The sequence below is a fragment of the Gelatiniphilus marinus genome, from assembly GCF_042684345.1.
Classification (GTDB): Bacteria; Bacteroidota; Bacteroidia; order Flavobacteriales; family Flavobacteriaceae; genus Gelatiniphilus; species Gelatiniphilus marinus.
This window is the reverse complement of sequence record NZ_JBHULK010000003.1, coordinates 57,672-115,342: the sequence shown is the minus strand read 5'-3', so window position 1 is coordinate 115,342 and position 57,671 is coordinate 57,672. Positions and strand designations below refer to the sequence as shown.

The 57,671-nt window shown below is 36.4% G+C and carries 48 protein-coding genes and 1 tRNA gene (2 of these 49 cut by a window edge); 30 read left to right on the top strand and 19 right to left on the bottom strand.

What is annotated here, in order from left to right:
• Window positions 1-586 carry the 5' portion of a ribosome biogenesis GTP-binding protein YihA/YsxC gene (yihA, locus tag ACFSQS_RS09280; RefSeq protein WP_388017529.1) on the bottom strand. It extends 26 nt beyond the left edge of the window, so 586 of the gene's 612 nt are visible here — the first part of the coding sequence; the start codon lies at window positions 584-586; the stop codon falls past the left edge of the window.
• A 65-nt stretch (window positions 587-651) separates the two neighbouring features.
• On the bottom strand, window positions 652-1,416 hold the full coding sequence (locus tag ACFSQS_RS09275; protein ID WP_388017526.1) for an alpha/beta fold hydrolase: 765 nt from the start codon (window positions 1,414-1,416) through the stop codon (window positions 652-654).
• A gap of 296 nt (window positions 1,417-1,712) precedes the next feature.
• Here ACFSQS_RS09275 and mraZ point away from each other — a divergent pair, with 296 nt between their 5' ends.
• The 16 genes from mraZ (at window position 1,713) to ACFSQS_RS09195 (ending at window position 18,971) form a co-directional block, all read left to right on the top strand.
• Window positions 1,713-2,183 (top strand): division/cell wall cluster transcriptional repressor MraZ, encoded by a 471-nt coding sequence (gene mraZ / locus ACFSQS_RS09270; protein WP_388017523.1) that lies wholly within the window; start codon window positions 1,713-1,715, stop codon window positions 2,181-2,183.
• The gene (gene rsmH / locus ACFSQS_RS09265) at window positions 2,170-3,066 is read left to right on the top strand and encodes a 16S rRNA (cytosine(1402)-N(4))-methyltransferase RsmH (RefSeq protein ID WP_388017520.1); all 897 of its coding nucleotides are present in this window, start codon (window positions 2,170-2,172) and stop codon (window positions 3,064-3,066) included. Before mraZ ends, rsmH begins: the two co-directional genes overlap by 14 nt.
• A 160-nt stretch (window positions 3,067-3,226) precedes the next feature.
• The gene (locus tag ACFSQS_RS09260; protein ID WP_388017517.1) at window positions 3,227-3,544 is read left to right on the top strand and encodes an FtsL-like putative cell division protein; all 318 of its coding nucleotides are present in this window, start codon (window positions 3,227-3,229) and stop codon (window positions 3,542-3,544) included.
• A gap of 64 nt (window positions 3,545-3,608) precedes the next feature.
• Entirely contained in the window at window positions 3,609-5,570 is a 1,962-nt protein-coding gene (locus tag ACFSQS_RS09255; protein ID WP_388018299.1) for a penicillin-binding protein, read from the top strand.
• Window positions 5,567-7,030: a UDP-N-acetylmuramoyl-L-alanyl-D-glutamate--2,6-diaminopimelate ligase gene (locus tag ACFSQS_RS09250; protein WP_388017514.1), complete on the top strand. Its 1,464-nt coding sequence runs from the start codon at window positions 5,567-5,569 to the stop codon at window positions 7,028-7,030. Before ACFSQS_RS09255 ends, ACFSQS_RS09250 begins: the two co-directional genes overlap by 4 nt.
• Before the next feature lie 116 nt (window positions 7,031-7,146).
• Complete coding sequence (gene mraY / locus ACFSQS_RS09245; RefSeq protein ID WP_388017511.1) at window positions 7,147-8,388, top strand: phospho-N-acetylmuramoyl-pentapeptide-transferase; 1,242 nt, start codon at window positions 7,147-7,149, stop codon at window positions 8,386-8,388.
• A gap of 39 nt (window positions 8,389-8,427) precedes the next feature.
• Window positions 8,428-9,819 carry a UDP-N-acetylmuramoyl-L-alanine--D-glutamate ligase gene (gene murD, locus ACFSQS_RS09240; protein ID WP_388017508.1) on the top strand — a complete coding sequence of 464 codons (1,392 nt, stop codon included), beginning with the start codon at window positions 8,428-8,430 and terminating at the stop codon, window positions 9,817-9,819.
• Between the two features lie 146 nt (window positions 9,820-9,965).
• A complete protein-coding gene (locus ACFSQS_RS09235; protein ID WP_388017505.1) occupies window positions 9,966-11,159 on the top strand; it encodes an FtsW/RodA/SpoVE family cell cycle protein in 1,194 nt (397 codons plus the stop codon).
• Between the two features lie 36 nt (window positions 11,160-11,195).
• Window positions 11,196-11,555, top strand: coding sequence for a four helix bundle protein (locus ACFSQS_RS09230; RefSeq protein ID WP_388017502.1), 360 nt, complete (start codon window positions 11,196-11,198; stop codon window positions 11,553-11,555).
• Between the two features lie 7 nt (window positions 11,556-11,562).
• On the top strand, window positions 11,563-12,693 hold the full coding sequence (gene murG / locus ACFSQS_RS09225; RefSeq protein ID WP_388018296.1) for an undecaprenyldiphospho-muramoylpentapeptide beta-N-acetylglucosaminyltransferase: 1,131 nt from the start codon (window positions 11,563-11,565) through the stop codon (window positions 12,691-12,693).
• Window positions 12,694-12,698: 5 nt separating this feature from the next.
• On the top strand, window positions 12,699-14,102 hold the full coding sequence (murC, locus tag ACFSQS_RS09220) for a UDP-N-acetylmuramate--L-alanine ligase (RefSeq protein ID WP_388017499.1): 1,404 nt from the start codon (window positions 12,699-12,701) through the stop codon (window positions 14,100-14,102).
• A 16-nt stretch (window positions 14,103-14,118) separates the two neighbouring features.
• The gene (locus ACFSQS_RS09215; protein ID WP_388017496.1) at window positions 14,119-14,814 is read left to right on the top strand and encodes a cell division protein FtsQ/DivIB; all 696 of its coding nucleotides are present in this window, start codon (window positions 14,119-14,121) and stop codon (window positions 14,812-14,814) included.
• A gap of 77 nt (window positions 14,815-14,891) precedes the next feature.
• Entirely contained in the window at window positions 14,892-16,199 is a 1,308-nt protein-coding gene (ftsA, locus tag ACFSQS_RS09210; protein ID WP_388017493.1) for a cell division protein FtsA, read from the top strand.
• Between the two features lie 56 nt (window positions 16,200-16,255).
• Window positions 16,256-18,253, top strand: coding sequence for a cell division protein FtsZ (gene ftsZ / locus ACFSQS_RS09205; protein WP_388017490.1), 1,998 nt, complete (start codon window positions 16,256-16,258; stop codon window positions 18,251-18,253).
• 179 nt (window positions 18,254-18,432) lie between these two features.
• On the top strand, window positions 18,433-18,882 hold the full coding sequence (locus tag ACFSQS_RS09200) for a GatB/YqeY domain-containing protein (RefSeq protein ID WP_388017487.1): 450 nt from the start codon (window positions 18,433-18,435) through the stop codon (window positions 18,880-18,882).
• A 15-nt stretch (window positions 18,883-18,897) separates the two neighbouring features.
• Window positions 18,898-18,971 (top strand) — tRNA-Arg (locus tag ACFSQS_RS09195).
• An 87-nt stretch (window positions 18,972-19,058) separates the two neighbouring features.
• Here the strand turns inward: ACFSQS_RS09195 and ACFSQS_RS09190 are convergent.
• Together ACFSQS_RS09190 and ACFSQS_RS09185 are read right to left on the bottom strand one after the other, a co-directional pair.
• The gene (locus ACFSQS_RS09190) at window positions 19,059-20,051 is read right to left on the bottom strand and encodes a DUF6695 family protein (protein ID WP_388017484.1); all 993 of its coding nucleotides are present in this window, start codon (window positions 20,049-20,051) and stop codon (window positions 19,059-19,061) included.
• Complete coding sequence (locus ACFSQS_RS09185; protein WP_388017481.1) at window positions 20,044-20,769, bottom strand: NRDE family protein; 726 nt, start codon at window positions 20,767-20,769, stop codon at window positions 20,044-20,046. The genes ACFSQS_RS09190 and ACFSQS_RS09185 overlap by 8 nt, the downstream gene beginning before the upstream one ends.
• A gap of 149 nt (window positions 20,770-20,918) precedes the next feature.
• Here ACFSQS_RS09185 and pruA point away from each other — a divergent pair, with 149 nt between their 5' ends.
• Window positions 20,919-22,547 carry an L-glutamate gamma-semialdehyde dehydrogenase gene (pruA, locus tag ACFSQS_RS09180; protein ID WP_388017478.1) on the top strand — a complete coding sequence of 543 codons (1,629 nt, stop codon included), beginning with the start codon at window positions 20,919-20,921 and terminating at the stop codon, window positions 22,545-22,547.
• A gap of 194 nt (window positions 22,548-22,741) precedes the next feature.
• Here pruA and ACFSQS_RS09175 read toward each other — a convergent pair whose 3' ends face one another.
• Entirely contained in the window at window positions 22,742-23,542 is an 801-nt protein-coding gene (locus ACFSQS_RS09175) for a class I SAM-dependent methyltransferase (protein ID WP_388018293.1), read from the bottom strand.
• A gap of 34 nt (window positions 23,543-23,576) precedes the next feature.
• Between ACFSQS_RS09175 and ACFSQS_RS09170 the strand changes: the two genes are divergently transcribed.
• Entirely contained in the window at window positions 23,577-24,236 is a 660-nt protein-coding gene (locus ACFSQS_RS09170; RefSeq protein ID WP_388017475.1) for a hypothetical protein, read from the top strand.
• Window positions 24,237-24,414: 178 nt separating this feature from the next.
• Here ACFSQS_RS09170 and ACFSQS_RS09165 read toward each other — a convergent pair whose 3' ends face one another.
• The gene (locus ACFSQS_RS09165) at window positions 24,415-24,837 is read right to left on the bottom strand and encodes a (4Fe-4S)-binding protein (protein ID WP_388017472.1); all 423 of its coding nucleotides are present in this window, start codon (window positions 24,835-24,837) and stop codon (window positions 24,415-24,417) included.
• Between the two features lie 117 nt (window positions 24,838-24,954).
• Here ACFSQS_RS09165 and kynU point away from each other — a divergent pair, with 117 nt between their 5' ends.
• The 10 genes from kynU (at window position 24,955) to ACFSQS_RS09115 (ending at window position 38,686) form a co-directional block, all read left to right on the top strand.
• Complete coding sequence (gene kynU / locus ACFSQS_RS09160) at window positions 24,955-26,229, top strand: kynureninase (protein ID WP_388017469.1); 1,275 nt, start codon at window positions 24,955-24,957, stop codon at window positions 26,227-26,229.
• Window positions 26,230-26,539: 310 nt separating this feature from the next.
• Entirely contained in the window at window positions 26,540-27,955 is a 1,416-nt protein-coding gene (locus ACFSQS_RS09155) for an FAD-dependent oxidoreductase (protein ID WP_388017466.1), read from the top strand.
• Window positions 27,956-28,091: 136 nt separating this feature from the next.
• A complete protein-coding gene (locus tag ACFSQS_RS09150) occupies window positions 28,092-28,874 on the top strand; it encodes an SDR family oxidoreductase (RefSeq protein WP_388017463.1) in 783 nt (260 codons plus the stop codon).
• A 149-nt stretch (window positions 28,875-29,023) separates the two neighbouring features.
• Window positions 29,024-29,557: a 3-hydroxyanthranilate 3,4-dioxygenase gene (locus ACFSQS_RS09145; RefSeq protein WP_388017460.1), complete on the top strand. Its 534-nt coding sequence runs from the start codon at window positions 29,024-29,026 to the stop codon at window positions 29,555-29,557.
• Between the two features lie 92 nt (window positions 29,558-29,649).
• On the top strand, window positions 29,650-30,735 hold the full coding sequence (locus ACFSQS_RS09140) for an amidohydrolase family protein (protein WP_388017457.1): 1,086 nt from the start codon (window positions 29,650-29,652) through the stop codon (window positions 30,733-30,735).
• On the top strand, window positions 30,735-31,379 hold the full coding sequence (locus tag ACFSQS_RS09135) for an O-methyltransferase (protein WP_388017454.1): 645 nt from the start codon (window positions 30,735-30,737) through the stop codon (window positions 31,377-31,379). The genes ACFSQS_RS09140 and ACFSQS_RS09135 overlap by 1 nt, the downstream gene beginning before the upstream one ends.
• Window positions 31,380-31,518: 139 nt before the next feature.
• Window positions 31,519-32,589: a c-type heme family protein gene (locus ACFSQS_RS09130; protein WP_388017451.1), complete on the top strand. Its 1,071-nt coding sequence runs from the start codon at window positions 31,519-31,521 to the stop codon at window positions 32,587-32,589.
• A 131-nt stretch (window positions 32,590-32,720) separates the two neighbouring features.
• On the top strand, window positions 32,721-33,119 hold the full coding sequence (locus ACFSQS_RS09125; protein WP_388017448.1) for a hypothetical protein: 399 nt from the start codon (window positions 32,721-32,723) through the stop codon (window positions 33,117-33,119).
• Window positions 33,120-33,201: 82 nt separating this feature from the next.
• Window positions 33,202-37,530 (top strand): CusA/CzcA family heavy metal efflux RND transporter, encoded by a 4,329-nt coding sequence (locus tag ACFSQS_RS09120; protein WP_388017445.1) that lies wholly within the window; start codon window positions 33,202-33,204, stop codon window positions 37,528-37,530.
• Between the two features lie 10 nt (window positions 37,531-37,540).
• A complete protein-coding gene (locus ACFSQS_RS09115; RefSeq protein ID WP_388017442.1) occupies window positions 37,541-38,686 on the top strand; it encodes an efflux RND transporter periplasmic adaptor subunit in 1,146 nt (381 codons plus the stop codon).
• Window positions 38,687-39,115: 429 nt separating this feature from the next.
• Here the strand turns inward: ACFSQS_RS09115 and ACFSQS_RS09110 are convergent, their stop codons facing one another.
• The 9 genes from ACFSQS_RS09110 to ACFSQS_RS09070 form a co-directional block, all read right to left on the bottom strand.
• The gene (locus ACFSQS_RS09110) at window positions 39,116-39,340 is read right to left on the bottom strand and encodes a YgaP family membrane protein (RefSeq protein ID WP_153266774.1); all 225 of its coding nucleotides are present in this window, start codon (window positions 39,338-39,340) and stop codon (window positions 39,116-39,118) included.
• 29 nt (window positions 39,341-39,369) lie between these two features.
• The gene (locus tag ACFSQS_RS09105; RefSeq protein ID WP_388017439.1) at window positions 39,370-39,675 is read right to left on the bottom strand and encodes a hypothetical protein; all 306 of its coding nucleotides are present in this window, start codon (window positions 39,673-39,675) and stop codon (window positions 39,370-39,372) included.
• A 93-nt stretch (window positions 39,676-39,768) separates the two neighbouring features.
• On the bottom strand, window positions 39,769-42,963 hold the full coding sequence (locus ACFSQS_RS09100; protein WP_388017436.1) for an efflux RND transporter permease subunit: 3,195 nt from the start codon (window positions 42,961-42,963) through the stop codon (window positions 39,769-39,771).
• Window positions 42,964-43,121: 158 nt separating this feature from the next.
• Entirely contained in the window at window positions 43,122-44,198 is a 1,077-nt protein-coding gene (locus tag ACFSQS_RS09095; RefSeq protein WP_388017433.1) for an efflux RND transporter periplasmic adaptor subunit, read from the bottom strand.
• A gap of 64 nt (window positions 44,199-44,262) precedes the next feature.
• Window positions 44,263-45,573, bottom strand: a complete 1,311-nt coding sequence (locus tag ACFSQS_RS09090) for a TolC family protein (protein WP_388017430.1) — start codon at window positions 45,571-45,573, stop codon at window positions 44,263-44,265.
• Between the two features lie 417 nt (window positions 45,574-45,990).
• The gene (locus tag ACFSQS_RS09085; RefSeq protein ID WP_388017427.1) at window positions 45,991-46,968 is read right to left on the bottom strand and encodes a D-cysteine desulfhydrase family protein; all 978 of its coding nucleotides are present in this window, start codon (window positions 46,966-46,968) and stop codon (window positions 45,991-45,993) included.
• Window positions 46,969-47,255: 287 nt separating this feature from the next.
• Window positions 47,256-48,347 (bottom strand): hypothetical protein, encoded by a 1,092-nt coding sequence (locus tag ACFSQS_RS09080; RefSeq protein ID WP_388017424.1) that lies wholly within the window; start codon window positions 48,345-48,347, stop codon window positions 47,256-47,258.
• Between the two features lie 30 nt (window positions 48,348-48,377).
• Entirely contained in the window at window positions 48,378-49,145 is a 768-nt protein-coding gene (locus tag ACFSQS_RS09075; protein ID WP_388017421.1) for a hypothetical protein, read from the bottom strand.
• On the bottom strand, window positions 49,132-49,698 hold the full coding sequence (locus ACFSQS_RS09070) for an RNA polymerase sigma factor (protein WP_388017418.1): 567 nt from the start codon (window positions 49,696-49,698) through the stop codon (window positions 49,132-49,134). Before ACFSQS_RS09070 ends, ACFSQS_RS09075 begins: the two co-directional genes overlap by 14 nt.
• Window positions 49,699-50,008: 310 nt before the next feature.
• Between ACFSQS_RS09070 and ACFSQS_RS09065 the strand changes: the two genes are divergently transcribed.
• Complete coding sequence (locus ACFSQS_RS09065; RefSeq protein ID WP_388017415.1) at window positions 50,009-51,058, top strand: WD40/YVTN/BNR-like repeat-containing protein; 1,050 nt, start codon at window positions 50,009-50,011, stop codon at window positions 51,056-51,058.
• Between the two features lie 66 nt (window positions 51,059-51,124).
• Here ACFSQS_RS09065 and ACFSQS_RS09060 read toward each other — a convergent pair whose 3' ends face one another.
• The 3 genes from ACFSQS_RS09060 to rpmH all read right to left on the bottom strand — a co-directional run bounded on the left by ACFSQS_RS09060 (window position 51,125) and on the right by rpmH (window position 55,714).
• Window positions 51,125-52,480, bottom strand: a complete 1,356-nt coding sequence (locus tag ACFSQS_RS09060) for a UDP-N-acetylmuramate--L-alanine ligase (RefSeq protein ID WP_388017412.1) — start codon at window positions 52,478-52,480, stop codon at window positions 51,125-51,127.
• A 108-nt stretch (window positions 52,481-52,588) separates the two neighbouring features.
• The gene (gene carB, locus ACFSQS_RS09055; protein ID WP_388017409.1) at window positions 52,589-55,441 is read right to left on the bottom strand and encodes a carbamoyl-phosphate synthase large subunit; all 2,853 of its coding nucleotides are present in this window, start codon (window positions 55,439-55,441) and stop codon (window positions 52,589-52,591) included.
• A gap of 111 nt (window positions 55,442-55,552) precedes the next feature.
• The gene (rpmH, locus tag ACFSQS_RS09050; protein WP_066436469.1) at window positions 55,553-55,714 is read right to left on the bottom strand and encodes a 50S ribosomal protein L34; all 162 of its coding nucleotides are present in this window, start codon (window positions 55,712-55,714) and stop codon (window positions 55,553-55,555) included.
• Between the two features lie 290 nt (window positions 55,715-56,004).
• Between rpmH and ACFSQS_RS09045 the strand changes: the two genes are divergently transcribed.
• Window positions 56,005-56,580, top strand: a complete 576-nt coding sequence (locus ACFSQS_RS09045) for a DUF2892 domain-containing protein (RefSeq protein WP_388017405.1) — start codon at window positions 56,005-56,007, stop codon at window positions 56,578-56,580.
• Here the strand turns inward: ACFSQS_RS09045 and cls are convergent.
• Window positions 56,577-57,671, bottom strand: partial view of a cardiolipin synthase gene (gene cls / locus ACFSQS_RS09040; protein WP_388017396.1) — the 3' portion only. The gene runs 363 nt beyond the window's last position; 1,095 of the gene's 1,458 nt are visible here — the last part of the coding sequence; the start codon falls outside the window, past its right edge; its stop codon occupies window positions 56,577-56,579. The genes ACFSQS_RS09045 and cls overlap by 4 nt on opposite strands.

Genomic DNA, 57,671 nt, shown 5'->3' with positions numbered 1-57,671 from the left:
CATTCAACTCATCTATATAGTTTAAAACCTCATCTTTCCCTATAGTTTTAGAGGACGAGGTTATAAAGTAATTGGGCATCTCCTCCCAGGTTTCTAAAAGCACGCTTTTATAGGCCTCTACATATCTTTCGATAGCTTTGGGTTTCAGCTTGTCGGCCTTGGTAAAAATAATTGAAAACGGTATGCCATTTTCACCCAGCCACTGCATAAATTCTAGATCGATAGGCTGTGGGTCGTGCCTAATATCAACCAAAACAAAAGCGGTAACCAATTGCTCGCGCAACCCAAAATATTGGGTTATAAATTTTTGGAAAACCTTTTTTGCACTTTTTGAAACACGCGCATAACCATAGCCTGGTAAATCGACTAAATGCCAATTTTTATTAATTAAAAAATGATTGATAAGCTGGGTTTTTCCTGGTCTGCCCGAAGTTTTCGCCAAACTTTTCCGGCTGGTTAGCATATTGATTAGCGACGATTTGCCAACATTACTTCTGCCTATAAAGGCATATTCTGGCAACATGCTTTTTGGGCATTTTGCAACATCGGAATTGCTCATTACAAATTCGGCAGACTTGATTTTCAAAACTAGATATTTTTGTCATCCCCTCGAAGTAGGGAATCTTGTTAAGTTAAACTCGTTTAGGTAAATTAAATGCCTCTTTTAGTTATCCAAGCATCAAGAATTTGGTTAAATTCATCGGGGTGTTCCATCATGGCGGCGTGCCCACATTTGTCAATCCAAAACAACTCCGAATCTGGTAAAAGTTCGTCAAATTCCTCGGCAACTTCTGGTGGTGTAACCGTGTCGTTTTTTCCCCAGATAATGCATGTTGGCGTTTGCATTTTTGGTAAATCTTTAGCCATATTGTGCCTAATGGCGCTTTTTGCAATAGCTAATGTTTTTATAAGTTTGTTACGGTCGTTTACTGTTTTGTAAACTTCGTCCACTATATCTTTTGTCGCAATTTCAGGGTCGTAAAATACATCTTGGGCTTTCTTTTTAATTACCTCGTAATCGCTGCGTTTGGTGTAGCCGCTGCCCATGGCACTTTCGTAAAGCCCAGAGCTCCCTGTAATTATTAGGGCTTCAACCTTTTCCGGAAATAATTTGGTATGGTATAAACCAATGTGCCCACCAAGTGAGTTGCCCAATAATATTACTTTATCGTAACCTTTAAACTCAATAAAATCGTGCAGGTATTTTGCAAAGCTTTTTACATTGGTTTTAAGTAGGGACATGTTGTAAATTGGTAATTCTGGGATCAAAATCTTGTATCCTTTTTTGCTAAAAAAACTTGTTACAGAATCAAAATTACTCAATCCTCCCATTAATCCATGGAGCAAAATAATGGGTTTGCCTTCTCCAACTTCAATATAACTGAAGTTGTTTTCTTTTTTTAAACGGTGCGTCATTTAACGGTTAGTCTTTTCGTAAAAACAAATATAGGTATTTCATTCATATTTCAATCATTTTAATTCTAAGAGCAAAGCAATTGTTTTTTTAAACAGATATGTTAATAACCTGTTTGTCTAATTTGGTTATCGGCTAATTGACTGATAGTAAGGGGTTAATTTTTTTTCGGCCATTTTTTGTTTGTTTAAAATGTGATTTTAGCAAAAAATTATTAACAAAGTGCAACAAAGTGGTAAAATGTGGTAAAATTTTCGATATATTTGAAACTTAAAGCCTAAAACCAATTTAAATCGCTTTGAACTCATTAATAGGAACATACGATTGTAAAGTAGATGCCAAAGGCCGCCTAATGATGCCTTCTGGCATGAAAAAGCAGTTGGCCTCTGTTTTAAACGATGGTTTTGTGTTAAGGCGTTCGGTTTTTCAGCCTTGTTTAGAACTGTATCCCTTAAGCGAGTGGCAAACGGTAATGCAAAAAATAAACAAGCTTAACAGGTTTAAAAAGAAGAACAACGATTTTATCCGCCGGTTTAATGCCGGTGCAAGAATGGTTGATATTGATGGAAACGGGCGTTTGTTAATCCCCAAAGACCTTATTGGTTTTGCAGGCATATCTAAAAATATAGTGATTTCCCCAGCGGTAAATATCATTGAAATTTGGGATAAAGAAAAGTACGAACAGGCTATTGATGATGCTGCAATTGATTTTGCGGATTTAGCCGAAGAAGTAATGGGACAAGACGATGACGAGCATGAAATATCATAACCCAGTATTGTTAAAAGAAACCGTAGATGGTTTAAATGTAAAAGAAGACGGCGTTTATGTCGATGTTACTTTTGGCGGCGGCGGGCACAGTAAGGAAATCCTGAAACGACTTGGTAAAAACGGCAGGTTATTTGCCTTCGATCAAGATTTGGACGCTCTTGATAATGCAATTAATGATGGTAGGTTTACATTGATACATGAAAATTTTAGATACGTAAAACGCTTTTTAAGATTTCATGGCATAAAACAGGTCGATGGTATTTTGGCAGATTTTGGTGTATCGTCGCACCAATTTGATGTTGCCGAACGTGGTTTTTCCACCCGGTTTGAAGCCGATTTGGATATGCGAATGAATCAGCAAAATGAGCTGTCCGCTTACAATGTGGTTAACAATTATGCCGAAGAACAACTAAAACAAGTTTTTTTGCAGTATGGCGAATTAAGAGCCGCCCCAGCAATGGCAAGATTAATTGTTGAGCATAGGGAAACAGAAGAAATTAAAACAAGCGAACAGTTAAAAAAAGTACTGAAAAAGTTTTTGCCACCACGGCACGAAAATAAAGTTTTGGCTCAAATTTATCAAGCAATTCGTATTGAGGTAAACCAAGAAATTGAAGTGCTAAAAGAATTTTTGCAACAAACACCAGAACTATTAAAAGTTGGTGGCCGTTTAAGTTTTATATCGTACCACTCTTTAGAAGACAGGTTGGTAAAGCGTTTTATAAGAAACGGATTGTTTGAAGGCGAGCCAGAACGCGATATGTTCGGGAATTTTGAAGTGCCGTTAAAAAAAGTGAATGGCTTAATTGTACCATCAAAAGAAGAGATCGCGTTAAACAATAGAGCAAGAAGTGCAAAGCTAAGAATAGCTGAAAAACTATAAATGCTGCTATTACGAATAGCTTTTAGCGACGTGGGAATCTCTTAAAATGAAATCATAATATAAAAACAGATTGCCACGCCAAAAAAGGCTCGCAATAACGAAATTAAAAACAAATTAATCCTTTCCCTTCGGGGAGGATGTCTCGGATAGACAGATGGCAATGAAAAAAAGCATTTATAACATATTAAAAGGAACGTTTTTAGTGAGCGACGACTCGTTTAAAAATTGGCGCATGATTCTTTTTGTTTCTGGGTTGGCCATTGTAATGATTGCGAGTTCGCATAGCGCCGATAAAAAAGTATATGAAATTGCTCGATTAAAAAATGAAGTTAACGAAATGCGTTCGGCATTTATTGATGGTAGATCCAAACTGATGCGCCTAAAAATGGAATCGGCAGTCGTAGTTAAAATGAAAGAAAAAGGATTGTCGCCATCGGTAATTCCTCCAAAAAAAATAAAAGTAAAAAAACAAAATTAAAAAGCAAACCTTGGCAGTAAACGAGAAAGGCATATTAAACCGATTGTATTTTATAGCAGGATGTATGTTCATCTTCGGGCTTGCCGTGGTGTTTAAATTGCTAAGCATCCAGTTTCTGCAAGGCAATAAATACAGGGCCATGGCACAAGAACGCATTATAAAAGATGTTGTTATTCCTGCCAATAGGGGCAATGTGTATTCGGCAAATGGTAATTTGTTAGCAACATCAGTTCCAAAGTACGATATCAGGATTGATGCCCTTACGCCCAGCGCAAAAACCTTCGAAAAATATTTAAAACCGTTAAGCGATTCGCTTTCAAAATTCTCTGGAAAATCGTCTAATTATTACCAAAAAGAAATTAGAAAAGCTAGAGCCAATAGAAACAGATATTATTTGTTGGCCAGAAATATTGGGTATTCAGATTATACCAGGATTAGAAACTTCCCCTTGTTAAACCTAGGGGCTTTTAAAGGCGGATTAATTGTTAAGCAAACCACAAAACGCGAACATCCCATGGGTGGCATTGCACAGCGCACCATTGGCTACGAACGTTTTGACGAGGACGGCAATGTAACACGCCCAGGAATTGATGGTGCTTACGGTATCCAGTATTTACGAGGCAAACCCGGAAAAAGAAAAAAACAGCAAATAGGAAAAGGGCAATGGAAACCGTTAAGCGACGCTAATGAAATTGAACCCAAAGATGGTTACGATGTCTATACAACTATTAATGTAAATATTCAAGACATCGCGCATCATGCACTTTTAGAGCAGTTGGAAAAATACAAAGCAGACCACGGTTGCGTGGTGGTTATGGAAACCAAAACCGGCGAGGTTAAAGCCATTTCTAATTTAGGAAGAAACAGCAAAGGCTATTATTACGAACGGTTGAATTATGCCGTTGGAGAATCTCACGAACCCGGGTCCACCTTCAAGCTCATGGCACTTACCGCAGCTCTTGAAGATAAAGTGATTGATACCAGCGATGTAGTAGATACCAGAAAAGGTGTCTTGTCTTTTTATGGCAAAAAGGTAAGAGATTCTAAACATGGTGGTTATGGCAAAATATCGGTTGCCAAGGCATTCGAGGTCTCGTCAAACACGGCAATTGTTAAGGTTATCGATCAGGCCTACGGAAAAAAACCAAGCCAATTTGTAGATAGACTTTATGAAATGAGTTTGAATGAAAAATTAGGATTGCCAATTATTGGCGAACCCAGTCCTATTATTCCAGACCCGCGAATAAAAAACAAGCGTTGGAGTGGTATCGCATTACAGTGGATGGCTTATGGCTACGGTGTATCGTTTACCCCTTTGCAAACCTTAACCTTTTATAACGCAATTGCAAACAACGGGGTTATGGTAAAACCTCAGTTTCTAAAAGAGGTTAAAGAATTTGACAAAACCATTGTGCCCTTTGAAAAAGAAGTGATAAACAAGCAAATATGCTCTAAGGAAACCGTTGCCAAAGTGCAGCAATTATTAAAGAATGTGGTTGAAAAAAAACACGGAACGGGACATAAATTGTATTCCAAAAATTTTTCGATGGCAGGAAAAACAGGGACTTGTCAAAAAGATTATCGCGATAAAGAAAAGCTAAATTACATTTCATCATTTGCAGGATATTTTCCAGCCGATAACCCTAAGTATTCGTGCATCGTTGTAATACACGAGCCCGATAAAAGTGTGGGATATTACGGTGCCGATGTGTCTGGGCCTGTTTTCAAAAAAATTGCTCAAAAAATATTTACCGATACGCCCATTATTGATGAGGTTGCGTCATTAGAAGTTAAAAGCGCATCAACAGAAAAAGAATACGAAAGCTTTTATAAAACAGCGCAGACCTATAAAACCATTATGCCAAACGTAGTTGGCTTACCCGCTATGGATGCTGTGGTATTATTGGAAAATATGGATGTAAATATAAAAGTAAAACTTAACGGTAATGGCATTGTAAAAGAGCAGTCTATCAGTAAAAACATAAAACTTAAAAACAATCAAACCGTAGTTTTAAAAGCCTCATGAGAGTATTAAAAGACATATTGTACAAAGTAACCATAAATACTGTTGTTGGCAGCACGAATGTGCCTGTAAATGCTATTCATTTCGATTCAAGAAACATTAAAAAGGCTGACTTGTTTGTCGCCATTAAAGGCAATGTGGTAGATGGGCATAATTTTATTGATGCCGCTATAAAAAACGGCGCTATAGCCATAGTTTGCGAAACATTGCCAAAAAAACTAGTTGATAACCTTACTTATATTGAGGTCGATAATTCCAATAGCGCCCTGGCCTTTATGGCATCAAATTTTTACGGTGCGCCTTCAGAAAACTTAAAACTTATTGGCGTTACGGGCACCAACGGCAAAACCACCGTGGCTAGTTTATTGTATCAACTATTCAAAAAAGCAGGATATAAAGTTGGCTTGCTTTCAACGGTTAAAATATTAGTCGATAATAAAACATATAAAGCAACGCACACCACGCCAGATTCTTTAACTATAAATAAGTATTTAAAGGAAATGAATGATGCTGGTGTCGAGTATTGCTTTATGGAGGTAAGCTCTCACGGCATACATCAAAATAGAATTGAGGGATTGTATTTTGAAGGCGGCATTTTTACCAATCTGTCTCATGATCATTTAGATTATCACAGCACATTTGCAGAATACCGCGATGTTAAAAAAACGTTTTTTGATGCGCTTCCGCCAAATGCCTTTGCGCTTGTAAATGCCGATGATAAAAACGGATTGGTAATGCTGCAAAACTCAAAAGCGAAAAAATACAGCTATGCTTTAAAGAGTTATGCCAACTATAAAGCGCAGATTTTAGAAAACCAGTTTAGTGGTTTATTGCTTAAAATAAATGACAGCGAAGTTTGGACACGGCTTATTGGGAATTTCAATGCCTATAATGTATTGGCAATTTACGCTACCGCGGAATTGTTGGGCTTGGAAAAAGTGGAGGTTTTAAGACTGATTAGCGAGTTGAAAAGTGTTAGCGGACGTTTTCAATACATCATTTCAGACAAAAAAATAACGGCAATTGTAGATTATGCGCACACACCCGATGCATTAAAAAACGTATTGCAAACCATTAACAGCATCCGCACAAAAAACGAAGCATTAATAACCGTGGTGGGTTGCGGCGGCGATAGAGATAAAACCAAACGCCCAAAAATGGGGCACATCGCATCGGCATTAAGCACAAAAGTGGTTTTTACTAGCGATAATCCGCGAAGCGAAAAACCGGAAACTATTCTTGAAGATATTGAAAAAGGCGTAGAACCCCAAAACTTTAAAAAAACACTAACCATTGCCGATAGAAAACAAGCCATTAAAACGGCATGCCAATTGGCACAACCCAACGATATTATTTTAATAGCCGGAAAAGGGCACGAAACCTATCAAGAAATTAATGGCGATCGCTTTGATTTTGACGATTATAAAATAGTACAAGAATTTTTAAAACAATTACAGAAGTGAAAAGCTTGAAGGCAGAAGAATGAAGACCGAAGTTAAAAAAAAGAAAAAAATAACAAACAACCTTTAATCAAACTCCTCCCCGTTTGGGGAGGTTGGGAGGGGCTAATAATATATAAATGCTGTATTACCTATTTGAATACTTAGAAAAACAATTCCAATTTCCAGGAGCAACACTTTTCGGGTTCTTAACGTTCCGTGCTGCTTTCGCGATGATTCTGTCTTTATTGATTTCTACCATTTACGGAAAAAGAATCATTCGCTTTCTTCAGAAAAAACAAATGGGAGAAACCATCAGAGATTTAGGTTTAGAGGGGCAAGCGCAAAAAGCGGGAACGCCAACTATGGGCGGCATCATTATTATACTGGCCACTTTAATTCCGGTGCTGTTACTCGCTAAACTAGAAAACATATACATCATTTTGTTGATTATCACCACGCTTTGGATGGGCATTATCGGTTTTATAGACGATTATTTAAAGAAGTTTAAAAACGACAAAGACGGTTTAAAAGGACGCTTTAAAGTGCTTGGGCAAGTAGGCTTGGGTATTATTGTTGGCGCAACTTTGTTTTTTCATAACGATGTAACAATGAAAGAAAAGTTACCTATTGAAGAGCAACGTGTTCTATTGGCCCAAAACCCAGACATAGAAGCTTCAAAACTATTTCAAGACGAAATAAAATCTACCAAAACAACCATTCCTTTTGTAAAGGGAAATGAATTTGACTATGCTAAATTAATCACTTGGATTAGTCCAGATTTAGAAAAATATGCTTGGATCATATTTATTCTAATATCAATTTTAATAATAACGGCGGTTTCAAATGGCGCAAACCTTACAGATGGAATTGATGGATTAGCCGCAGGAACATCGGCCATAATTGTACTCACTCTGGGGATTTTTGCATGGGTTTCGGGTAATATTATTTTCTCAGAATACCTCAATATTATGTACATCCCGCGCGTCGAGGAAATCACTATTTATATCACAGCATTTGTAGGTGCCCTTATTGGTTTTTTATGGTACAATACTTATCCAGCACAGGTTTTTATGGGCGATACGGGAAGTTTAACTATTGGGGGCATTATAGCAGTTATAGCAATTGCAGTACGAAAAGAGTGGCTTATACCTGTGTTGTGCGGCATATTTGTAGCAGAAAATTTATCGGTGGTTATGCAGGTAAGCTGGTTTAAATACACCAAGAAAAAATATGGAGAAGGACGCCGCATTTTTAAAATGTCGCCATTGCACCACCACTACCAAAAATCGGGGTATCACGAAAGTAAGATAGTAACTCGATTTTGGATTGTTGGCATATTGTTGGCCATTCTATCGATTGTAACATTGAAAATACGCTAACAATTTGTTATTTCCGCGAAAACGGAAATCTCATAAAAAATGAAAAAAGAAAACAAAAAGCAATCGAGTGAGCAGCTCTCCTCCTTTGGAGGAGTTGGAGGAGGCTTTTTAGTTGTATTAGGCGGCGGAGAAAGCGGCGTGGGCACAGCGCTTTTAGGAAAAGCAAAAGGCTACAACGTTTTTGTTTCCGATAAGGGTAAAATAAAAGAAAAATATAAACAAGTTCTTATACATAATGCGATTGAATGGGAAGATGAAAAGCATTCGGAAAGTGAAATTTTGAAAGCCGATATCGTAATGAAAAGCCCGGGAATTCCAGATAAAGCACCTTTGGTAAAGCAAATTCGCAAACATAAGATTCCGGTAATTTCAGAAATAGAATTTGCATCAAAATTCACCAAAGCAACCATAGTAGGAATTACTGGTAGCAACGGTAAAACCACAACGGCGACCTTAACGCAGCATATTTTAAAACAACAATTAAACGTAGGGTTGGCGGGCAATATTGGCGACAGTTTTGCTAAACAGGTTTTAGAAGACGATTTTAAAAATTACGTGCTAGAAATAAGTAGTTTTCAGTTAGATGATATTATCGATTTTAAACCCAAAATAGCGGTTATTACAAATATAACGCCCGATCATTTGGATAGATATGATTATCAATTTGAAAATTATATCGCTTCAAAATTCAGGATAGCGATTAATCAAACCAAAGATGATTATTTGATTTATGATGCCGACGACAAAGCGATTGCCAATCATTTAAAAAACAACCCAGTTCAATCCACATTATTGCCGTTTTCATTAACAAAAACCATTGAAAACGGCGCGTATTTAGACCAACAAAACATAATAATAACAATAGATAACAACCAGATAATTATGCCAACAACAAAACTAGCATTAGAGGGGAAACACAATATTAAAAATGCTATGGCTGCCTCTACAGTCGCCCATTTATTAAAAATTAGAAAACAAACCATTCGCGAGAGTTTAGAAAACTTTCAAGGAGTAGAGCACCGTTTGGAGCAGGTATTGAAAATTAATAAAGTACAATACATAAACGACTCGAAAGCAACCAATGTAAATGCCACGTATTATGCTTTAGAAAGTATGGATGCACCAACGGTTTGGATTGTTGGCGGTACAGACAAAGGCAACAATTACGAAGAACTGTTCCAGTTTGTAAACGAAAAAGTAAAGGCCATTATCTGTTTGGGCGTCGATAACGAAAAACTGATGCGAACCTTTGGCAATATGGTCGATAACATTATTGAAACACAATTTATGAGCGAAGCCGTAAAAATAGCCTATAAAATTGCCGAAGCCGGAGATAACGTACTGTTGTCGCCAGCCTGTGCAAGTTTCGATTTGTTTGAAAATTACGAAGACAGAGGGCGTCAATTTAAAAATGCAGTAAGAAACCTTTAATATAATTTATAAATTAAATGTGTCATTCCGAGGAGTTTTTCGCGACGTGGGAATCTTTTAAGTCGAAGTTAAATATTGTATTATATAATTAAAGAAACAGATTGCCCCGACCAAAAAGGCTCTCAATGACAAATAAATAAAGTTAAGTGCAAACACTATTTAAAAACATAAAAGGCGATCGGTTAATTTGGGCCATAGTGGCGCTATTGGCCATACTATCTTTTTTACCGGTTTACAGTGCGGCCAGTAATTTGGCATACAGAGGCGGAAACGGGAGTACTTTTTCATTTTTTGTTAAGCACTTTATGCACTTGTTTTTAGGGTTTGTAATTATGTATGGCGTGCATAAAATTCCGTATAGGTATTTTAAGGGCTTGTCGTTAATAATGATTCCTATAGTTTTGGTCCTTTTAGGTATTACAATGCTGCAAGGCACCACCATTGAAGGCGCAAATGCTAGTAGATGGATACAAATTCCCATAGTAGGCATGTCGTTTCAAACCTCCACATTTGCATCGGTTGTTTTAATGGTTTATGTAGCGCGGTACATGTCTAAAATAAAAGACAAAACGGTAACTTTTAAAGAATCCATATTACCGCTTTGGTTGCCTGTTTTTTTTGTTTTGGTGCTTATACTTCCGGCAAACTTTTCAACAGCCGCCATTATGTTTTTAATGGTTATTATGTTGGTTTTTTTAGGCGGATACCCAATTAGGTATTTAGCCGTAATTATAGGTTCTGGAATATTGGTTTTGGTGTTGTTCGTTTTGGTAGCCAAGGCTTTCCCAGATGCAATGCCAAATAGGATTGATACTTGGATGAGCCGGATAGAAAGTTTTTCAGACCCAGAGGATACCGTTGCCGATTATCAAATTGAAAAGGCTAAAATAGCCATAGCATCGGGTGGTATTAAAGGAGTTGGCCCAGGAAAGAGTGTGCAAAAAAATTTTTTACCGCAATCGTCATCCGATTTTATTTTCGCCATAATTATTGAAGAATATGGTTTACTGGGCGGCTTTACCATTATGGTTTTGTACTTATGGCTGTTGTTTAGAGTTGTTATTGTTGCACAAAAATCAGATACTGTTTTTGGCAAGCTATTAGTGCTTGGTGTGGGATTGCCCATTGTATTTCAAGCCTTAATTAATATGGCGGTTGCAGTAGAATTGTTCCCGGTTACAGGGCAAACCTTACCATTAATTAGTAGTGGTGGCACTTCTATCTGGATGACCTGTTTGGCCATAGGAATTATACTAAGCGTAAGTGCTAAACGAGAAGAAATAAAAGAACAGGAAATTAATGAGGAAAATCCGTTGGAAATTCTTTCGGAAACCATTTGATTTAACATATACGATTTTTTAATTAAGATTTGAGATATGAAACAAATATTAAAAAATAGAACTAAAAAATATGCGGCTAACTGTTGTAACCTCTGTACAAAGTTTCCTGTTTCAAGAGAGCATAATGCGTTTAGTAATCAGTTAATTAAATGCTCAAGCTCGGTGGGAGCAAATTATAGAGCAGCTTGTAGAGCAAAATCAGATGCAGATTTTACCAATAAGTTAAAGATTGTTGAGGAAGAAGCTGATGAAAGTATGTATTTCTTGGAGTTATTATTAGAAGTGAGCGATAAAGAGCATAATGAAATGAAAAGATTACATGCTGAAGGAAATGAATTATTATCCATAGTTGTTGCATCCATTGAAACGATGCGTAATCGAACTCGTAAATCATAATTCAAAAATCGTGAGTCAAAAATATAAAATCATATTATCCGGTGGAGGCACAGGCGGGCACATTTACCCTGCAATCGCCATTGCAAACGAAATAAAATCCCGTTTCCCAGAAGCTGAGTTTTTATTTGTTGGTGCAAAAGACCGTATGGAAATGGAAAAAGTCCCACAAGCAGGTTACAAAATTAAGGGTTTGTGGATTTCAGGAATTCAGCGAAAGCTAACCCTAAAAAACCTTTTGTTCCCTTTTAAGGTTATAAGTAGTTTGTGGAGTGCCAAAAACATAATTAAACAATTTAAACCCAATATGGCCATAGGCACAGGTGGTTTTGCAAGCGGGCCGTTGTTATACATGGCAGCCTTAAATAATATTCCCAGCATAATACAAGAGCAAAACTCGTATCCAGGAATTACCAATAAATTACTGGCCAAAAAAGCAAATAAAATTTGTGTGGCTTATGATGGTTTAGAGCGCTTTTTTCCTAAGGAAAAACTAATTAAAACAGGAAACCCTGTGCGCCAAGATTTATTGGATATTGACACGAAAACGGTTGAAGCCAAAAACCATTTCAATTTAAAACATGCAAAATTCACACTTTTGGTAATTGGCGGCAGTTTAGGTTCAAGACGAATAAATGAGCTCATTGAAAAAGAATTGGATTTTTTAGACACACAAAACGTGCAAATAATATGGCAATGCGGCAAGCTGTATTACCAGCAATATAAAATTTACGGAAACACAAAAAACGTGCAGGTTTATGAGTTTTTAAACAATATGGATTTTGCTTATGCTGCGGCAGATATTGTTATTTCAAGGGCTGGAGCCATTTCCGTCTCCGAGCTCTGTATCGTAGGAAAGCCCGTAATATTTATTCCGTCGCCAAACGTGGCAGAAGACCATCAAACCAAAAATGCCCTGGCTGTGGTTAACAATAATGCAGCTTTACTTATTAAAGAAGAAGATTTGGATGTAGATTTCGAGAATAAGTTTTCGCAGTTAATCGCTTCCGCGGAAAAACAAAACGAATTGGGCGAAAACATAAAAAAGCTAGCACTAATTAATGCCACAAAAGAAATAGTGGACGAAGTAGAAAAACTACTGAAACCACACCTTCCGTCTTCCCAAACGAAAGAAAGTTAACAGTAATGAGTAAAGAAAAGAATAACATATCAACCACGAAAAAAGGCCTTCAATCAAAGAAGGGCTTGGGATGGGATAACATCTATTTTATCGGCATTGGCGGTATTGGCATGAGTGCCCTGGCACGCTATTTTCTTGCCAAAAATAAATGTGTGGCTGGTTACGATAAAACAAAAACCGCTATAACCGATGCGTTATCTGTTTTAAATATTAAAATCCATTTTGATGATGCCGTTAAAAATATTGACGTTAAATTTTTAAATCCTGAAAACACTTTAGTTGTTTACACGCCGGCAATTCCTAAAAACCATATAGAATTAAAATATTTTAAAACCAACGGATTTAAGGTGTTAAAACGCTCTGAGGTTTTAGGGCTAATAACCCAAAACACCTTTTGTTTGGCCGTTGCCGGCACCCACGGAAAAACAACAACAACCAGTATTTTAGGGCATTTAATGTACGAATGCGGTGTTGAGCTAACGGCTTTTTTAGGCGGTATTAGCGAAAATTACAATTCTAATTTAATATTAAAAGGCACCAAGGTTTCGGTTGTTGAGGCCGATGAGTTCGATAGATCGTTTTTAACACTATCGCCAGATCTGGCATGCATAACCTCAATGGACGCCGATCATTTGGATATTTATGGTAAGGCTTCAGAGTTAGTTAATTCATTTAAGGATTTTTCAAAAAAAATAAAACCCAACGGAAAACTGTTTGTTAAAAACGGATTGCTTTTAGAAGGTATTACCTATGGTATTGAAGACCATTCAGATTACAGTATTCAAAATATAAAAATAGAAAACGGCAGTTATGTTTTTGATGTAAAAACACCAAAAACAGTGCTAAAAAATTTAGAATTCAACCTACCTGGGAGACATAATCTCTCTAATGCTTTAATTGCCTTGGCGATGGCTGTGGAATATGGTTGCCCTTACCAACAGCTCGCCATGGCCTTAGCGTCTTACAAGGGGGTTAAACGCCGATTTACCTATCAAATAAAAACCGAGGATTTGGTATTTATCGACGATTATGCGCACCACCCCGCAGAGATAAATGCGGTATATCAAGCGGTTACAGAAATGTATCCAAACAAAAAGGTGCTGGCTATTTTTCAGCCTCATTTATACTCTAGAACACGCGATTTTATTGACGATTTCGCTGAGAGTTTATCACTGTTCAACGAAATTATATTATTAGATATTTATCCCGCCAGGGAACTGCCCATTAAAGGCGTAACATCAAAGTGGTTGTTAGATAAAATAAACAATACAAACAAGCAGTTGGTTAGTAAATCAGAATTATTGAAAACCATACATAAAAGTGATGCGCAAATTATAATAACAATGGGCGCTGGCGATATTGGAGCAGAAGTAAAACACATAAAAAAACAATTGGACATTGCAAGTTAATTGGAATTATATAAAAATGATACTGCTACTAGGTTTAGTAGTGTTTTTGTTTGCTTTTTCGTCAAGTAGAAACGGGCAGAGAACAGTATCTAAACCAGAGGTGAAATTTATAGGAGACAACAACCTTTTTGTTACTAATGAGGCTGTTAGTAAATTGTTAATACAAAATTACAAAGGAGTTAAAAAAGTACCCAAAGAAACTTTAGTTTTGAATGAGTTAGAGAATGCCCTAAAATCTAACCCCATGATTAAAACCGCAGAGGTGTATGTTACTGTTAATGGTACGCTTAGCGCAGAGATCGAACAAAAAACACCTATTGCAAGGGTAAGCACAAAGGCCTCTTATTACGTTGATGACGAAGGTTTGTACATGCCCTTATCGAACAATTATTCGGCAAGAGTACCTATGGTTACCGGTTATGTTGAAAAAAATAATTTAAAAAATGTATATAAAGTAGCCCATAAAATTAGTCAAGACGATTTTCTAAAAAAGAATGTTATAGAAATCCATCAAAGCACTAATAAAAAAATCTACTTAAAACTTAGGCAATGTAAATTTATAGTACAATTGGGCAATGTAGAATTTTTGGACAAAAAAATTAACAACCTTAAAGCGTTTTACCAAAAAAACCAAAAAGACAAAACGCTTAACAACTATAGCAAGGTTAATTTGCAATTTGAAAACCAAGTTGTATGCAGTAAAATAAATTGATTAAGCAAAAAAAAGATAAGTAACAAATTTAAAAACCTAAAAGGTAAGTCTAGAGTATATCGAGCAAAACGTAAACCATGGAGCATAATTTAGCAGTAGGATTAGATATAGGAACCACAAAAATTGTGGCTATGATTGGTCGTAAAAACGATTACGGCAAAGTCGAGATTTTGGGTATTGGCAGATCTAAAAGTTTAGGTGTGCACCGCGGTGTGGTAAATAACATCACACAAACCATCCAATCTATACAACAAGCCGTACAAGAAGCTGAAGTTACCGCAGATATGAAGATTGTTAGCGTAACCGTTGGTATTGCTGGACAGCACATACGGAGCCTTCAGCACAGCGATTACATAACCAGATCGGACTCGGAAACGGTAATAGACGACAACGATATTGATAGGCTTATCAATCAAGTCCACAAATTGGTCATGCTTCCCGGAGAAGAGATCATCCATGTCCTGCCTCAAGAATATAAAGTTGATGGTCAAGCCGAAATAAAAGAACCCATAGGCATGTACGGTGGCAGGTTAGAAGCTAATTTCCATGTCGTGGTTGGGCAAGTATCATCTATTCGAAATGTGGGGCGCTGCATACAAAGTGCCGGTTTAAATCTAGAAGGCATTACCTTAGAGCCCTTAGCATCTTCTAACGCGGTGTTAAGCCAAGAAGAAAAAGAAGCCGGCGTTGCTTTAATAGATATTGGTGGCGGCACCACAGATTTAGCCATTTTTAGAGACGGCATTATTCGCCATACCGCGGTTATCCCATTTGGAGGCAATGTAATCACAGAAGACATTAAAGAAGGCTGCTCCATCATAGAAAAACAAGCAGAGCTTTTAAAAATAAAATTTGGTTCGGCATGGCCCGGGGAAAATAAAGACAACGAGATTGTCTCAATTCCAGGATTACGAGGCAGAGAGCCCAAAGAAATCACATTAAAAAACCTCTCTAAAATAATACATGCCCGCGTTGTGGAAATTGTAGAGCAAGTTTATGCAGAAATAAAAAACTACGGGCACGAAGAACAAAAGAAAAAACTCATTGCAGGCATTGTTTTAACGGGTGGCGGCGCCCAACTAAAGCACCTCAAGCAGTTGGTTGAATACATAACCGGAATGGATACCAGAATAGGATACCCCAACGAGCACTTGGCAGGCGATAGCGACGAAGAAATTACAAGTCCGCTATACGCCACCGCGGTAGGCTTGGTGCTAGACGGTTTAAAACGAGAAGAAAGAAAAAAAACAGAACAACAGCTAAAACAAGCTCAAGAGGCTGAAGCTCCAAAAGAAGAAGTAAAAGAAAAGCCCGTTAAACAGCGGCGCTCCTTCCTTGACAAATTAACAGAGCGCGTTAAAGATTTTTTAGATAACGCCGAATAATTAAAAATCCATAGAATAAAAAACATATAGTACAAAACCCCAGTAAAACAGAATTTATGAGCAGCAACAAAGAATTCGAAAGCATTGCATTTGATTTGCCAAAAAACCAATCAAATGTCATTAAGGTTATTGGCGTTGGCGGTGGCGGCAGCAATGCCATAAACCACATGTTCCAGCAAGGCATAAAAGGTGTCGATTTTTACGTTTGTAATACCGATGCGCAAGCCCTACAAAACAGTGGTGTGCCAAACAAGATCCAACTAGGCGTTAATTTAACAGAAGGACTAGGTGCAGGTGCCAACCCAGACATTGGCGAGCAATCTGCCGTTGAAAGTTTTGATGATATTTCAACCATGCTCGATACCAACACAAAAATGGTATTTATCACTGCCGGAATGGGCGGCGGCACAGGAACCGGAGCTGCACCCATAATAGCTAAAATGGCAAAAGACCTGGATATTCTAACCGTAGGTATTGTAACAATGCCATTTGCTTTTGAAGGCAAAATGCGTATAGAGCAATCACAAAAAGGCATTGAAAAACTAAGGGATGTTGTAGATTCTTTAATTGTAATAAACAACAACAAACTTCGCGAAGTTTACGGAAACCTTGGTTTTAAAGCGGGTTTCTCAAAAGCAGACGAAGTGCTATCTACTGCTGCTCGTGGTATAGCCGAGGTTATTACGCACCACTACACACAAAACATAGATTTGCGCGATGCAAAAACCGTATTAAGCAATAGCGGAACCGCCATAATGGGCTCTGCATTAGCATCAGGCCAAAACCGAGCGCAAGATGCTATTCGAAAAGCCCTGGACTCACCATTGTTAAACGACAATAAAATTACAGGCGCCAAAAATGTGCTGTTGCTTATCGTATCCGGTTCGCACGAAATAACCATAGATGAAATAGGCGAAATAAACGATCATATCCAAACCGAAGCAGGACACGGCGCAAATATTATAATGGGCGTTGGAGAAGATGAAACCCTCGAAGAATCTATTGCAGTTACCATTATAGCAACCGGTTTTAATATCGAACAGCAAGACGAGATCTCTAATACAGAAACCAAAAAAGTAGTACATTCTTTAAGCGACGAGCAAGAGGCCAGCCCCAAAGCGAAAGATCCCGTAATTATTGAACCAATCGTAGAGTTAGAAGAAAAAAAAGCCCCTCCCATAGTTAGGCACACTTTAGATTTTGATACCGAGGAAGCACCTGCAAAGCAATCCAAAAAAGCAACTCCCAAAAAAGAAACATTAAGCGAGTTCTCGAAAGACATCAATTTAATACCCACATCAGAAATCATAAAAAACATAGATGTGGTTTACAATGAGGTTAAGGCAGATTTTCAAGAAGATGAAGAAGATTTCATAATTAAGCCCGTAACACGAATGTCTGATGATGTAGAAAACACTAAAGACATCGAGGTTGTTTCAGACTATATTGAAGAAGAGCAGCAAATCACGTTAACCTTCGATTTGCCCTTGTCAACTAGTCCGAACGCCGATAAAGAAACAAAAAACCATGCCGGCATCTCACAAAAAACAGACAAACAAACAAAAGACATTACCGTTAAAGACCCCGTAGAGATAATTACGGTTAACGAAACTAACGAAAAAGGCGATGTGCGCTATGTATTAGACGATTATACCGAAGTAGAATCATCGATAAATAAAAAAGCAACAGCAGCTAAGCAAACCCTTGAAAATGCCGATAACCCAATTGTTTTTGAAAAGAAAACCCTGCCCAAAGAACCTGTTGAAGAAACCACTGGAGACGAGGTCGATCCTTTAAACAGCCCCATTTCCGATCTGTTAAAAGAACGAGCAGATGAGCGCCGACGTAAAATGAAAGAGTTTAATTATAAGTTTAATAGTGCCAAGATTGACGACATTGAAAAGGTGCCCGCCTATAAGCGCCAAGGCATAAATTTAGAGCAAGCAAAACATTCCTCTGAAACCGATATGTCCCGAACCAGTATAGGCTTAGATGATAACGACGATATTCAAATACGAAACAACAACTCCTTTCTGCACGACAACGTAGATTAAGGCTAAACAAAACCTGTAATTTTTAAGCCTGAAAAGTTCATGAAATTTTTCGGGCTTTTATATAGTTTTTTCCCTTATAAAGGAGGCAGAATTTTTTCGTATTTTATCATTTTTAATTAAGTCCTGTTAACTGCATATTGCACGCTTTTTTATATATTCGCATTTCTAATAAAAAAAGGATGAGTTTACAGCAAAACCTTATGGCAGCTTTAAAGGCCGCAATGAAAGCCAAAGACCAAACGGCCTTAACAGCTTTACGGGCGGTTAAATCGGCTATTTTGTTGGCGCAGACAGAAAGTGGTGCCAACCAAGAATTAACCGAAGAACAAGAGGTTAAAATACTTCAGAAACAAGTAAAACAACGTAGAGACAGTGCTGCGATTTATTTGGAGCAAGGGCGCGAAGATTTAGCTGCACCAGAATTGGCCGAAGCCGATGTGATTGCACAATTTTTACCCGAAGCCCTAAGTGATGGGGAAATTGAGAAAGTAGTTGTAAAGACCATAGATTTGGTAGGAGCTGAAGGCATGAAGGATATGGGAAAGGTTATGGGTATGGTTAGCAAAGCGTTGGCAGGACAAGCCGACGGAAAAACCATATCTAATATAGTTAAACAAAAATTATCTTAGTTTTGTAATACAAACGGCTGCGTAGTTCAACTGGATAGAATATCAGATTTCGGCTCTGAGGGTTGGGGGTTCGAATCCCTCCGCGGTCACTATTTAAAATGCACATTCAGAATTTAAGACACCTTATAAATGTGTCTAGTCCTTAACAACAATCAAAAGGTCTAAATAACTGATGGCTAAATTTTCCGTTCAAACCTAAAAACCTTTCCATTTTGCTCAATATTAAAGAATTTGCAATTCGAGTACTGCACAAATCTATAGGTTAAATTATAATTAAAAGCCATGTCTGCCACTTTAAAAACAGCATCGCAATCAACGTTTCCATAAGGCGATATGCGTTTAAACCTGTAATCTGTTTTACTTCCCAAATCATGCAATTCAAACCAAGCCCCGGCAGCAATTCCAGAAAGCCATTGGGCATTTTTGTGCAAACCATTAACGGGTTTTGGTATTTGTGTGCCAACTAAATCTATGCTATGGTTTTTAAGCCTATCTAAAAAACAACGTATGTTTTCGCTATTTTGCGAACCTTTAAATTTTGAGATTTCACCAGTTTCTGAAACCTCGTAAACCATAGATTCTGTATTAGCCAAGAGCACATTACCAACCGTACTTGGCGTAAACCATTTAGAACTTTCAAGTGTTTTCTTAATTTTAGAATCTGTTACCGAAGCAATTAAAGTATCGGTTACAAATCGGGCACAATTGCACGCCTCTTTCATAAAAGCGGCATAACGTATAAAATGTTTGTTCTGCATTTTGGCAATGTGCGTTCGCGCTTTTTGGTAATCAACTGCATTACAAACCGATGCGATTAGCTTCCCTTGGCCGTGTGTTAGTTTTGGGTGGGTAGCCAAAAACTCTAAAATGGCTTTTAAATTTACAATACTATTGTTTTCTAAATGGGCTTTTAAAGGAATATACAACTCGTTATCGGTATCTATCCCGCGAACGCGCCCATTGGGCTCGGGTGTAATATAGCGCCCAAAATCATAATATTCCAAAACGCTGGTTTCTTTATCAATCAACACTAAAGCGGCATGTCCGGCACGCAAATAGTTTTTTTTGCCCACGCCAAAAAACCGTAAATACGGAGAAAACCACTCTTCAGAAACCATTACTATAGTCTCTGGGTAAGCGAGTGTTAAAATAATGCCGGAATTACTCATTAACGGTTTGCTTAATAGGAAAGGTATTTAAAGTAGCCAAATTATCAAAAAGGTTTTCGAAATGTATGTTCAGGCTACTGGTTAGTTTTTCAATTTGTGTAATGCTGGTTGTTTTTACATAGCCCCGATTCATAATAACACCATAATCATGGTTGTTTTTTCCAGCGTTTTTATGAAACTCCAATATAGTGTTTTTATCCAATTCATTTTCAGTTTTAAAATCTTTAAACCACTGCAATCGTTCAGCTTTCATAGCTTTGGAATACAAAGTTGAAGAGGACCAGATTTTAGCCTCAAACGGAAGTGTTTTAAAATGTTTGGCGGTTCCGCCCCAAACCAATTCGTAGAATTTCAACCCCATGTTCCAATCGGCAATTACCATGGTAAAAGGTTCAATAGCTTCAAAATCATAGCTATTAACAATGTGATTTAAATCTTTGGCAGCCATAAAATGTTGGGCTACTACGCCTCTACTTAGCCTGTAATTTACTTTTCGTTCATGATTGGCAAAACCGCCATTAAGCACACAAACCACTCTGTTTTTTTCGCTTGCGCCTATCCATGTTCCACCGGTTAATTCATCTTTTGGGAATACCAATTTGGTATTGTTAACCGTGTATAATTGTGGTCTTAAAGCCACTCTGTTTGGTGCTTCGTCTCGATTTGAAGTTAACACGAAGTTATTCTTACCTATAGGAATCAATGTTACTGTACACATAAAAACTGTAGTCTTAAAACAGTTTAGCAACTTACAAAAAAATAAACAACTATTAGTCTGCATTTAATATCTGATGCGATTAATAAATGCCTATAAAATTCGTAAATTTGCAACTCAATTTTTTGACAATCGAACAAAAACACACACTAATGGGAAAAGGATTTTTTAACGTACCAGTTGCTATAAACGAACCAGTTAAAAGCTACGCTCCGGGTTCGCCAGAGCGCGAAGCAGTTCTTAAAACTTACAAAGCCATGTATAACAGTCAAGTTGATGTACCTATGTACATTAACGGAAAAGACGTTAGCACTGGCAATACCAGAACCATGTCGCCACCGCACGACCATAAACACGTGGTTGGCACCTATCATTTAGCAGAAAAAAAGCATGTTGAACAAGCTATTGCCACGGCACTTGAAGCCAGAAAAAGCTGGAGCCAAATGCCTTGGGAACAACGTGCCGGTATATTTTTAAAAGCTGCCGAATTAATTGCTGGCCCATACCGCAATAAAATAAATGCTGCAACCATGATTGCGCAATCTAAAAACATATATCAAGCCGAGATAGATTCGGCTTGCGAGCTTATTGACTTTCTGCGTTTTAACGTACAGTTTATGACAGATATTTACATGGATCAGCCAGAAAGCACAAGCGATGCCTGGAACCGTATTGAATACAGACCGCTTGAAGGTTTTACCTATGCCGTTACCCCATTTAACTTTACTGCTATAGCTGGTAACTTGCCTGCTTGTATGGCTTTAATGGGCAATGTTGTGGTTTGGAAACCAAGCAACAGCCAAATATATTCTGCCAAAGTTATTATGGATGTCTTTAAAGAAGCTGGTGTGCCCGCAGGTGTTATTAATGTGGTTTTTGGCAACCCTGGTATGATTACAGATACCGTTTTGGCGAGTCCGGATTTCTCAGGGTTGCATTACACAGGCTCTACTCCTGTTTTTCAAAAATTATGGAAACAAATAGGAAACAATATTGAAAACTACAAAACCTACCCAAGAATTGTTGGCGAAACCGGTGGAAAAGATTTTATTATCGCTCACAAATCTGCAAATGCCAAACAAGTAGCTACGGCTATTTCTAGAGGCGCTTTCGAGTTTCAAGGTCAAAAATGTAGTGCTGCATCAAGAGTATATATCCCAACTAATTTATGGGATACTGTAAAAAACTATATAATTGAAGATATAAAATCCTTTAAAACAGGATCGCCAGAAGACATGGGCAACTTTATTACAGCCGTAATAAACGAAGCTTCGTTTGATAAACTAGCCTCTTATATTGATGCTGCGAAAAACGATGCCGATGCCGAAATTATTGCTGGAGGCAATTACGATAAATCTAAGGGTTATTTTATCGAACCAACCGTTATTGTTACCACAAATCCTAAATACGACACCATGTGTACCGAGCTATTTGGACCTATTGTAACCATTTATGTTTATGATGAAGACAAGTATTCTGAGACTCTTAAATTAGTTGATGAGACTAGCGAATATGCTTTAACAGGCGCGGTACTTTCAACCGACAGATATGCCATTATTGAGGCTACCGAAGCTTTACAAAATGCCGCTGGAAACTTTTATATTAACGACAAGCCAACAGGTGCAGTTGTTGGCCAGCAACCTTTTGGTGGAGCTCGCGCTTCTGGTACTAACGACAAAGCAGGTAGCGCCCAAAACCTTTTGCGTTGGGTATCGCCAAGAATGATTAAAGAAACCTTTGTTACACCAACAGATTACAGATACCCGTTTTTAGGCGAGTAACAAATTATTATAGAGAAACTATATTTTTACAAGAGAGATCATCTTTTTTTTTTAGATGGTCTCTTTTTTTGTTATGGTCTGCTCCTATATGTTTTAATGAAAAAAAGTACCGAAATAAATTGGGCAACCTAAGCTAAACACTAGCACCAATTGCATTTTAAGTTAACGCATTCGAAAAAAAACTTTTAAATCAATTATAACAAACTCGCCTTCAGCTCAAAAATTAAAGGATATAATTTATCTTTTGTAACAAACATTCCGGTTTGGGTTTCAACTAAATCTGGTAACACGTTATAAGGGCTTTCGTGGTGTTCTTTTAAATAATCAATGTGCAAACCCGCTTCGGTTAAAGCCGAAACTATTTCGCCCAAACCGTGGTTCCATCCGTATTCTTTACTAATCATTTTCGATTCTTGGTTGGCGTAAGTACCTTGGTATTCTTCATAAATAACATCGTTTTGCATGTATCCATATTTTATTACGGGCTTGTTTTCCAAATAATCGAACATCCAAACTATCGGGTGAAATTCAACCATATAAAACGTACCGCCTTTTTTTAAACGCTCCGCAATCATTTTGCCCCAAGGTTTTAAATTGGGCAACCAACCAATAACGCCATAACTGGTAAAAACAATTTCGAAGCTATCTTTTACAAACCGAGAAGTATCAAAAACATTGCAACACACAAATTTGGCATCAAGCTTCAATTCTTCATTTAATTGTTTTGCTAATTTAATACCTTCATCACTTAAATCTACACCCGTGCATTTTGCTCCCATTCTGCTCCAACTCAGCGTATCTTGCCCAAAATGACATTGTAAATGCAGTAAGGATTTTCCGTTTACATCACCCAAAGCAATTAATTCATAAGGCATTAACGACGATTTCCCTTTTTTAAAACCATCTAAATTATACATCGCACTTTTTGCATGTACTTTTACTTTTTGGTTCCAAGTGGCTTTATTGGTTTTAAAATATTTGTTGTTGTTTGTCATCATCTAAATGATATATTTGCTAAAATCTAAATTTATGAAAAACTTCATTTACATCACGCTTATAGCATTACTTTTTGTTGGTTGCAAACAAAAAAATGAAAACAAAACAGCGCTTTCTATTGCCCAAAAAATAGCAAATGCCCATGGTTTTGAAAACTGGAAAAACGTTTCTGAAATTCAATTTACGTTTAATGTAGATAGAGGAAATAGCCACTTTAAAAGAGCATGGAGCTGGCAACCAAAAACAGATGCAGTTACTATGATAACCAATAACGACACGATTTTATACAATAGAACCATGGTAGATAGCACAAGCCTTAAAGCAGACCAAGGTTTTATAAACGATAAATTTTGGTTGCTAGTACCGTTTCAATTAGTATGGGATGCAGGCACAACAATATCTGAACCCGTAAAAGAAAAAGCACCAATAAGCAACATTGAAATGCATAAAATTACACTTACCTACTCGAATAATGGTGGCTATACACCAGGTGATGCTTATGATATTTATTTTAATGATGATTATTTAATTAAAGAATGGATTTATAGAAAAAGTAATCAAAAAGAAGCATCTATAATTAACACTTTTGAAAATCATCAAGATTTTAACGGTATAAAAATAGCTTTAGAACATAAAAAACAAAACGAAGATTGGAATCTTAATTTTACAAATGTAAAAGTAATATTGGAATAATATTTTTTTGATGCGATTGTAATTTCAACATCTAAATTACAACCAAGTGCGTATATAAAGTATAAATCGTTTTTTTCCGCTTATGCGCCTATATATATTAAAAGCGTTTCAATCTAATCATTGAAACGCTTTTTCCTTTTTTAGCAAACCTTATTTTGAGAATTGGAATACTAAAACTTTAACCTTTAAAAGCTTCTTTTACATGTGCACCATCGCAAAACGGTTTGTTATTAGAGGCACCACATCTACAAAAAGCAGTGGTTTTATTTTTAGTTTCTTCGCTGCCATCTGTATGGATAATTTTAAGTGTGCCGTAAACCAATAATGGCCCGTTTTCTAAAACCTCAACTTTGGTTTCTATCGCTGTAGCTTTATCATCAACCTCTTCATTATTCATATAAAAACTTAAAGCTCCCGAAGGACAACGTTTTACTTGATTAATTACATCTTCGGTTGTGGCTGCGTTAATTCTAACCCAGGGCCGTACTTTTGGTCTAAAAACCTCTGGCAATCCTTTTACACAAATCCCCGAATGGGTACACTTTTTAGCTTCCCAAACCACTGTAACTTCGCCGTTTGAATATTCTCTTTTTTTCCCCATAACTCATAAATTTCATTAAATATACAAAAAAAAACGTGCTGTCTTTTAGACTAATTTATTGGTTATTTCATAAATTTATAATGCTTATTTTTGTTAGAAACCTAAAACGCTTTCACTTTGTACAATTATAAAACAGGTGCCGATTACGCTAAAGAACAAGACCGAAAAGATGACTTGTCGCATTACAGAAATCAATTTCATATCCCAAAAGACAAACACGGAAATGCGTTAATTTACATGACCGGAAACTCACTTGGTTTACAGCCAAAATCTACAAAAGCATATATTAATCAAGAGCTTGAAGATTGGGCAAATTTAGGGGTCGAAGGGCACTTTGAAGCTAAAAACCCATGGTTGCAATATCATGAGTTTTTAAACAAAAGTATGGCCAACGTGGTGGGCGCAAAACCCATTGAGGTTATTGTAATGAATACACTTACTGCCAACCTCCATTTTATGATGGTTTCGTTTTACAAACCCACAAAAACACGTTATAAAATTCTTATTGAAAGTGATGCGTTTCCGTCTGATAAATTTGCAGTAGAATCGCAATTACGTCATCATGGATTTGATGATAAAGACGGATTAGTTTTATGGAAACCCCGAAAAGATGAAGCTCTTTTACGCTATGAAGATTTGGAAACTATTCTTGAAAATCAAGGCGATGAGATAGCTTTAATTATGATTGGCGGTATTAATTATTACACAGGGCAATATTTCGATTTAAAAAAAATTACAGAACTCGGGTATAAACACGGTTGTAAAGTAGGGTTTGACTGTGCCCACGGCGCAGGAAACGTTGAGCTTAATTTACATGATTCCGGAGCAGATTTTGCCGTTTGGTGTACTTATAAATACTTAAATTCTGGCCCAGGAAGTTTAGCGGGTTGTTTTGTGCACGAGCGCTATGCTCACGATAAAAACCTAAACCGTTTTACAGGTTGGTGGAGCCACAACAAACAAACGCGTTTTAACATGCGTAATGAATTTGATGTGCTTCCTGGTGCAGAAGGTTGGCAACTTAGCAATCCGCCCATTTTATCGATGGCTGCCATTAAGGCATCACTCGATATGTTTAACGAAGTTGGCATAAAAAAGCTAAGCGAGAAATCTAAAAAACTAACAGGCTATTTTGAGTTCCTTTTAAAACAATTAGGCGAAGACACTATACAAATTATAACACCAAGAAATCCAAAAGAACGTGGTTGCCAACTATCCATTCAAGTTAAAAATGCTGACAAGAATTTACATAACAAATTAACCGAAGCTGGTGTTATAAGTGACTGGAGAGAACCCGATGTAATTCGATGTGCACCCGTGCCGTTTTATAATTCGTTTGAAGATGTTTATAATTTGGTTGAAAAATTAAAGAGTATTACTGATAACATTTAAACTAAAAATCAAATTGACAAAAAGTCAAGTCCCAAATCAATTCGTAGAATTGAATGCCAAGGCGCAGAATAGATGAAGAAAAGCTCCGAGAACAGAAGGACAAAGTCCGATGCGGAGTTTTCAAATCGGTTTTAAGTTTGAAAAACTTAAAAATTCCTCGGCTTGGACTTGATTTTTTGGTTTTGCTACGCAATATACTTTCATTTAAAACAATATTTTAAATTCAGTAGTGTATCAAGACAAAAATGAACAGATAAAAAGAAAATACAACTATAACCATAAGATTCCTGCCTTCGCAGGAATGACAAAAATGAAAGAAACAAAACAAAACATACTAATCATCGGCGCAGGCCTCTGCGGCTCACTCCTAGCCTTACGCTTAGCACAACGCGGCTACAAAGTAAACGTTTTCGAAATGCGTCCAGATTTACGCAAAGTCGATATTTCTGCTGGTCGCTCAATAAATTTAGCCCTTTCAAACCGCGGTATTAAAGCCATGAAATTGGTTGGAATTGAAGATAAAGTAAAAGCACTTTGTATTCCTATGCATGGTAGAATGATTCACGATAAAACAGGCAACACACATTTATCAAATTATAGCGGGCGAGAACATGAATATATCAACTCCATTTCTCGTGGCGAACTTAACGGATTACTGTTAACCGAAGCCGAAAAACATAAAAATGTTTCTATTTATTTCAACAAAAAATGCAAATCGGTCGATTTTGAAAATACTACAGCCCTATTTCAAGATTACAAAACCAAAGACAAATTTGTTGAAGATGCCGATGTTATTATTGCTACCGATGGTGCAGGTTCAGCCATGCGAAAAAGCTATTATTTAGGCAAAAAGTTTTTATTTAGCTTTTCACAAGATTATTTAACACACGGCTATAAAGAGCTTAGTATTCATCCTAAGGAAAATGGCGATTATAAAACTTACAAAAACGCGCTTCATATTTGGCCTCGCGGTAGTTTTATGCTTATCGCTTTACCCAATTTAGACGGCAGTTTTACAGTAACCCTATTTTTAAGTTACGATGAAGGCGAATACCATTTTAACAACTTAACTACTGAAGAAGCTGTGCTAAAATTTTTCCAAAAAGAATTCCCAGATGCTTTAGCTTTAATGCCCAATTTAATTGATGATTTTTTTAAAAACCCAACATCACCCTTAGGCACCGTAAAATGCTCGCCGTGGCATTACAAAGGCAACACGCTTTTAATGGGCGATGCGGCTCATGCTATTGTGCCGTTTTACGGACAAGGCATGAATGCCTCCTTTGAGGATGTGGTTGAGTTTGATAAAATATTAGAAAAAAATTTAGAAAGTTGGGAAGCCACATTTAAAGCCTACCAAAAAACACGCAAAAAAGATACCGATGCCATTGCAGATTTAGCCATTGATAATTTCCATGAAATGAAATCTCACACAGCAAATCCCGTATTTCAAAAAAAGCGTAAATTAGAAATGCTTTTAGAAAAACATTTTCCAGATGAGTATGCTTCAAAATATGCCTTGGTAACCTTTAATGAAGATATTAGATACCACGAAGCCATGCTGAAAGGACGCGCACAAGACAAAGCGATTTTAAATTTATTATCAGACGGAATAATCTCGACTAAATTAGATAAAACAAAAAACAATTTAAAAACGATTTTAGATAAAGTAAAACAAGAAACCGAAGCTATTTTAGAAGACGATAGAATTGCAGACCTGCATTAAGATAGCTCATCTTATATTTTCCAAAGAGCAGGAACTACGTAATAAAACAATTAACAAGAATTCAAATTCCCGCTTTGAGTTACTCCCCAAGCCTGAATTGAGCGCAATTAAAATGGGAGATTTGTAAGGGCTTATTATGAATTTAAAACTAAACAATAAAAACGCCTTAGTTTGCGGAAGCACACAAGGCATAGGAAAAGCAACCGCTATGGCATTAGCTGCCGAAGGTGTAAGCGTCACTTTAGCTGCAAGAAACAGGGAAAAACTAAAAGCGGTTTTAGCAGAATTACCAAACACTAAAAGCCACAGCTATATTGTAGCAGATTTTTCTAACCCAAGAGATTTGCAAGAGCAGGTTATAAAGTTTATGGAGAGAAATCACGGATTTCATATTCTTATAAATAATACTGGTGGCCCGAGAAGTGGCCCTATTTTAACAGCAGCACTTGAAGAATTTGATAAAGCCTTTATTCAACATTTAAAATGCAATCATGTTTTAGCGCAAGCTACAATTCCGTTTATGAAAGAAACTGGTTTTGGTAGAATTATTAACATTATTTCCACCTCGGTTAAAGAACCAATACCGGGTTTGGGTGTAAGCAATACCATTAGAGGTGCTGTTGGTAATTGGAGTAAAACGTTGGCCACTGAAGTTGGTGCTTTTGGCATTACCGTAAACAATGTATTGCCAGGTTTTACAGAAACTGAGCGCTTAAATGAAATAATTAAAATTAAAGCTGCCAACGAAAACAAAAGTATTGAGGATATGGCAGAAATAATGAAAAATTATACGCCTGCAAAACGCTTTGCAAAACCCGAAGAAACCGCCAACGTTATTACGTTTTTAGCTAGTGATTGTGCTAGTTATGTAAACGGCATTAACATTCCAGTTGATGGTGGGCGCACAAAATCTTTATAATAATTTAACTACGATAGTTTTAATAAAATTTTAGCTGTTCGTATATTAGTAACTAATTTGCGTTAAGGATTGAGGCATTTGTTGGAGCTCCTCGCAGAGAGCGACTGCCGAAAGCCTGACCCTCGTGGTAACGCCCAAAACACATAACTATGAGCAAAGTATATCCGCCCATAAATTTTAAAGCTTGGATTGAAGAAAACAGACATTTATTAAAACCACCTGTGGGCAATAAAGTGGTTTGGAAAGATGGCGATTTTATTGTGATGGTGGTTGGCGGACCAAATAACCGAAAGGACTATCATTATAACGAAACACCAGAATTTTTCTATCAGATTGAAGGTGATATCGTGCTTAAAATTATTGACAAAGGCACGCCCAAAGACATTCATATTAAAGAGGGCGATATTTTTTTATTACCTCCAAAAGTACCGCATTCGCCACAACGTAGTGCCAATACGGTGGGATTGGTTATTGAGTATCCCAGAGAAAAAGGGGTGCAGGATGCATTGATTTGGTTTTGCGAAAATTGCACCACAAAATTATATGAAGAAGATTTTAAACTAGACAATATTGAAACAGATATGCCTAAAATTTTCGATAATTATTACAGCGACGAAAACAAACGTTCTTGCCCCAATTGTGGGGAAGTTATGCAACCGCCAAAGAAAGTGAAAATTGATTAAAAATGATATATTCGCCATTACGAGAAGGTATGGCGAAGTAATCTATAAAATTAAAAACATTGCCAAGGTAAAAGCCTCGCAATAACACATACATGAAAAAGCCCAAACTTCGTATAAACGGCCATTCCCATTTACTTCCTTATCCTGAGGAAATACCAGATTTTATGCGCGAAAAAGGCATTTTTTGGGTAGATAAGGACAGGAAATATATGCTCCAGAAAGATTGGAGCCGCCCCGTAACCGATTCCAGTTTCTTTTTGCACGATAAGTTGGAATGGATGGAGCGCAACAAAATTGACCATGCCGTAGTTTTAAATTTATCGCAATTGTACGGCAATGGTTTACGTGTTGAAGAAATGAAGCAAGCATTGCGTTTTCAAAACGATTTCAATGCCAAAATACAGCACGAAAACCCCAATAAATTTACTTGTGGTTTTGTGGTTCATCCAGGTTTTGTTAGGAGTGCCTGTTGGGAAATTGAGCGCTGCGTGGAAACCCATGGCATGCAATTGCTTTGTTTGCCAACCCATTATATGGATACCATTGGTACGTGGCGTTGTATTTTTGATGAGGAAAACGAACCTATTTTTGAATTGGCAAACAAGTACAATTTAGCCGTAGAAATCCATCCCTACGATGGCGAAAAATTTATAAAATTAGAAAATACCTCGTGGCGTTTTCATTTAATTTGGATGCTGGCGCAATGTGCCGATGCCTATCACTTTTTAACCTTAAATGGGTATCAGGAGAAATACCCGAACATGAGAACTTGTTTTGCGCATGGCGGCCAATTGGCACAAATTAACTTAGGGCGACGTATTCAAGGGTTTGATGGCAGGCCCGATTTATTTGTGGGCAAACACCACCCCAGAAAAGCTGTGGGGCATAAAAATATTTTCTTCGACACCTTGGTACACGATACCGGCGGGTTGGAATTGCTAATAAAAAATCAAGGCTCGAAGCAGGTAGTTATGGGGTTGGACGACCCCTATCCGTTGGGCGAAATGGAAAGTGCCAAACAATCGTCATACCCCGGTAAAATTTTAGATTTAGCCATGGAGCGTAATATTATTAACGAAACTGAACGCGACGCCATTTGGGAAGACAATGTTATCCAATGGTTGTGTGGCGATAACCAAACCGCTAAAAAAGATTTAGTAAAAAGAATTTTAAGTTAATGCATTTTATACCAGACGATTTAGACGATTATGTTGTAAATCATTCAGAAAACGAACCTGAATTATTACAACAGCTCAACAGAGAAACCTATCAAAAAATATTGCAACCCCGTATGCTTAGTGGCCACTATCAAGGCCGTTTATTAAGCATGATATCAAAATTAGTAAACCCAAAAAACATACTGGAAATTGGCACTTACACAGGCTATTCTGCACTGTGTTTAGCCGAAGGCCTACAAGCTAAAGGAGAACTTCACACCATTGATATAAACGAGGAATTACAAGATTTTCAACGTAAGTATTTTGATAAATCAGACTTTGGAAATCAAATCGTTCAGCATTTAGGAAATGCCTTAGATATTATTCCGAAGCTTGATAAAACTTTCGATTTGGTTTTTATTGATGCTGATAAAGAAAATTATTCAAACTACTTCAACACTATAATTGACAAGTTAAATACGGGTGGCATTATTTTATCGGACAATGTATTGTGGAGTGGTAAAATTTTAGACATTACTTTTAAAAAAGAAGACACTTCTACGCCTGCTTTAATAGAATACAACAAACTTTTAAAACACGACAAACGTGTTGAAACCGTTGTTTTACCTATTCGAGATGGTTTAACGATTAGCAGAAAATTATAATTTACACCCAAGCATTTATTCATTTTACAAAACAACTTCTTTTTAAGAAGCTAAAAAACAATCAATATGTAACCAATGTTACTAAAAATATTAGTTTTAAACTATAGCTTTGTTTTAAAAATAAAACAGAGCTATAATCATGCTTTTAATCCCATCTCTTTTTAAATCAAAGCCAAAGCAAAACAATACTGATAAAATAAAATATTTTAACATAATAAAAATATTTGCACTGGTTATTATATCCTTTACAGTTTTTAACTGTAATAATTCTAAAAAAACCAATTATGTTTCTGTTGAAAAAACCGAAAAAGAACAAACGCACCCAGGAAAAAAATTAATGGAAATCAATTGCTATGTTTGCCATAGCTCTACGGCTAGCCACGAAAACAGAATTGGACCACCAATGATAGCCATAAAAAAACACTACATAAACGCAACCACCACTAAAGAAGAATTTATAGAAGCCATGCAAGCATGGATAAAAAACCCAAATGCAAACGATGCAAAAATGCCCGGAGCAATAAAGCGTTTTGGCATAATGCCAAAAACACCATATCCTGAAAAAACCATAAAACAAATTGCAGACTATATGTTTGACTACGATATTGAGCAACCCGAATGGTTTGAAGATCATTATAACAAAGAACGAGGCATGCATGATGGAAAAGGCAATAAACGCAGAAAAGGCAAGTATAAAAAACAAGCAGAAACCAACTTTGAAAAATTACCGCACGCAGAACGAGGTTTAAAATACGCGCTTAGCACAAAAACAGTTTTGGGTAAAAACCTAATGGGTACCATACAAAAACAAGGCACTTTAGATGCTTTATTATTTTGTAATGAAAACGCATACCCGCTAACCGATAGTATGTCTGTTGTACATAATGCTATAATAAAGCGCGTATCAGACAAACCCAGAAACCCCAACAACCAAGCTAACAAACAAGAATTAAAACACATTAAAACCTACAAACAAGTTGTTGCAAACAATCAAGAACCAAATCCTTTTGTAAAAGAAGAGCAAGACAAAGTACACGTGTACTACCCTATTGTTACAAATACTATGTGTTTACAATGCCATGGAAAACCAAACGAAACTATTAAAACACCTGTTGCAAATAAATTAAAGGCTATGTATCCAAAAGACAAAGCCATAGGGTATGAGGTTAGTCAAGTTAGAGGTATTTGGAGCGTTACTTTTAATAAATAAACCTTGATAAAAAATCTGCTACTTTTAAAACCAATTGTATTAGATAATATTTAAAAAAAACTTTACATCATCTAAAAACCTACTTTATCAATCCAGTGTTCATATCCTATAAAATTAGTATCTTTACATGAGTGTTTAAATTTAGTTCCATAGCGTTATCCTTAATTATACTAATACAAAGTTTTGGTATAACCCTTAGCGATTTATCTCAAATCGACAAGTTTATCGAGCATGCTAAATTCCATAATGAAGCGCATGGCGACAATCTTTTCATGTTTATTTCTAAGCATTATGGCGAGTTAAAAGCAGAACATAACAAAAATCATCAAGAGGAAAAAGAAGACCACGAAAAGCTTCCTTTTAAGCAGCAAACTCATGTGGCTTCTATGACTTATTTTTTTCAGTTTACCAATAAAAACGGATTCAGAACTTTGGAGTTTTCAGAATTTAGAAAACATCATTTTTATTATCAGCCACCATCTTCTTCATGGCATTCAGATAACCTTTTTCAGCCGCCTCGGCTTTCATAAATAATCGCAGATTTATTCTTTTTTGTTCCTTAATCACATCATGGTGGTTTGGGCACTTTAACCTTGATTATTTTATGAAAACATGCTATCATATATTATAAATTTTAGTTTAAAGAACAAAATTATTGTTCTTCTATTCACCACTTTTATTATAGGTTTTGGGATCTATTCTTTGTCGCAAATCCCTATTGGTGCTGTACCAGATATTACCAACAATCAGGTCCAGGTTATTACCACTTCTCGTAATCTTTCCACCGAAGATATGGAGCAATTTATTACCTATCCTGTGGAGTTAGAAATGGCGAACTTGCCGGGTGTTATCGAGATTCGTTCCATTTCAAAGTTTGGATTATCGGTGGTCACCATCGTTTTTGAAGACGATATGGGAAGTTATCTACCCCGACAACTTATTGCTGAAAAAATTAAATCGGCTGCCGAAAAAATCCCCCAAGGTTTTGGCTCTCCAGAAATGGGCCCCATTACCACAGGGCTCGGCGAAATATACCAATACATTCTAGATGTAAAGCCAGAGTTTAAAGACCAATACACGGTTGAAGATTTGCGTACCATTCAAGATTGGGTGGTTAAACGACAGCTTTCTGGTATTCCTGGCGTTGTTGAGGTAAATACTTGGGGTGGCTTTTTAAAACAATACGAAGTCGCCATCAATACCGAAAAATTAAACGCGATGAATATTTCTGCCCGCGAGATTTTTACGGCTTTAGAAATGAATAACAGTGTTTCTGGTGGCGGTTATATTGAAAAAGTAAATCAAGCCTATTTTATTCGTGGCGAAGGTCTAATCACGTCTCTAGACGATATTAAAAATATTGTGGTAAAAAACACCAACGGCATGCCAATTTACATAAAAGATGTCGCACAAGTGGGTTTTGGTAGGGCTACACGCTTTGGCGCGATTACGGGTAACGGTGAAGGCGAAAAGGTTCTCGGGCAAGTTATGATGCTTAAAGATGTCAACTCCAAAAAAGTAATCGATGCCGTTAAAATACGTGTTGATGAGATATCAAAATCTCTACCAGAAGGTGTTTTTATTAACGCTTTTCTGGATAGAAGTGAGCTTATAAATAAAACCACTTATACGGTAACCGAAAATTTGGTTTTAGGCTGTTTAATCGTGATTTTTGTAGTGGTATTGCTGCTAGGTAATTGGCGTTCTGGCCTTGTAGTAGCCTCCATTATTCCTTTGTGTTTGCTTTTTGCATTGTCCTTAATGTACCTATTTGGCGTCGATGCCAATTTAATGAGCTTGGGGGCTATAGATTTTGGTATTATCATTGATGGAGCCGTAATTATTGTAGAGTTTGTGGCTTTTAAAATTACAAAGCAAAAATTAACTATTAACGCATTACCTAAAATTGAAAGACAAAGTTTAAAAGATAAGATCACCTTTTCGGGGACCTCAAAAATGATGAATTCTGCCATCTTCGGGCAACTTGTTATTCTTATTGTGTTTATTCCCATTTTATCATTGAGCGGCGTAGAAGGTAAAATGTTTAAACCTATGGCACTCACCTTTAGTTTTGCACTTATTGGCGCCATGATACTTTGTTTTACTTATGTTCCGGTGGTCGCATCTTTGGTTTTAAAACCTTCTAAGGCCACAGATAAAAACATCGCTGTTAGGATTATGAAATGGGTTACTAGATGGTACGATCCGGTTATCGATTGGGCATTGCGTAGTAAAAAGTTAGTGTTAAGTATTGCGATTGTATTATTAGGATTTTCGGTGTATTTATACTCAACTATGGGAGGTGAATTTGTGCCCACTCTGGATGAAGGCGATTTTGTAATTCAACCCGTATTAAAAACAGGAACCTCACTGCGTAATACGGTAGAAATAACCACCCAAATTGAAAAGATACTTTTAGAGTTTCCAGAAGTTAATCAAGTGGTTACCCGTGTTGGTGCTGCCGAGGTGCCAACAGACCCGATGTCTATGGAAGAGAGCGATGTTATTATTGTGTTAAATCCTAAAGGCGAATGGACATCGGCGGCTTCAAAAGATGAGTTGGCCGATAAGTTTAAAGAAGCATTGGCCATTATTCCCAGTATGGAAGTCGAATTTACACAACCTATCGAAATGCGTTTTAACGAGCTTATTACTGGTGTTCGTGCCGATATAGCCATTAAGATTTTTGGTGACGATTTAGAAATTTTAGCTCAAAAAGGAAGTGAAATAGGTGAGCTAATACAAGGTGTTGCTGGTGCTGCAGATATATCTGTCGAAAAAATTGCAGGATTACCAGAAATGAGCGTACAATACAACCGCTCTAAAATTGCGAGATACGGACTTAACATTCAAGACCTGAATGATATGGTGTCTATGGGATTTGCTGGAAAAACCGCAGGAAGTGTTTTTGAAGGCGAAAAACGTTTTGATTTGGTTGTAAGACTAGAACAAGAAAAACGTCAAGGTATTGAGGATTTAAAAAACTTGTATATCGATTTGCCTTCCGGCGGAAAAATACCCTTAAGCGAATTAGCAGATATTAGTTTTAAAACTGGAGCTGCACAAATTTCTCGCGATGATACCAGACGACGAATTGTAGTAGGTATAAACGTGCGTAACCGCGATTTACAGTCGGTTGCAGACGATGTGCAAGCCTTAATAAACGACAATATAAAACTACCTGTAGGCTATACCATTACTTACGGCGGCCAGTTTGAAAATTTACAAAGTGCCAAAGCAAGATTAATGATTGCTGTTCCTGTAGCGCTTATTTTAATATTTGTGCTATTGTATTTTGCGCTTAAATCGGTTAAAGAAGCACTTATTGTGTACTCGGCAATTCCACTAGCAGCTGTAGGTGGTATCATATTGTTATGGCTTCGAGATATGCCTTTTAGTATCTCGGCAGGTGTTGGCTTTATTGCCCTTTTTGGTGTCGCTGTGCTTAATGGTATCGTTTTAATTGAACATTTTAAAGAACTAAAAACTCAAGGATTTAAAAGTATGGACGCCCTAATAAAACAAGGTACAAAAGATAGATTACGCGCTGTATTATTAACAGCATCGTCCACAGCACTGGGCTTATTGCCTATGGCGGTTTCAACCAATGTTGGGGCAGAGGTGCAACGCCCTTTAGCAACGGTGGTAATTGGTGGCGTGTTTACGGCTACATTATTAACTTTAGTGGTATTGCCGGTCTTATATGCCCATTTTAATACGCCTAAAGAAGATAAAAAACGTACGAATAAAAATAATATTGTGGGGCTAAGTGTCGTAGCCTTATTACTTTCAATACCGGCAATGGCGCAGCAAAACCCTCAAACTTTAGACGATTTAATACTTTTAGCAATTGAGAATAATGCGGGATTACAAGCAAACCGACTGGAAACACAACAATTTGATGCTTTAATTAATTCGGCTTTTAGTTTCGATAAAACTCAAGTGTATTATGAGTTTGATGAAAATAATTTAGCGGTGAATAATGAACCGCTTCAAATTTTCGGGATTCAGCAAGACTTTAAATTCCCAACGGTTTATTTTTCAGAAAAGAAGATGAATAAAGCGCGTTATAATATCACATCAAGTCGTTATGATATTGAAGAAAAAGCCATAAAACGAGAGGTAACTGCGGCTTATTACAACTATCAAATTGCTAGAGAAAAAGAACAAGTCTATAAAACGCTAGACAGTTTATATACTAACTTTTCTCAAATTGCAGCTAGACGTTTTGAATTGGGTGAAACCAATTATTTAGAGAAGATTACCGCAGCCTCTAAGCAGAAACAAATTAATCTAAATTATTTGCAAGCACAAAAAGAGGTTACAGCCGCTTATGCAAATGTTATAAAAGTTGTTCAAGCAGATGAAGCACTGGTTATTGCCTCTCAGCCTTCATTAAAAGTGCCACTACAGACTTTAGAAATTAACGGCAGTGCAGAAACGGCATTTTATCAAAATAGAATTGCCTTGTTGCAAGCCGAACGTCGTTTTGAAAAACAACAATTGCTGCCAGACATTAGCCTTAATTATTTTCAGGGGTCCAATTCAGAATTAAAAGGCCATTTGTACGGCTACCAATTGGGTTTAAAAATCCCCTTGTTTTTTAGCGGACAAGCCTCTAAAATTAAAGCTTCTAAAATAGCTGAACAGGTTGCTGTATCAGAATCTAAAGACTACGAGATTCAGATTAACGCCAAGTTTAATGCGCTTAAGTTGGCTTTGTCTCAGCTTCAAGAGGCTTTGTACTATTATGAAAATGAAGGCGATACACTTTCTGAAGAAATTTTAAAAACCGCACATAGCAGTTTTGAAAACGGTGAAATTGATTTTTATCAATACATTCAAAGTTTAGAAAGTGCTTACCAGATAAAATTAGGTTATCTGGACGAGTTAAGTGCATACAATCAAACCGTTATTGCTATAAATTACCTAACCTTATAAAAAAACAATCATGAAGAATATTCTATATAAAACAGTCCTTTTAAGTTTGATCTTTACCCTTTTTAGTTGTGGCGAAAAAAGCAGTCAATCTACAGAAAACGAGTCTGACGATAGGGCTACGGAAAATGAACATATTCAAGTCACACAAGCGCAATTTCAACAAAGTAACATGAGTTTAGCTCAGCTTGAAGAAAAGCCGTTTCCAACCCTTGTGAATGTAAACGGAATGATTGATGTGCCACCAGCAAATAGGGCAGTGGTAAGTGCTACCATGGGTGGTTATATTAAAACAGCACCATTACTTGTGGGTGATAAAGTGCGTAAAGGACAGGTGTTATTAAGCATAGAAAACCCTGAGTTTATTAGTATGCAACAGCAGTATATGGAGGTTAATGGACAGCTTACGTATTTAAAATCGGAATACGACAGACAAACAACCATGAAAGCTGAAAACATAACCTCTCAGAAAAGTTTTCTTAAAGCAGAGAGTGATTATAAAAGTGCTTTAGCAAGACATACGGGATTGGAAAAACAATTGCGAATGTTGAATATTTCCCCATCACAAGTAAGGGCCGGAATAATCAGTTCGGTCGTTAATATGTATGCACCTGTTTCTGGTAGTGTTACAAAAATAAATGTTACAAAAGGAGCGTATGTGTCGCCAGCAACCGAGATTTTAGAAATTATAGATAATAAGCATATCCATTTGGAGCTTTCGGTTTTTGAAAAAGATATTATGAAAGTAAAAAAAGGGCAAGAGATTACTTTTAAAATCCCTGAGGTTTCCACAGAAGCATTTAAAGCTACAGTGTATTTAGTGGGCACCACTATTATGGACAATAGAACCATTACGGTGCATGCACATATTAATGATGAAGCCAATCACAACTTTTTAACAGGTATGTTTGTAGAAGCGGTAATAGTAACAGCATCAACTTCCGCGAAAGCGATACCAAGCGAATCTGTTATTGAAGTCGATGGCACGTCTTATGTTTTAGTTCTGAATAAGAAAGAAGGCGATACCTACTATTTTAGTCAAGAAAAAGTTAAGGTAATAGCGAGTCATGAAGGTTTTTCGAAAATAGAGAATATTGATAATTTTTCTGAAAACACTAAATTTCTAGCTAAAGGGGCGTTTAGTTTAGTAGAGAATTAAGAGTACATCTTTTAGTTTACTTCGGCTTGAAAAAGCTGAGTTTTTTTATAGACCTCACCGGTTTCAAAAACCTGTGAGGTCTTATGAGTGCAAGTTTTAACTATGAACTAAAAAAAGCTAAGCATTTTTTTTAAAGAAATGCTTAGCTTTTTTATTCATCATAAAGAATGATAATAACTAATACAATCATTAGTGTCCGACTAAAAATGTTTTATAATCGTTAATCTCTTTTAAATAAAGAACTTGACGTGTCTTTTAAAATGATACCTTGTTTATATAAAAGAATTATAAAGAGTGCGATGAGATGTTTTATTAATCAATTCACTTTTGCCAATCAGTTAGTTAGAATCTAGTCTTGGTTCTAATGCCTAAAAGCGAAGCGGTATTATGTCTTTTATCGGACATTAATGTAATAAAATATGTTTTAGTTTAACTGTCTTTAGATGTTGGTACAGCACAGCTTCCGCCACCTTTTTTAACGCCAAGTTTCATTAAAATGGTTTCTAATAAGCACCATTTTGTAAAGGCCGATTGAATTAAATTCACACCTATAAACACCGTAAACCACATCCAATTGGGGTGAACAAAAGTGGTTAATACCACACTTAACAAGACCATGAAACCAACAATAACTCTAAAATATGTATTTAACATTTTAATTTGTTTTAAGATTAATATTTGTTTTATATAAATTTTTCAATAGGAACTACAACCGCTCTAACCGCATTATTAGTCTCTACAGTTGCATTAAATTCTTTGATTAAATTAAATAATGCATCAATGTTTTCATCTTCTGTAAACGAGAAAAACAAACGTGATTCATCACCAAATTTTTGACCAGGAAACCAGCTTGAAGCCATTAATACCGACGATCCGTTTTTATAACCATCAATATCAGAGCTGCTTAAGTTGTGGATATTCGCATTTTTGAAGAGTTTTAAAACATCTTTTTGAAAGGCTTCGACTGAGGTAACTATAACTAATTTCATATGCTCTTTATTTTTTGTTTTCCGCAGATTTCACAGATAACGCAGATTGTGTTTTTTTGCTGCGTGAATCTCTGAAATCTGCCGGAAAAATGATTATTTATAATTCTTCTTCTCTATCATATAATACACTAATGGTACAACCAACAAGGTTAATACCGTTGAAACAATAGTACCTCCCATTAGAGATATGGCTAAACCTTGGAAAATGGGATCAAACAAGATTACAAATGCGCCAATAACAACTGTTCCTGCTGTTAATAAAATAGGTGTTGTACGCACTGCGCCAGCTTCAATGGCAGCTTGTTTAAGGGGTACACCGTCTGCGGTTCTTAAATTGATAAAGTCAATTAGCAATACCGAGTTTCTAACCATAATTCCCGCTAAGGCAATCATTCCAATAAATGATGTTGCTGTAAAAAATGCACCCATAATCCAGTGTCCTAAAATAATTCCGATTAAAGACAATGGTACTGCCACCATCATAACAATTGGGGCTTTAAAGTTTTGAAACCAGCCTACAATCAAAATATAAATTAATATAAGCGCACCTAAAAAGGCAATACCTAAATCTCTAAATACTTCTAGAGTAATTTGCCATTCGCCATCCCATTTTACGGTATAGTTATCTTCGTAATCTGGTTGACCTAAATACATTTCATTAAGCTCGTAGCCTTCTGGTAATGGAATTTGTTTCAATTTATCTTCCATTCCTAAAATAGCATAGGCAGGACTTTCCAATTCTCCAGCCATATCGGCCATGACATAAACCACACGTTTTTGGTTTTTACGATAAATACTCTTTGCAGCCGTAGTTTGAGAGATGTCCACCAAATCGGCAATAGGGATCATGTTCCCTTGCTTCGATTTTACGTTTAATTGAGAAATATCGGTAATAGTCGATTTCTCTTTTTCATCTAAAGCTAAAACCAAACCTACTTGATTAACGGCATTTTCATCGTATAAATTCGTGATGGCTCTGTTAGATAAGGCCATATTCATGGTGTAAGCAATTTGTTGCGGGGCAACGCCGTACAACATGGCTTTTTCTTTATTAATTTCGAATTGGTATTCAATCTGGTCGTCTTCAACCATCCAGTCGATATCAACCACATCATCTGTGTTTTTTAAAATATCTTGAATATTATCGGCAATTCTAATTTGCTCCTCGTAATCTGGTCCGTAAACTTCTGCAACTATGGTAGATAGTACAGGCGGTCCTGGTGGGACTTCGACTAATTTAACGTTGGCACCAAACTTCTTAGCAATCTTTTGAATATCTGGACGTAATAATTTAGCGACATCATGACTTTGTGCAGAGCGCTCACTTTTATCAATTAAGTTCACTTGAATATCGGCCATATTGCTTCCGCCACGTAAATCGTAATGACGCACCAAACCGTTAAACGTAATAGGCGCAGAGGTACCAACATAATTCTGGTAACTCACCACTTCTGGCCTTGTGGCTAAGTATTGCGCAATTTCTTTAGCAACAACACCAGTACGCTCTAAGGTGGTGCCTTCTGGCATATCGATAACTACTTGGAATTCATTTTTATTATCAAAAGGCAACATTTTTACGGCTACCGAATTGGTTAAAAACAACAGCATAGTCCCCATTAATACGGCAAAGGTTCCGCCTAAAAACATCCAACGTTTTGCTTTGTTTTCTAATAATGGTCTTTCAAGTTTGTTGTATATTTTGTAGATAAGCGTGTGCTCTATGGCTTTTTCTTCCTTTTCTTCTGTTTTCTTTTTGTCTTTTTCTCTCAAGAAAATTAAGCCTAAATAAGGTGTAATGGTTAGAGCGACAAACAGAGATAAAATCATGGCGATTGATGCGCCAATTGGCATGGGTGCCATATAAGGTCCCATTAAACCCGATACAAAAGCCATAGGTAATACCGAAGCGATTACGGTAAAAGTGGCTAAAATGGTTGGGTTACCCACCTCGTTAATGGCATACAAAGCAGCTTGTTTAAATGGCAAGCGTTTCATTTTAAAATGCCTATGCATGTTTTCGGCAATAATTATCGAGTCATCGACCACGATTCCTGTAACAAAAACCAAAGCAAAAAGGGTAATTCGGTTTAAGGTATAGTCCATTAAATAATAACTCAACAGGGTTAAGGCAAAGGTGATTGGCACTGATAAAAACACTACCAATCCGCCGCGCCACCCCATGGCTAACATCACAACAATAGTCACCGCAATAATAGACCCTATGAGGTGCAGTAATAGTTCTGATACTTTTTGCGAAGCCGTTTCGCCATAGTTTCTTGTAATTTCTACATGAACATCGTCTGGGATTAAAGTAGCGCGTAAATGCTCAACTTTATCGATAATTACTTCTGCTATTTGCATAGCATCTGCACCTTTGCGTTTCGCAACAGAAATGGTTACAGCAGGGTATTCCGATTTGTATTCTGAAGATTTCACGCTTCCTTTCCCGAAGCCGAGACTCACGTAATTTTGTGGTACTTCTGGACCATCAATAATGTTGGCCACTTGCTTTAAATAAATAGGTTGATTTTGTTGCACCCCAACCACCAAGTTTTCAACATCGGTTACAGTAGCTAAAAAGTTGCCAGTATTTACAAGGAATTCCGTGTCGTTTTTATCAAAACTTCCAGAGCTTAATTGGCTGTTGTTAGCTTTAATCATTTCAGAAACCGACAAGAAATCTAAGTCGCTAGCAGCCAGTTTGCTTTTATCTAAAACTACACGTAATTGACGGTCTCTTCCTCCAATTTTATGGGTAATGGCAACGTCGTTAACCTTATTAATTTCAGACTCCAGTTCTTGCGCCATTTGGCTTAATTGGTAATCGTCGTAGTGCTCGCTCCAAAGTGTTAAACCCAACATCGGCACATCGTCAATGGCACGCGTTTTTATTAAAGGCATGGTAACACCTTGCGGCATTTTATCCATGTGCTTGCTTATTTCGTTGTATAGCTTTACAAATGAGCGCTCAATATCTTCACCCACATAAAACTGCACGATTACCATCCCTTGTTCTTTCATAGAGGTAGAATACACATATTCTACACCCTTAATATTCGAAATTAATTGCTCTAAAGGCTTAATTACTCGCGATTCTACCTCGGTAGGACTTGCGCCTGGGTAACCCACAAATATATCGGCCATAGGCACGTCAATTTGTGGTTCTTCCTCACGCGGAATTAAATATGAGCTGTAAACACCAACCACCATAAACACAATCATTAACAGTACTGTTAATTTGGATTGCATAAAGACTTTGGCAATTTTTCCTGCGATTCCTTCTTTCATAATGATTCCTTTTTTATTCTACCTCGAAGGAGGTAATCTTTATTTTTTGGGCGTTTTAACAGGCTATTCGTTACAATCTTTTTTTGCCATATATGGCAGCAAAAAAAGGATTTTCACTACTACCTGCCGGCAGGCAGGTCCTTAACGCGGCTTTATAGTTATTGAATTGAAATTTTAACACCATTATAAAGCTTCCCTTCAGCGGAAACTATATAAGCTTCATCTGCATTTAAACCCGATAATACTTCTACTTGATCTCCAAAAGTTCTACCTAAACGCAACCAACGTAAAATTGCTGTGTTGCTCTGGCTTACGGTATAAACTCCAGAAAGTTGACCGTTGGTTACAAGGGCTTCTGTTGGAATTAAAACCATGGTAGATTTCGCTTTTCTTTCTACAGGAAATTGAACGGTTGTAAACATACCAGACAGAATATTTGCTTCTGTATTATCTAAATCAATTTTCACCAGATATTGTCCTCCTGTGTTTTTAGCAGAAGTACTCACTTCGGTAACTTTTCCTTTTAGAGTTTTATTGATGGCTTTTACCACAACATCTACCGATGTACCTTTTTTAATATCTGAGATTTCCGATTCTGGCACCATAGCCATAACTTCAAAATCTCCTGGTGTTTCTATGCTTATTAAAGGGACTCCTGGATTTGCCATATTCCCTTCTTCAACGTTTTTGCTGGTTACAATGCCGTTAAAAGGCGCTGTAATATTACTATAAGCAAACTGGGCGTTAACTTCGTTTTTCATTTGGGTGGCAGATTCTAAACGTGCTTTTGCCATTTTGTAATGTGCCGTCATATCGTCCATTTCTTTTTGCGAGGCACTATTATCTGCGAATAAATTTTGAAAACGTTTATAATCTTTTTCAGCATTGTTAAAGGCTACGGTGGCTTCGGTAATTCCGGCATTTACTTGGGCGCGTTTCGCTTGTAAATCGGCATTGTTAATCGATACTAACAATTGGCCTTTACGCACTTTATCGCCAACATTAACGTGTACTTTATTAACGTAACCCATCATTCTAGTGCTTAAATCGGCACTATTAGCAGCTTGAATTTTACCGCTTACAGATAAAAACGGACTGTTGCCATTAGCTTGTACTTGATTGACTTTTACAGGAATTGTTGGGCCATTATCAACTGCTTTTTGGTCTTCGCTACCACAACTGGTAAGAAATAATAAAGCTGTAGTTAGTGTAAATAGGTATAGGTATTTTTTCATTGTATTGGTTTTAAAGCCTCGAATTTTCGAGTATTTTGTCTTGATTTTTTATCTTAATTCTATGTTACTCTTTTGTTAAAAATTGTAAATAAGCTTGCGCATAATTATGTTCAAAAATGGTTTGATAATATTCTAACTCTTTTTGTGCGTATTGGGTTTCTGCTGTTAATAAATCTGATGTTTTTTCTAAACCTTCTTTAAACCTATTGGTTCTAATTCTTAAAGATTCTTCAGATTGTTCTAAAGCCAAAGTGTTTAACTTTAATTTGTTTTCAGCATCTATAAAAGCGCGTTTGGCTTTATTTAATTCTAAATTACTTTGCGATACGTATTGGTGGTACTCTAATTTAGATTGTTCAAATTCGGCCTTACTTTTTTGTGCTTTACCAAAACGTTTTGAGCCTTTAAAAATATCCCAACTTAATTGCGCACCAAACAGATAACCATTGGCATCGCCTTGAAAAACTTGGTCGTCGTATAGCTCATAACTACCAAAGGCATTCAATGTTGGTAAAAAGGACATTTTATCGGCTTTATTCATAGCTTCAAAAGCATTGCTGGCCAATTTCATAGCTTTAATGTCTGCACGGTTTTCAGATATATTTTGCGCTTCTATGGTTAGGCTTGCCACCGCTAATTCATCTGATGGTTTGTAAACGACATAGGTATCATCATTCATTAGGAAAGACAAGTAATTTGAAGCATTTTGCACATTACTTTTTGCTGCTTGTAATTGGTTTTGAACCTCGGTTACCCGTACTTCAACATTTAAGACATCGGCCCGTTGTAAAAAACCTTGTTTTAAGCTATTATCTGCTAATTTTTTATTGGCATTGGCTGCTTTAAAAGCTTTTTCTAAAACTTCAACAGCCTTATAAGCCAATTGTAATTGCATGTAGGCTTTATTAACTTCAAAGGCTAAATAATCTTCTGTACGCTCGGTTTTTAAAGACATCGCTTCCATTTTAGATTTGGCGGCTTTGCGTTTATATATACCATCGATGTTAATTAGCGGTTGCTGGATTTCGAATTTCGTAGCGTAGTTTTCAATCTGCGACGGATTATTCAATAAGGCAGGATTAAAATCGTTTTGCGTTAAAATTTCCTGATTTAATTTAGAGCCAAAAGCCATTAAAGGGTTTGTGGTCGCAATGGCCGTATGGCTTGCCGTAATATTTGGCAAAAATATGGCGTTTGTTTGCCTAAAATCGGCTCTGGCTTGCTTGAATTCCTGTTCAGAAATTTTAATAGAAGTGTTATTATTTGACACTTTAGACCATACTTCTGTTTTTGAAATTAAAACCACGTCTTGGGCTTGCAAATTGTACAGTCCAAATAAACTAAAAAGTAGAATCGAGTATATTGTTTTTTTCATTTTTAAATTATTTCTAATGCAAAAATAGAACGATAAAAGGGGGTAGTTGGTAACAAAGGTTACTTAACGATAAAAAGATGTTTAAAAAAGCAACGCGGGTTATAACAAATTGGAAGTTGTAGAATATGGCTTAACCAGATAGTTATGCATTTGGGCACTTTGAAGCAGAAAAAAGTGTTTTTAAAAACAGTAACGGGTTAATGCCAACGGCAAAGCACTAAATAAATTGAATTCGATTTAAAAATTACATTTTCTTGTTAGAACGATATATAGTTTCTGTTAGGTTTTGAATCTAGTTTATCTTGAGCGCAGTATAAAGTACAAACCTAACACCTCTTATAAGCAAATGACTACCAGTGCCTAACAAATTGATTTTATTTAAATTAGGCTATACAATTATTCTTTTGGTGCATTGCATTATATAAGGGCTTCTGAATAATAAAAATTTGCAGGCAAACCTCCGGTATGCCAAAAGAGAACATTTGTATGTTGCTTTATTTTGTTATTTTCAAGATGGTCCATCATGCCATAAAAAGCTCTACCGGAATAAACAGGATCTAGCAATATACCTTCTTTTTGTGCTAATTGGTTTATGGCTTTTTTCTCATTTTGGGTAATAACTCCATAACCGGCATTATTGTAATCGTTAATAAGTTTAGCGTCTTGTAAAGTGTATTTTTTCTGAATATGCAAATCCGTTTTGCCTTGTTGCAGCAGTTCTAAGACGGCTTCGGCCAATGTTTTGTCTCCAATACCTGTTTTATCGATGCTTATGGGCATTAACTTGATATCGAGATTACAAAGATCTACCCCCAATCTAAGTCCTGCCTGAGTACCTCCAGAGCCCGATGCAAAAAATATATAATCTATTTTCAAATCCATCTCTATAAGCTGTTTCTTTAATTCTTTAACAGCATCTACAAAACCTAAAGCACCTAGCAAGTTAGAGCCACCATAAGGAATTGTGTAAACCTTTCGTTTTTTTGTTTGTAAGTCTTGCTTTAATTTTAGGGCATCCTCCCCTTTTCTGTTGTTTCCCGTAAAATGAATTTTTGCTCCCAATAAATGCGACAAAAGCAAGTTACCATTATAGTTTTTCGGCTTATCGCCACCCAATAACAAATGGCACTCTAAACCTGCCTTTGCACATGCCGCCACCGTTTGCCTACAATGATTGGATTGTTGAGCACCAGCGGTAATAATGGTATCGCAACCTTTACTTAACGCATCGTAAATAAAAAACTGAAGCTTCCTTACTTTATTCCCACCAGAGGCTAACCCAGAATTATCGTCTCTTTTGATAAACAAATTGTAATTAGGATACGCTTTGGATAAATTAGTCATTGGCTCTAAAGGTGTAGGAAAAAATCCTAATTCATGTTTTTTATTCAACATTATAAGCTCTATTATTTTTAATTGGCACTAAGATAAGTTATATTTATTACTCCATTAATTGTTGCGCACACTTTTGTAAATTTAGGTTAACGAAACATTTAGTTTAGGTTCTTTTTAAACTGAATAGTAAAAAAACCAAAAAAAAGGGTAAGCTGCTAAAAAGCACCAGTACTGATACCAAAATAATAAAAAACAGATATTCTGGCTTGCCGATTAGCGGAGTTGTTTTTCAATTTAAAATCTTTGTAAAGCCTCAGGGTTTTAACGGGCGCCTAATTATATGCATATTAATCTAAATCTACCCGAATACCTAAAGACACATTATTTTGCTTAACAGCTTGGTTTTTAAAAATGGGAGATAAATCGTACTTAAGGTATAACGCTAAATCCCCTACACCAATATAGCCGCTTAAACCATAAACAAAATCGCTGGTATTGTAATTTCTTTTTATTTTTTCCTTTACCCTATCACCGTTTTCGTTGTATTTTAATTTTTGAAGCGTGCCTACATTAACACCGCCATAAGCCCCAACCCCTATTTTAAACTGACGATTGTTTATATACCTAATCCTATCATCGGACCGCTCTATTTTTTTTAACGGGCCAAATTCAAAATGAACGGGAAACACTAAATTTGTGGTTCTAAATTTAGCTTTTTTAAGTGCTGCCGTAAATGTTTCGATAGTTGTTATGTTTCCGTTTTGCACAAAATACCCATTGCTGTCCAAATTAAGTTTATTCCATTGAAAAGAAAAACCATACTTAAACTTTACAAAGGGCGAGTTTTTAAACAGCCTTGTCTTCCAGTTCCATCCTAATTCAATAAAGGTTGAAGCTCCTTTTTTATATGGCGAATCACTTAAATTTTCGCCATCAATAATAGCGTTATTAAAACCCATGGCAAATAATAAATCGTTTGATGTTCGCACATCGTATTTTGGTTCTCTTTTATTGCCTTTAATGCTAAAGGTTCTGTTACTTACCATTAAACCAATCTTGTTTTCTTTTTCGGCATCGGCATCTTTATTTTCTGGGTAGATATTTCGTTGGTATAGCGAGATTTTATTATCTACAATTGCAATGCGGTTTTCAATATTTAAAGCCCGCTTTACGGCAGCTTCTTTTTTTAGTTTTTCTGCAGTTTCAGTTGTAATTTCACCTTTATTAAGTTGGCTGTTAATAACTTCAACCTCGGCTTTTAAAAAATCTTTTTCTTGCTGTTTTATGGTTTCTTTAAATGCCTTTAAAGCTTCAATGCGCTTATGGTTAATTGGTTTTTTAATGGGGTCTTGTGCATTGATTAATTGCACAATAAAACATAACACCAATAGTGTTAAATACTTGGTAATGGTTTGCATAACTGTTCGTTTTTTGTCCATAACGGATATTGATTTATTTATTGATTTTTTTTAATCATTACGCTGCGCCACGGCAGTTTTTACCGTTATAAAATTTTCTTTTAATGCTTTAAAAACTTTTTCTCTAAAAGATTGATCCAGCTCGTCTTCAACGTCTTGAAGCAATACCAGGGCATCAATTTTTTTAGTGTTTTCGTTATTTAATCGTTTTAGCGTAATGTCTTTTTGTGCTTGGGTTAACAAGGTTTCTATTTCGCTTTCTGCAACTTGGTTTTCGTTGTTTTTCAAGGTATTGGCTTGAGCTATTATTTCCTGTATTTTGTGTTTTTGGAATGCTGAATTTTCTGAAACTATTTTAACAGATTCAGCAGCATTTCCCTTTTTTATAGTTGTAATTGCTTTTTCTTTGGCTATAAGAATTGATTCTTTAGTTAAATTTGGTATGATTACAGTTGATTTTTTTTTAATTTGATTGGACTTTTTAGCTTCTTTTATTTTGATTTCTTCTGAAGCTTCTTCTATATTTTTAACATTAATATTAGCTGTTGTATGGGTTTCATCTGGGGTTACAACTTCTGGGGTAACCACTATTTGCGGTGTAAGATGCTCAAGTGGCTCATTCTTAAAAACTTGAGTAACTACCAGCAAAACACCAATAATACTTGCTGCAATGCCCAACCACCAAAACGATTTGTTACTCGGTTTTTCTTCTTGATTTTCTAATCGAGAATACAATTTACTCCACGCATCAGCCGATGGCTTTAGGGTTCTTTTTTCAAGCTTATCCTTTATGTTATTTTCAAATTTATTTACAGCCATAGCTTGTTGTTTTATATAATTCTTTTAATTTTTCTTGCAGCAGTTTTCTTGCTTTAAACAGTTGCGATTTCGATGTCCCTTCGCTTATATTTAACAGTTTTGCGATTTCGCGGTGCTTATAGCCCTCAATGGCATACAAAACAAATACCATTTTATAGCCATCGGGAAGCGCGTCTATAAGTTGCTGTATTTCGGCAACTTCAATGTTTGTTTTAATGTTGCTTGTGTAATTGTTTTCGTGCTCAAAATCTTCAACTAGAAATTCAATGTTTTTTTTTTGCCGTAGAAACGAAATCGATTCTCGAATCATAATCCGCCGAATCCAACCCTCGAAACTGCCTTCGTTTTTAAACTCCTTTAATTTTGAAAACACTTTAAAAAACCCGTTAAGCATCGCCTCTTCGGCATCTTGCATATCTTTTATGTAGTATCTGCAAACGCTTAACATTTTTGGGGCATGCCACTCGAACAAAAGCTGTTGTGCCTCACGATTATTTTTAATAGCGCTTTTAATTAGCTTAGATTCGTTTTTATGGAGTTGGATAACTTTCAAAAAAAAAAATGATTTTATGCGGTCTTCTATTTATAAAGACGCAAATGTTATGCTAAAGGTTGCCTGATGTGAAAATTTATTTTAAAAGTAGTTGAAAAGAATTGGTTATTACCTGAAAAATAAGCTTATACGGATTTGACTTTATTAAAAAAAAGATAACTTCGTTTATCGGCGCAAACACACCTTATTAGCATACAATTTGTTTCTGAAAAATATGGCGCTGCAATAAACTCAAAACAGATGAATTGGTAACGCCTTTAAATGGAAAAAACACATTCTAATTGAATGTATTTTAAAAAATAAATAAGCCATGAGAAAATTAACTTTATTAGGGATTTTTACTTTTTCTATACTAGGATGCTCAGAAGGATCTATAGAAACAAATCAAATTGAAACAAATATATACAATAGCATTGCTGAGATTGATGGTCTAGAATTAATAATTATCGAACCAAATGAAAATTATAATCTCAGAACAATTCACTTTGTTGACAATAATACTGGATTTGTAGGGGGTTACAAAGGAAAACTCTTAAAGACTATTGATGGTGGTATTTCTTGGTCTGAATTAGAAACAAATACTGAAACTAATTTTTTTGGAATAGATTTTATTGACAACAAAAAAGGTTTTGTTGTTGGAGCAGCAGGTAATTGTTTAGAAAATGGGTGTAACCCCTTTAGTGCCGTAATGCTTAAAACTTTAGATGGAGGCGTTACCTGGGAAAAGGTTTCTTTAAATTTAAATAAGAAAACAGAACTACATTCAGTTCACTTTGTTAATAATTCTATTGGATTTGCTATTGGCAATTCATCTATTATTAGAACCACTAACGGAGGAATTTCTTGGGAAGAACAAAGCTTTGACAATACTGGAGGTATCATGGGGAAAATTGATTTTAATGGAACTCAAAATGGTATGGTTATTTGTAATGGCGGAATAATTCTTTCAACTACAAATGGTGGAAATTCATGGCAAATCAATTCTACTCTTTCTGGATCTGGCACAATAAGTATTTCACTTACACAAGACAATATTGCCTATGTATCTGCAAACAATGCAATATTCAAATCTATCGACTTTGGTAATTCTTGGGTCAAGTTAATAAATTCCGCAACAGACCATTTTGACATCAATTTTAAAACAAAAAACTTAGGTTTTGCTGTTGGTAGAGGGAATTACTCAGGTGGAGATTTTGGTTATGATTACGGATCAATTTCTTATACAACTAACGGAGGTGAAAATTGGGCTGGAAATAAAAATATTGTCGAAACCGGCAGTTTTAACCAGAGCAGTTTTCCTTCTGAAAACATAGGGTACATTGTCAGTTCGAAAAAAATTGTTAAAATAAAAATAAAATAACCGCACACAACAGCTTTACACAAAACAACAAGGCAGCTTTATAATTGGTTAATAAAAAAAAGGAAATCAATCAAACACTTTTTTTAACGCATCAAAATCCAACCCACCGTAATCGCCCGAGCTCATTAAAAGTAATGCTTTATTATCAAAGTTTTGCGAAAACAAAAAGCCTTTAAAATCGTCTGGATTGGTATAGATAATCAAATCGTCGCGCTTAAAAGCATTGGCTATTTGCTGTTGGGTTACGGCGTCCAGTTTTTTAATTTCAACAGCATCTGGCGAATAAAAAACCACGGCAACATCGGCAGCATTTAAAGCACCTTTGTATTGTTTTAAAAACTCAGCATTTAAACTACTGTAAGTGTGTAACTCTAAACAAGCAATTAATGGGCGGTTTGCGTATTGCTCTTTTACGGCTTTGGTTGTGGCCTCTACTTTGCTTGGCGAATGCGCAAAATCTTTAAAGGCCACACTGGTTTTGCTTTCTGCTATTTTTTCAAGGCGTTTACTAGCACCTTTAAAAGTGGAGATAGCTTCGTAAAAATCGTCTTCGTCTATACCCATGTGCTGGCAAATCCATTTTGCACCGGCTAGATTGTTAAGGTTGTGCTTGCCAAAAACTTCTATAGGCAAATCGCCTTCTGGAGTTTCTAAAAGTGTTTGTCCGTTTTTAACGCTATATTTTGGGGTTTGGTACGGTATTTTGCGTATGGTGTTTTCGCTAGCTTCAACTACCCGCTTTACTTCGGCATCTTCTTCATTATAATTTATGCTACCTCCACTAACAATCGAGTCAACAAAAATACTAAACTGCTCGACATAGTTACCAAAAGTTGGAAACACATTTATATGGTCCCAAGCAATACCGCTCAATAAAGCAATATTGGGTTTGTAAAGATGAAATTTTGGTCGTCTATCAATAGGTGAGCTTAAATACTCGTCGCCTTCTAAAACTATAAAATCGTTGTCTTCGGTAAGTTTTACCATTACATCGAAACCATCTAGTTGCGCGCCCACCATATAATCTACATCTTTATCGTGATAATGCATAACGTGCAAAATCATGGATGTTATGGTGGTTTTTCCGTGGCTTCCGCCAATTACAACGCGTGTTTTGTGTTTAGATTGCTCATACAAAAATTCGGGGTAGCTGTAAATTTTCAAACCTAATTCTTGGGCTTTTAACAGCTCTGGATTATCGGCTTTGGCATGCATGCCCAAAACGATAGCGTTTAAATGAGTTGTTATTTTTTCAGGAAACCACCCCATGGTTTTTGGTAACAAGCCCTGGGTTTGCAATCTTGATTTGGAGGGTTCGTAAATAACATCGTCGCTTCCTGTTACCGTATATCCTTTATGCTGTAATGCTATGGCAAGATTGTGCATTGCAGAACCGCCAATAGCAATAAAATGTACATTCATTGTCTTTGTTTTGAAGAAGTGCCTAATATACTTTATTACCCCGAACAACCGAATGCTATGATAAACTAGGGCACGCGTACCGTAGGCAGAAAACTTAAGTTTTTTTAATTATTTACTTAAATACATTTTACGCCTTGAATACAAATCGTAAAATTGGTCGTCTTTTAAACTATCTATAAACAAAATACTTTCGCCTGTACTTTTCATTTCTGGCCCTAGTTTTTTGTTTACATTAGGGAACTTGTTAAACGAAAATACTGGCTGTTTTATAGCATAGCCTTCTAATTTTGGTTTAAAATCGAAATCTTTAATTTTCTTTTCGCCCAACATTACTTTGGTTGCGTAATTTACATACGGCTCGCCGTAAGCTTTTGCAATAAAAGGCACTGTACGAGAGGCTCTTGGGTTAGCTTCAATAATGTAAACCGTATCGTCTTTAATGGCGAACTGGATATTTATCAAACCAACCGTGTTTAATGCCAAAGCAATCTTTTTGGTGTGGTCTTTTATTTGTTGCATTACAAACTCTCCTAAATTAAATGGGGGAAGCGTGGAGTTACTATCGCCCGAGTGGATTCCGCAAGGTTCTATATGTTCCATAATACCAATTATGTAAACATCTTCGCCATCGCAAATGGCATCGGCTTCGGCCTCTATGGCGCCATCTAAATAATGGTCTAGGAGCAACTGGTTCCCTGGCATGCGGCCCAACAAATCGACCACATGTTTTTCCAGCTCTTCTTTGTTGATTACAATTTTCATGCCTTGGCCTCCCAAAACATAAGACGGACGTACCAAAATCGGGAAATCCAGCACATCGGCAATGGCTGCGGCTTCATCAGCAGTTGTTGCAATATCAAATTGTGGATAAGGGATATTATTTTCTTTTAACAATCTAGAGAAATGCCCTCTATCTTCAGCTAAATCTAACGATTCGAAGCTGGTTCCTATTATTTTTATACCATATTTGGTTAACTTTTCAGCAAGTTTTAAAGCTGTTTGCCCACCTAACTGCACAATAACGCCTTCTGGTTTTTCGTGCTTAATAATATCGTAAATATGTTCCCAAAAAACGGGTTCGAAATACAACTTGTCTGCCGTATCAAAATCGGTTGAGACGGTTTCTGGGTTACAGTTAATCATTATGGTTTCGTAACCACATTCGGCAGCTGCCAAAACCCCATGAACACAACAGTAATCGAACTCGATGCCCTGCCCTATTCGGTTGGGTCCAGAACCTAAAACTATAATTTTTTTCCTGTGGGTTACCACACTTTCGTTATCGGCATACCGATTTCCGTCGGCCGTTTCCATATCACTTTCAAAAGTAGAATAATAATAAGGTGTTTTGGCCTCAAACTCGGCAGCACAGGTATCAACCAATTTGTAAACCCGATTGATACCAAGCGTTTCTCTTTTGTTGTAAACCTGACTTTCTAGACACCCTAACATGTGTGCAATCTGGCGGTCGCCGTAGCCTTTTTGTTTGGCTTCGAGAAGCAAATCTTTTTCAATGGTATCAATAGTGAAGCTTGAAATTTCGTTATTAATGAAATGCAGCTCTTCATATTGCTTTAAGAACCACATATCGATTTTTGTAATCTCGTGAATTCGACTTAATGGAATACCCATTCGAATGGCATCGTAAATTATAAAAACTCGATCCCATGAGGCGTTGGTTAATTTCTCGATAATCTGGTCGTAATTTTTATTTTCCTTTCCGTCTGCACCTAGCCCATTGCGTTTAATTTCAAGCGACTGGGTTGCTTTGTGCAAGGCCTCTTGAAAAGAACGCCCAATGCCCATAACCTCGCCTACGGATTTCATCTGTAGTCCTAAAGTACGGTCGCTGCCTTCAAATTTATCGAAATTCCAACGCGGTATTTTTACTATTACATAATCTAAAGTGGGCTCGAACAATGCCGAAGTAGATTTGGTTATTTGGTTACTTAATTCATCTAAAGTATAGCCAATGGCCAGTTTTGTTGCAATTTTGGCAATAGGGTATCCGGTTGCTTTACTCGCCAGTGCAGAAGACCGCGATACACGTGGGTTAATTTCTATGGCGATAATATCTTCGTTTTCATCGGGAGACACTGCAAATTGTACATTACAACCACCTGCAAAATCGCCAATACTACGCATCATGTGTATGGCCATATCACGCATTTTTTGATAGGTTTTATCACTTAAAGTCATGGCTGGTGCAACTGTTATTGAATCTCCGGTATGGATGCCCATGGGATCCATATTTTCGATAGAACAGATTATAACCACGTTATCGTTGGCGTCTCTAAGCAGTTCTAATTCGTACTCTTTCCAACCAATAAGTGCTTTGTCGATCATCACTTCGTGAATTGGGGAAATCTCTAAACCACGGGTTAACAATTCGTCAAACTCTTCTTCTTTATGCACAAAAGATGCGCCTGCGCCTCCTAAGGTATAAGAGGCCCTGATTACTAATGGAAATCCAAATTCCTGGGCAATTTCTTTACCTTTTAAATACGAGGTAGCCGTGGCTTGAGGCGCCATAGGAACTCCTATTTTAAGCATTAACTCCCTAAACTGTTCTCTATCTTCGGTAATGTTTATGGCATTGATATCTACACCAATAAGCTCTACTCCAAAATCTTCCCAGATGCCTTTTTCATCGGCCTCTATGCATAAATTCAATGCCGTTTGCCCGCCCATTGTTGGTAAAACAGCATCGATTTGCGGATGTTCTTTAAGTATTTTTATAAGCGATTTTGTGGTAAGGGGCAACAAGTAAATATGATCTGCCATAGAGGGGTCTGTCATAATTGTTGCTGGGTTGGAGTTTATTAATATAGTCTCTATACCATCTTCTCTTAGCGAGCGTAAAGCCTGTGATCCTGAGTAATCAAATTCGCATGCTTGCCCAATAACAATAGGTCCTGAGCCAATAATTAAAATAGATTTTAGTGTTTCGTTTTTTGGCATTTTAATTGTATGATGTTATATTTAAAAGTATTGCAAAAATACTGTTTAGCAGATATAAAAAAAGGCGTTACCGTAAAGCAACACCTTTAAATTATCAACAATTGTTAATCATTATTTCTTATGTCTAGTTTCAGATGACACAGATAATTTTTTTCTTCCTTTAGCTCTTCTACGCGCCAATACTTTTCTGCCATTAGCAGAAGCCATTCTTTCCCTGAAACCGTGTTTGTTTTTTCTCTTTCTTTTAGAAGGCTGAAATGTTCTTTTACTCATTATCTTAAATCTTTAAAATCTGAATTGTAATTTTTCTAACTTTTGGTCTTCTTAAAAACCGAGGGCAAATATACAAAGCCTTTATTACTTTGGCAAACCTTATTTTAAAATATTTTTTAATTTATTTTTTTTGAAGCAAAACGCATGTTAGGCCTTTATTTATTTGATATAACTACTACTTTTTGTTAAATAAGAGTATCTATTTTTTAATAAAATTTTAGTTTCTTTGCAGCAACAAAAGCTTGTTTTTAACTAAAAAAGCATCTAAACTTTATTTTAAATTACGTATTATGTACAATAAAATTATAAAACTGATTATTGCTGCAGGTATTATTGCCTTTGCCGTATATCAATTTACAGAGGGTTATATTGGTAATGGCATCATGTTTATTCTATTATCGTTAATTTTTATATTCCTATATTTTAAAAATGAATTTATTTTATTGGCTTTTTTAAGACTGCGCAAACAAGATTTTGATGGTGCTAAAAAATGGCTGAACAAAATTAAAAACCCAGAGTCTGCATTAGTAAAAAAACAACAAGGTTATTATAACTATTTACATGGTATAATGGTTTCTCAAAGTAATATGAACGAAGCCGAAAAGTATTTTAAAAAGGCCATTTCTTTGGGGTTATCTATGAAACATGATTTGGCCATGGCTAAATTGAATTTAGCAGGCATCGCGTTTTCTAAACGCAGAAAAAATGAAGCCCAGAAATTACTATCTGAAGCTTCAAAATTAGACAAACAAGGCATGCTAACGGACCAGATTAAAATGATGAAACAAAACATGAAGCGCGCTGCTGGCCCCAACCAACATTATGGTGCTGGTGGCTCTTTAAGAGCACAGAAACGCAGAGGTTAAATAAGCGGAGACCACAGCCTGCAATAAGATTCTTTTAATTTTTCTAAATTTGAGCGTTTTAAATACGTGTTGTAATTTACCTCATCACTATTTTCCATATCTTCTAAAAAGTGCTTTTTTATGATTTTGCTTTGTGTTTCATCATAAATTAATGAATTAATTTCAAAGTTTATATTAAAGCTACGATAGTCCATATTTGATGTACCAACGGTAGAAAATATATCGTCAACCACCATGGTTTTCGCATGAATAAAACCCTTGTTGTATTTATACACTTTAATACCGGCTTTTAATAAGGCGTCCAAGTACGAGTTTGAGGCGTGCTTAACAATCCAAGAGTCTGATTTTTTGGGAATGATTAATCTCACATCAATACCACTTTTGGCAGCTATTTGCAAAGCGGTTATTATTTGCTCATTAGGCACAAAATAAGGTGTTGTAATATAAACATAGTCGTTGGCAGTAACTATGGCTGTAAAAACAACTTCCATAATATTTGCCCAATCGGTATCTGGTCCACTCGCGGCAATTTGTAATGCTAGGTTGTTATTTTCTATTTTAACCTCTGGAAAAAACGTTTTATAAACTGCCAATTTCTCATCCGAAACAAAATCCCAAGTGGACAAAAAATGGATTTGCAATGATTTCACGGCTTCACCTTCGATACGCAAATGGGTGTCGCGCCAAAAACAGCCACTGTCGTTTTCGTTAAGATATTCGTCTGCAATATTAATACCACCAACATAACCAATTTTACCATCTATAACAGCTATTTTCCGATGGTTTCGGTAATTCATTTTTCCTGTGAATTTGGAAAAAAGAACGGGCATAAACGGATGGTGCTTTACACCAGAATTAGAAAGTTTTAGTTTCATTTGGGTTGATATGCTACTACCAACATCGTCGTAAATCAATCTCACTTTCAAGCCTGCTTTAGCTTTTTCGCAAAGCATATTTAATACTTCCGTTCCAATATCATCATCTTTAACAATATAATATTCTAGATGGATATGATGTTCGGCTTTTTTTAAATCGTTTAAAAGATGCTTAAATTTAACATCGCCATTTTTAAGTATTGTAATCTTATTTTT

Coding starts and splice junctions, on each gene's coding strand:
- ACFSQS_RS09230 (WP_388017502.1), top strand. CDS start 11,196: ATGAAACAAATATTAAAAAATAGAACTAAAAAATATGCGGCTAACTGT.
- ACFSQS_RS09065 (WP_388017415.1), top strand. CDS start 50,009: ATGAGAAAATTAACTTTATTAGGGATTTTTACTTTTTCTATACTAGGA.
- ACFSQS_RS09190 (WP_388017484.1), bottom strand. CDS start 20,051: ATGAGTAATTCCGGCATTATTTTAACACTCGCTTACCCAGAGACTATA.
- ftsZ (WP_388017490.1), top strand. CDS start 16,256: ATGAGCAGCAACAAAGAATTCGAAAGCATTGCATTTGATTTGCCAAAA.
- ACFSQS_RS09115 (WP_388017442.1), top strand. CDS start 37,541: ATGAAGAATATTCTATATAAAACAGTCCTTTTAAGTTTGATCTTTACC.
- carB (WP_388017409.1), bottom strand. CDS start 55,441: ATGCCAAAAAACGAAACACTAAAATCTATTTTAATTATTGGCTCAGGA.
- murD (WP_388017508.1), top strand. CDS start 8,428: ATGAAAAAAGAAAACAAAAAGCAATCGAGTGAGCAGCTCTCCTCCTTT.
- ACFSQS_RS09120 (WP_388017445.1), top strand. CDS start 33,202: ATGCTATCATATATTATAAATTTTAGTTTAAAGAACAAAATTATTGTT.
- murC (WP_388017499.1), top strand. CDS start 12,699: ATGAGTAAAGAAAAGAATAACATATCAACCACGAAAAAAGGCCTTCAA.
- ACFSQS_RS09155 (WP_388017466.1), top strand. CDS start 26,540: ATGAAAGAAACAAAACAAAACATACTAATCATCGGCGCAGGCCTCTGC.
- ACFSQS_RS09105 (WP_388017439.1), bottom strand. CDS start 39,675: ATGAAATTAGTTATAGTTACCTCAGTCGAAGCCTTTCAAAAAGATGTT.
- mraY (WP_388017511.1), top strand. CDS start 7,147: ATGCTGTATTACCTATTTGAATACTTAGAAAAACAATTCCAATTTCCA.
- ACFSQS_RS09085 (WP_388017427.1), bottom strand. CDS start 46,968: ATGTTGAATAAAAAACATGAATTAGGATTTTTTCCTACACCTTTAGAG.
- ACFSQS_RS09165 (WP_388017472.1), bottom strand. CDS start 24,837: ATGGGGAAAAAAAGAGAATATTCAAACGGCGAAGTTACAGTGGTTTGG.
- ACFSQS_RS09170 (WP_388017475.1), top strand. CDS start 23,577: ATGAAAAACTTCATTTACATCACGCTTATAGCATTACTTTTTGTTGGT.
- rsmH (WP_388017520.1), top strand. CDS start 2,170: ATGAAATATCATAACCCAGTATTGTTAAAAGAAACCGTAGATGGTTTA.
- ACFSQS_RS09260 (WP_388017517.1), top strand. CDS start 3,227: ATGAAAAAAAGCATTTATAACATATTAAAAGGAACGTTTTTAGTGAGC.
- ACFSQS_RS09095 (WP_388017433.1), bottom strand. CDS start 44,198: ATGAAAAAATACCTATACCTATTTACACTAACTACAGCTTTATTATTT.
- ACFSQS_RS09185 (WP_388017481.1), bottom strand. CDS start 20,769: ATGTGTACAGTAACATTGATTCCTATAGGTAAGAATAACTTCGTGTTA.
- rpmH (WP_066436469.1), bottom strand. CDS start 55,714: ATGAGTAAAAGAACATTTCAGCCTTCTAAAAGAAAGAGAAAAAACAAA.
- ACFSQS_RS09275 (WP_388017526.1), bottom strand. CDS start 1,416: ATGACGCACCGTTTAAAAAAAGAAAACAACTTCAGTTATATTGAAGTT.
- ACFSQS_RS09145 (WP_388017460.1), top strand. CDS start 29,024: ATGAGCAAAGTATATCCGCCCATAAATTTTAAAGCTTGGATTGAAGAA.
- ACFSQS_RS09130 (WP_388017451.1), top strand. CDS start 31,519: ATGCTTTTAATCCCATCTCTTTTTAAATCAAAGCCAAAGCAAAACAAT.
- ACFSQS_RS09075 (WP_388017421.1), bottom strand. CDS start 49,145: ATGGCTGTAAATAAATTTGAAAATAACATAAAGGATAAGCTTGAAAAA.
- ACFSQS_RS09200 (WP_388017487.1), top strand. CDS start 18,433: ATGAGTTTACAGCAAAACCTTATGGCAGCTTTAAAGGCCGCAATGAAA.
- ACFSQS_RS09100 (WP_388017436.1), bottom strand. CDS start 42,963: ATGAAAGAAGGAATCGCAGGAAAAATTGCCAAAGTCTTTATGCAATCC.
- ACFSQS_RS09045 (WP_388017405.1), top strand. CDS start 56,005: ATGTACAATAAAATTATAAAACTGATTATTGCTGCAGGTATTATTGCC.
- ftsA (WP_388017493.1), top strand. CDS start 14,892: ATGGAGCATAATTTAGCAGTAGGATTAGATATAGGAACCACAAAAATT.
- ACFSQS_RS09080 (WP_388017424.1), bottom strand. CDS start 48,347: ATGGACAAAAAACGAACAGTTATGCAAACCATTACCAAGTATTTAACA.
- ACFSQS_RS09060 (WP_388017412.1), bottom strand. CDS start 52,480: ATGAATGTACATTTTATTGCTATTGGCGGTTCTGCAATGCACAATCTT.
- pruA (WP_388017478.1), top strand. CDS start 20,919: ATGGGAAAAGGATTTTTTAACGTACCAGTTGCTATAAACGAACCAGTT.
- ACFSQS_RS09250 (WP_388017514.1), top strand. CDS start 5,567: ATGAGAGTATTAAAAGACATATTGTACAAAGTAACCATAAATACTGTT.
- ACFSQS_RS09090 (WP_388017430.1), bottom strand. CDS start 45,573: ATGAAAAAAACAATATACTCGATTCTACTTTTTAGTTTATTTGGACTG.
- ACFSQS_RS09255 (WP_388018299.1), top strand. CDS start 3,609: ATGTTCATCTTCGGGCTTGCCGTGGTGTTTAAATTGCTAAGCATCCAG.
- ACFSQS_RS09110 (WP_153266774.1), bottom strand. CDS start 39,340: ATGTTAAATACATATTTTAGAGTTATTGTTGGTTTCATGGTCTTGTTA.
- ACFSQS_RS09175 (WP_388018293.1), bottom strand. CDS start 23,542: ATGACAAACAACAACAAATATTTTAAAACCAATAAAGCCACTTGGAAC.
- ACFSQS_RS09150 (WP_388017463.1), top strand. CDS start 28,092: ATGAATTTAAAACTAAACAATAAAAACGCCTTAGTTTGCGGAAGCACA.
- ACFSQS_RS09140 (WP_388017457.1), top strand. CDS start 29,650: ATGAAAAAGCCCAAACTTCGTATAAACGGCCATTCCCATTTACTTCCT.
- ACFSQS_RS09215 (WP_388017496.1), top strand. CDS start 14,119: ATGATACTGCTACTAGGTTTAGTAGTGTTTTTGTTTGCTTTTTCGTCA.
- ACFSQS_RS09135 (WP_388017454.1), top strand. CDS start 30,735: ATGCATTTTATACCAGACGATTTAGACGATTATGTTGTAAATCATTCA.